Source organism: Achromobacter sp. CSND-B12 (assembly GCF_052906545.1).
In genome coordinates, this window is the sequence record NZ_JBREGJ010000001.1 from 6423382 (window position 1) to 6479477 (window position 56096).

The 56096-nt window shown below is 69.5% G+C and carries 50 protein-coding genes (2 of these 50 only partly in view); 21 read left to right on the forward strand and 29 right to left on the reverse strand.

What is annotated here, in order from left to right; genetic code table 11:
• The 3 genes from epsC to ACUTAG_RS30170 form a co-directional block, all read right to left on the reverse strand.
• Window positions 1-272, reverse strand: the 5' end (the start) of a protein-coding gene (gene epsC, locus ACUTAG_RS30160) for a serine O-acetyltransferase EpsC (protein WP_054439841.1). 658 nt of this gene lie to the left of the window's left edge; only the first 272 of its 930 coding nucleotides appear in the window; it begins with the start codon at window positions 270-272; the stop codon falls past the left edge of the window.
• 1 nt (window position 273) lies between these two features.
• Complete coding sequence (locus tag ACUTAG_RS30165; protein ID WP_054439844.1) at window positions 274-768, reverse strand: rhodanese-like domain-containing protein; 495 nt, start codon at window positions 766-768, stop codon at window positions 274-276.
• Window positions 769-912: 144 nt separating this feature from the next.
• Window positions 913-2037, reverse strand: a complete 1125-nt coding sequence (locus ACUTAG_RS30170; RefSeq protein WP_054439845.1) for an agmatine deiminase family protein — start codon at window positions 2035-2037, stop codon at window positions 913-915.
• A gap of 130 nt (window positions 2038-2167) precedes the next feature.
• Here ACUTAG_RS30170 and ACUTAG_RS30175 point away from each other — a divergent pair, with 130 nt between their 5' ends.
• The gene (locus ACUTAG_RS30175) at window positions 2168-3040 is read left to right on the forward strand and encodes a LysR substrate-binding domain-containing protein (RefSeq protein ID WP_054439847.1); all 873 of its coding nucleotides are present in this window, start codon (window positions 2168-2170) and stop codon (window positions 3038-3040) included.
• Window positions 3041-3063: 23 nt separating this feature from the next.
• On the opposite strand, the gene ACUTAG_RS30180 is transcribed toward ACUTAG_RS30175, so the two are convergent.
• From ACUTAG_RS30180 to metC, 8 genes are all read right to left on the reverse strand, one after another.
• Window positions 3064-5445 (reverse strand): TonB-dependent siderophore receptor, encoded by a 2382-nt coding sequence (locus tag ACUTAG_RS30180; RefSeq protein ID WP_148319061.1) that lies wholly within the window; start codon window positions 5443-5445, stop codon window positions 3064-3066.
• Between the two features lie 162 nt (window positions 5446-5607).
• The gene (locus ACUTAG_RS30185) at window positions 5608-6606 is read right to left on the reverse strand and encodes a FecR family protein (RefSeq protein ID WP_148318947.1); all 999 of its coding nucleotides are present in this window, start codon (window positions 6604-6606) and stop codon (window positions 5608-5610) included.
• On the reverse strand, window positions 6593-7096 hold the full coding sequence (locus ACUTAG_RS30190) for a sigma-70 family RNA polymerase sigma factor (protein WP_054499013.1): 504 nt from the start codon (window positions 7094-7096) through the stop codon (window positions 6593-6595). The genes ACUTAG_RS30185 and ACUTAG_RS30190 overlap by 14 nt, the downstream gene beginning before the upstream one ends.
• An 87-nt stretch (window positions 7097-7183) precedes the next feature.
• A complete protein-coding gene (locus ACUTAG_RS30195; RefSeq protein WP_148318945.1) occupies window positions 7184-7939 on the reverse strand; it encodes an amino acid ABC transporter ATP-binding protein in 756 nt (251 codons plus the stop codon).
• Window positions 7936-9033, reverse strand: a complete 1098-nt coding sequence (locus tag ACUTAG_RS30200; RefSeq protein ID WP_148318943.1) for an amino acid ABC transporter permease — start codon at window positions 9031-9033, stop codon at window positions 7936-7938. Before ACUTAG_RS30200 ends, ACUTAG_RS30195 begins: the two co-directional genes overlap by 4 nt.
• A complete protein-coding gene (locus ACUTAG_RS30205) occupies window positions 9030-10178 on the reverse strand; it encodes an amino acid ABC transporter permease (protein WP_054497041.1) in 1149 nt (382 codons plus the stop codon). Before ACUTAG_RS30205 ends, ACUTAG_RS30200 begins: the two co-directional genes overlap by 4 nt.
• Window positions 10179-10197: 19 nt before the next feature.
• Window positions 10198-11319, reverse strand: coding sequence for an amino acid ABC transporter substrate-binding protein (locus tag ACUTAG_RS30210; RefSeq protein ID WP_020927727.1), 1122 nt, complete (start codon window positions 11317-11319; stop codon window positions 10198-10200).
• 133 nt (window positions 11320-11452) lie between these two features.
• The gene (gene metC, locus ACUTAG_RS30215) at window positions 11453-12601 is read right to left on the reverse strand and encodes a cystathionine beta-lyase (protein ID WP_047990801.1); all 1149 of its coding nucleotides are present in this window, start codon (window positions 12599-12601) and stop codon (window positions 11453-11455) included.
• Between the two features lie 108 nt (window positions 12602-12709).
• On the opposite strand from metC, the gene ACUTAG_RS30220 reads away from it, so the two are divergent.
• A complete protein-coding gene (locus ACUTAG_RS30220) occupies window positions 12710-13624 on the forward strand; it encodes a LysR substrate-binding domain-containing protein (protein ID WP_148318941.1) in 915 nt (304 codons plus the stop codon).
• On the opposite strand, the gene ACUTAG_RS30225 is transcribed toward ACUTAG_RS30220, so the two are convergent.
• The 8 genes from ACUTAG_RS30225 to ACUTAG_RS30260 all read right to left on the reverse strand — a co-directional run bounded on the left by ACUTAG_RS30225 (window position 13614) and on the right by ACUTAG_RS30260 (window position 22588).
• The gene (locus ACUTAG_RS30225) at window positions 13614-15683 is read right to left on the reverse strand and encodes a TonB-dependent copper receptor (protein WP_148318939.1); all 2070 of its coding nucleotides are present in this window, start codon (window positions 15681-15683) and stop codon (window positions 13614-13616) included. The genes ACUTAG_RS30220 and ACUTAG_RS30225 overlap by 11 nt on opposite strands.
• Window positions 15684-15770: 87 nt before the next feature.
• Complete coding sequence (locus tag ACUTAG_RS30230; RefSeq protein ID WP_024068885.1) at window positions 15771-16169, reverse strand: DUF2946 family protein; 399 nt, start codon at window positions 16167-16169, stop codon at window positions 15771-15773.
• Between the two features lie 122 nt (window positions 16170-16291).
• On the reverse strand, window positions 16292-17131 hold the full coding sequence (locus tag ACUTAG_RS30235; RefSeq protein ID WP_262352287.1) for an ABC transporter ATP-binding protein: 840 nt from the start codon (window positions 17129-17131) through the stop codon (window positions 16292-16294).
• Window positions 17128-17994, reverse strand: coding sequence for an ABC transporter ATP-binding protein (locus ACUTAG_RS30240; protein ID WP_054481371.1), 867 nt, complete (start codon window positions 17992-17994; stop codon window positions 17128-17130). The genes ACUTAG_RS30235 and ACUTAG_RS30240 overlap by 4 nt, the downstream gene beginning before the upstream one ends.
• Window positions 17991-18821 carry an ABC transporter permease gene (locus tag ACUTAG_RS30245; RefSeq protein ID WP_054505958.1) on the reverse strand — a complete coding sequence of 277 codons (831 nt, stop codon included), beginning with the start codon at window positions 18819-18821 and terminating at the stop codon, window positions 17991-17993. Before ACUTAG_RS30245 ends, ACUTAG_RS30240 begins: the two co-directional genes overlap by 4 nt.
• Window positions 18818-19774, reverse strand: coding sequence for an ABC transporter permease (locus ACUTAG_RS30250; RefSeq protein ID WP_020927733.1), 957 nt, complete (start codon window positions 19772-19774; stop codon window positions 18818-18820). Before ACUTAG_RS30250 ends, ACUTAG_RS30245 begins: the two co-directional genes overlap by 4 nt.
• Before the next feature lie 10 nt (window positions 19775-19784).
• Window positions 19785-21338, reverse strand: coding sequence for an ABC transporter substrate-binding protein (locus tag ACUTAG_RS30255; RefSeq protein WP_049050828.1), 1554 nt, complete (start codon window positions 21336-21338; stop codon window positions 19785-19787).
• A 44-nt stretch (window positions 21339-21382) separates the two neighbouring features.
• The gene (locus ACUTAG_RS30260; RefSeq protein ID WP_006384342.1) at window positions 21383-22588 is read right to left on the reverse strand and encodes an aminotransferase class V-fold PLP-dependent enzyme; all 1206 of its coding nucleotides are present in this window, start codon (window positions 22586-22588) and stop codon (window positions 21383-21385) included.
• A 181-nt stretch (window positions 22589-22769) separates the two neighbouring features.
• Between ACUTAG_RS30260 and ACUTAG_RS30265 the strand changes: the two genes are divergently transcribed.
• The 11 genes from ACUTAG_RS30265 (at window position 22770) to ACUTAG_RS30315 (ending at window position 36048) form a co-directional block, all read left to right on the forward strand.
• Window positions 22770-23714, forward strand: a complete 945-nt coding sequence (locus tag ACUTAG_RS30265; protein WP_006384343.1) for a LysR family transcriptional regulator — start codon at window positions 22770-22772, stop codon at window positions 23712-23714.
• Window positions 23715-23844: 130 nt separating this feature from the next.
• Entirely contained in the window at window positions 23845-24525 is a 681-nt protein-coding gene (locus tag ACUTAG_RS30270; RefSeq protein ID WP_148318937.1) for a hydrolase, read from the forward strand.
• Window positions 24526-24645: 120 nt separating this feature from the next.
• Window positions 24646-26787, forward strand: coding sequence for a LamG-like jellyroll fold domain-containing protein (locus ACUTAG_RS30275; protein WP_262352286.1), 2142 nt, complete (start codon window positions 24646-24648; stop codon window positions 26785-26787).
• Window positions 26788-26929: 142 nt separating this feature from the next.
• Window positions 26930-28450: an amidohydrolase family protein gene (locus ACUTAG_RS30280; RefSeq protein WP_020927738.1), complete on the forward strand. Its 1521-nt coding sequence runs from the start codon at window positions 26930-26932 to the stop codon at window positions 28448-28450.
• 81 nt (window positions 28451-28531) lie between these two features.
• Window positions 28532-29626 (forward strand): ABC transporter substrate-binding protein, encoded by a 1095-nt coding sequence (locus tag ACUTAG_RS30285; RefSeq protein ID WP_148318935.1) that lies wholly within the window; start codon window positions 28532-28534, stop codon window positions 29624-29626.
• 13 nt (window positions 29627-29639) lie between these two features.
• Window positions 29640-30470, forward strand: coding sequence for an ABC transporter permease (locus ACUTAG_RS30290; protein ID WP_024068891.1), 831 nt, complete (start codon window positions 29640-29642; stop codon window positions 30468-30470).
• Window positions 30467-31291, forward strand: coding sequence for an ABC transporter permease (locus ACUTAG_RS30295; RefSeq protein WP_006384349.1), 825 nt, complete (start codon window positions 30467-30469; stop codon window positions 31289-31291). Before ACUTAG_RS30290 ends, ACUTAG_RS30295 begins: the two co-directional genes overlap by 4 nt.
• An 18-nt stretch (window positions 31292-31309) precedes the next feature.
• Complete coding sequence (locus ACUTAG_RS30300; protein ID WP_020927742.1) at window positions 31310-32176, forward strand: ABC transporter ATP-binding protein; 867 nt, start codon at window positions 31310-31312, stop codon at window positions 32174-32176.
• 58 nt (window positions 32177-32234) lie between these two features.
• A complete protein-coding gene (locus tag ACUTAG_RS30305) occupies window positions 32235-33611 on the forward strand; it encodes an LLM class flavin-dependent oxidoreductase (RefSeq protein WP_026385049.1) in 1377 nt (458 codons plus the stop codon).
• A 179-nt stretch (window positions 33612-33790) separates the two neighbouring features.
• The gene (locus tag ACUTAG_RS30310; protein ID WP_026385050.1) at window positions 33791-34504 is read left to right on the forward strand and encodes a glutamine amidotransferase; all 714 of its coding nucleotides are present in this window, start codon (window positions 33791-33793) and stop codon (window positions 34502-34504) included.
• Between the two features lie 68 nt (window positions 34505-34572).
• Complete coding sequence (locus ACUTAG_RS30315; RefSeq protein WP_054517428.1) at window positions 34573-36048, forward strand: hypothetical protein; 1476 nt, start codon at window positions 34573-34575, stop codon at window positions 36046-36048.
• 57 nt (window positions 36049-36105) lie between these two features.
• Here ACUTAG_RS30315 and copD read toward each other — a convergent pair whose 3' ends face one another.
• The 3 genes from copD to ACUTAG_RS30330 all read right to left on the reverse strand — a co-directional run bounded on the left by copD (window position 36106) and on the right by ACUTAG_RS30330 (window position 37976).
• The gene (copD, locus tag ACUTAG_RS30320; RefSeq protein ID WP_148318933.1) at window positions 36106-36993 is read right to left on the reverse strand and encodes a copper homeostasis membrane protein CopD; all 888 of its coding nucleotides are present in this window, start codon (window positions 36991-36993) and stop codon (window positions 36106-36108) included.
• Window position 36994: 1 nt separating this feature from the next.
• The gene (gene copC, locus ACUTAG_RS30325; protein ID WP_024068896.1) at window positions 36995-37351 is read right to left on the reverse strand and encodes a copper homeostasis periplasmic binding protein CopC; all 357 of its coding nucleotides are present in this window, start codon (window positions 37349-37351) and stop codon (window positions 36995-36997) included.
• A 166-nt stretch (window positions 37352-37517) separates the two neighbouring features.
• Window positions 37518-37976, reverse strand: a complete 459-nt coding sequence (locus ACUTAG_RS30330; RefSeq protein ID WP_038503564.1) for a hypothetical protein — start codon at window positions 37974-37976, stop codon at window positions 37518-37520.
• Window positions 37977-38085: 109 nt separating this feature from the next.
• On the opposite strand from ACUTAG_RS30330, the gene ACUTAG_RS30335 reads away from it, so the two are divergent.
• Entirely contained in the window at window positions 38086-38787 is a 702-nt protein-coding gene (locus tag ACUTAG_RS30335) for a ProQ/FinO family protein (protein WP_035199870.1), read from the forward strand.
• Window positions 38788-38877: 90 nt separating this feature from the next.
• On the opposite strand, the gene ACUTAG_RS30340 is transcribed toward ACUTAG_RS30335, so the two are convergent.
• The 3 genes from ACUTAG_RS30340 to garD are packed head-to-tail and all read right to left on the reverse strand — an operon-like array spanning window position 38878 to window position 42559.
• Window positions 38878-39855 carry a Bug family tripartite tricarboxylate transporter substrate binding protein gene (locus ACUTAG_RS30340; protein ID WP_026383051.1) on the reverse strand — a complete coding sequence of 326 codons (978 nt, stop codon included), beginning with the start codon at window positions 39853-39855 and terminating at the stop codon, window positions 38878-38880.
• A gap of 24 nt (window positions 39856-39879) precedes the next feature.
• Window positions 39880-40926 (reverse strand): SMP-30/gluconolactonase/LRE family protein, encoded by a 1047-nt coding sequence (locus ACUTAG_RS30345; protein WP_148318931.1) that lies wholly within the window; start codon window positions 40924-40926, stop codon window positions 39880-39882.
• 58 nt (window positions 40927-40984) lie between these two features.
• A complete protein-coding gene (gene garD, locus ACUTAG_RS30350; protein WP_148318929.1) occupies window positions 40985-42559 on the reverse strand; it encodes a galactarate dehydratase in 1575 nt (524 codons plus the stop codon).
• 250 nt (window positions 42560-42809) lie between these two features.
• Here garD and kdgD point away from each other — a divergent pair, with 250 nt between their 5' ends.
• A complete protein-coding gene (kdgD, locus tag ACUTAG_RS30355; protein ID WP_024068902.1) occupies window positions 42810-43724 on the forward strand; it encodes a 5-dehydro-4-deoxyglucarate dehydratase in 915 nt (304 codons plus the stop codon).
• Between the two features lie 59 nt (window positions 43725-43783).
• Window positions 43784-45364: an aldehyde dehydrogenase (NADP(+)) gene (locus tag ACUTAG_RS30360; protein WP_148318927.1), complete on the forward strand. Its 1581-nt coding sequence runs from the start codon at window positions 43784-43786 to the stop codon at window positions 45362-45364.
• A 60-nt stretch (window positions 45365-45424) separates the two neighbouring features.
• On the opposite strand, the gene ACUTAG_RS30365 is transcribed toward ACUTAG_RS30360, so the two are convergent.
• Window positions 45425-46795 (reverse strand): sensor histidine kinase, encoded by a 1371-nt coding sequence (locus ACUTAG_RS30365; RefSeq protein WP_148318925.1) that lies wholly within the window; start codon window positions 46793-46795, stop codon window positions 45425-45427.
• Window positions 46788-47471, reverse strand: coding sequence for a response regulator transcription factor (locus ACUTAG_RS30370; RefSeq protein WP_026383057.1), 684 nt, complete (start codon window positions 47469-47471; stop codon window positions 46788-46790). Before ACUTAG_RS30370 ends, ACUTAG_RS30365 begins: the two co-directional genes overlap by 8 nt.
• Window positions 47472-47664: 193 nt before the next feature.
• Here ACUTAG_RS30370 and ACUTAG_RS30375 point away from each other — a divergent pair, with 193 nt between their 5' ends.
• The 4 genes from ACUTAG_RS30375 to ACUTAG_RS30390 are packed head-to-tail and all read left to right on the forward strand — an operon-like array spanning window position 47665 to window position 51194.
• Window positions 47665-48786 carry an ABC transporter substrate-binding protein gene (locus ACUTAG_RS30375; protein ID WP_148318921.1) on the forward strand — a complete coding sequence of 374 codons (1122 nt, stop codon included), beginning with the start codon at window positions 47665-47667 and terminating at the stop codon, window positions 48784-48786.
• Window positions 48787-48798: 12 nt separating this feature from the next.
• The gene (locus tag ACUTAG_RS30380; protein ID WP_049055079.1) at window positions 48799-49875 is read left to right on the forward strand and encodes a FecCD family ABC transporter permease; all 1077 of its coding nucleotides are present in this window, start codon (window positions 48799-48801) and stop codon (window positions 49873-49875) included.
• A gap of 28 nt (window positions 49876-49903) precedes the next feature.
• Window positions 49904-50362 (forward strand): azurin, encoded by a 459-nt coding sequence (azu, locus tag ACUTAG_RS30385; RefSeq protein WP_006384188.1) that lies wholly within the window; start codon window positions 49904-49906, stop codon window positions 50360-50362.
• 4 nt (window positions 50363-50366) lie between these two features.
• The gene (locus ACUTAG_RS30390) at window positions 50367-51194 is read left to right on the forward strand and encodes an ABC transporter ATP-binding protein (RefSeq protein WP_148318919.1); all 828 of its coding nucleotides are present in this window, start codon (window positions 50367-50369) and stop codon (window positions 51192-51194) included.
• Here the strand turns inward: ACUTAG_RS30390 and ilvA are convergent.
• Window positions 51191-52768 carry a threonine ammonia-lyase, biosynthetic gene (ilvA, locus tag ACUTAG_RS30395; protein ID WP_148318917.1) on the reverse strand — a complete coding sequence of 526 codons (1578 nt, stop codon included), beginning with the start codon at window positions 52766-52768 and terminating at the stop codon, window positions 51191-51193. The two genes, ACUTAG_RS30390 and ilvA, sit on opposite strands and share 4 nt — an antisense overlap.
• A 195-nt stretch (window positions 52769-52963) precedes the next feature.
• The gene (locus ACUTAG_RS30400; RefSeq protein WP_054444805.1) at window positions 52964-54505 is read right to left on the reverse strand and encodes a winged helix-turn-helix domain-containing protein; all 1542 of its coding nucleotides are present in this window, start codon (window positions 54503-54505) and stop codon (window positions 52964-52966) included.
• A gap of 445 nt (window positions 54506-54950) precedes the next feature.
• Here ACUTAG_RS30400 and ACUTAG_RS30405 point away from each other — a divergent pair, with 445 nt between their 5' ends.
• Window positions 54951-56096: the 5' portion of an NADP-dependent isocitrate dehydrogenase gene (locus tag ACUTAG_RS30405; protein WP_058664483.1), read on the forward strand. The gene runs 1083 nt beyond the window's last position; the window shows 1146 of its 2229 coding nt (coding positions 1-1146); it begins with the start codon at window positions 54951-54953; its stop codon lies off the right edge, out of view.

Here is a 56096-nt window from a genome sequence, read left to right on the forward strand (position 1 = left end):
CGCAGTTCCAGCCGCGCCTGCTCCAGCAGGCTGCGCAGGGCCGCGTCCAGCGTGTAGCCAACGTAGAAATTCTCGCTTTCGTGGCGCATGTCCACCGGGCCCAGGCGCATGGGAAAAAGCGCGCGCTTGAACTTGTCGAAGATATCGGCCAGCGCCTCGCGCGACGGAAACTCGCGCTCGCCCGGCTCGCGGGCGCGCTGCTGCGAAGTGCGCCATTGGGCGCGGATGCCGTCCAGGGCGCGCACCACACCCTCCAGATCGAAAGCCGCCATGTCAGTCCTGCACCCAGGGCAGGCCGCGATGGCGCCAGCCGTCGCTCAGGCCGCGATGCTGATTGGCGTCGATCTCGCCTTCGAAGCCCTCGAAGACGTTGAAGACCGCCGAGAACCCCGCCTTGGCGGCTGCCTCCGCCGCCAGCGCCGAGCGCTTGCCGCTGCGGCACAGCAGCAGCACCACGGCGTCCTTGCCGCCGGCGCTGGCCACCTTGGCCTCCAGTTCGCGCACGAACCGCGGATTGCGGGTCAGGCTGGTGCCGGTGGCCCAGGGCACGTGCACCGTGCCCGGGATGTGGCCGACGAATTTGCGCTCTTCCGCCGAGCGCACGTCCACCAGCACCGCGTCACCGTTCTGCGCCAGCGCCCAGGCGTCCGAGGGGGAAACGCCGCCCGCGTAGGGAAGATGCTGCGCCAGCGCCGCGGCGCGCGCCTGCTCCAGGGTGGCAGGCAGGATCCGTTCGGTGACGGCGGCTTCGGGGGTGTCGTAGCTCATGGCGCAAGGGCCTCCAGGCTGGCCGCCAGAACAGGTGGCGGCGGAACCCACAATCTAGGCCCAAAGCGGCGAAATCCAAATGAATTAAAAGTCGGAAATTAACAACCGCGGGTTGTGTAGCGGCCGCGCGGTGACGAAGGCATTTCAGACCGCCGGCAACTGATGCGTCACGCAGTGGATCCCGCCGCCGCCCGAAGCAATCGCGTCGATGTCCAGCTGCAGCACGTCGCGGCCGGGATACAGGGCGCGCAGCAGGTCCCGCGCCTTGCCATCGGCGCGGGCATCGCCGAATTCGGGCGCGATCACGGCGCCGTTGATGACGAAATAGTTGATGTAGCCGGCGGCGAAATCGTCGTTGTCTTCCTGGTAGACGCTGGCCCGGGGACGGCGCGGCGGCGACAGCGTGTGCAGTTGCAGCCGGTTGCCGTCGGCGTCGGTGGCGGACCGCAGGATCTCCAAGTGCGCGCGGGTCACGTCGTAGTCGTGCGAGTCCGGATCCTCCTCCAGGTTGGCGACCACCACGCCGGGCCGCGCGAAGCGGGCGTAGAAGTCGACGTGGGCGTCGGTGATGTCCTTGCCCTTGATGCCCGGAAGCCAGATGATCTTGCGCAGCCCCAGGCAGAACTTGAGTTCCTCCTCGACCTCGGCGCGGCTCCAGCCCGGATTGCGGTTGTCGTTGACCCAGCAGCTTTCGGTCATGATGCCGGTGCCGCGGCCGTCCACCTCGATGCCGCCGCCCTCGCCCACCAGCTCGCTGCGCACGTGGCGCGCGTCCGTCTCCCTGGCCGCCCGCCCGGCCAGCAAGGCGTCGGCCGCGTGCCGCTGCTTGTCGCCCCAGCCGTTGAAGTTGAAGTCCATCGCGGTCAGGCCGCCCTGCCCGTTCACCAGGAAGTTGGCGCCAATGTCGCGCATCCAGATGTCGTCGAGCTCGGCTGCCAGATAGGTGACGTTGGCGTCGCCGCAGTGGCGCCGGGCCAGCGCCATCTCGGCCTCGCGGCAGAACACGGTGACGGGCTGGTAGCGCGCGATGGCGCGCGCGATGCGTCCCTGCGCGGCCTGCACATCGGGCGTGAAGTCCTTCCAGATCGCCGGCTGCGCGCCGAAGGCGATGAAGGCCCGGGCCTGCCGATCGGCTTCGTCGGGCATGCGCCACTGCCCGCCGGCACCGGCCCGCGCGGGGCCCGCGGCCAGCCCGAAGCCGGCGGCGGCAAGCGCCTGGCCCGCGGCGAGCGCGGAAAGCTGTTTGACGAAAAGGCGGCGGGTAAACATAAGCAAATCCAATCAGTGTGACAACGAGGGGAAAATCGGGCCTGCGACCCATGAATGCATCGTAGAGCGCGCCGGACACCGCCAACAAGCGATATATTTAGCGGACATCTGATTAGATTTGCTTATCAATATGCTCAAACAATGGCCCCCATTGAACGTGTTGCGCGGCTTCGAGGCGGCGGCGCGGCTGGGCAGTTTCCACAAGGCCGCCGACGAGCTGCACCTGACCCAGTCGGCCATCAGCCAGCAGATCCGCAGCCTGGAAACCTACCTGGAGCAGCCGCTGTTCCTGCGCCAGGGGCGCAGCGTGACGCTGACCGACGCCGGCGCGGACCTGCTCGGCACCACCCAGGCGATGCTGCTGCAACTGGCGACGGGCATCCGCCGCCTGGACCAGTACCGCAAGCCGAACCAGCTGATCGTCAACACCAGCCCGGCGTTCGCGCGCCATTGGCTGGTGCCGCGCCTGCAGGCGTTCCATGAGCGCCATCCCGAGGTCGATCTGTGGCTCTACACCAGCGATGAGGCGCCGGACATGGCGACGCAGACCATCGACATCGCCTTGCGCGACGATATCGGCCCGCAGGCCGATTGCGATTTCCGCGTACTGTGCGAGGACCGGCTGTACGCCGCCTGCCATCCGCGCCTGCTGGCGGCCGACCCGGCGCAGCGGGTGACCCTGCACGGCGAACGCGAGATGGACTGGAGCTATTGGCGCATGCAGGGCGGCGCCGACGTCGGCCAGCGCGACAGCGGCCTGAACTTCTCGGATCCGGGGCTGTTGCTGGACGCCGCCAGCCAGGGCCTGGGCATCGCCCTGGTGACGGCGCTGCTGGCGCGGCGCGCGAGCGAGGACGGCCTGCTTGCGCCGATGACGCCGCAGACCGTGCGCGGCCCGACCTGGCGCTGGCTGGTGCACCGCGACAGCCGCAACGCGCTGGCCGCGGGTTTTTGCGCCTGGCTATGCGAGAACCTGGAGGTGGACTGGCAGCCCTGGCGCTGAACGCGCGCCAGGGCCCGTCCGGCCTACCAGCGATGTTGGTAGGTCAGGGTCAGCACCGTGCCCGGGGCCGGCAGGCGGCTGGTATTGGTGCTGGTGCGCATCAGCTGGCTGTAGAGCGGGTAATAGTCGCGGTTGAACAGGTTCTCGACCCCGACGATCAGCGTGTCCTTCGGCGTGACCTGGTAGCGGCTCATCAGGTCCACCGTGAAGTAGCTGCCCACGTCGCGACGGCCGAAGCTTTCGAGGCCGTCCAGCCGGTAGTCCTTGCCGCCGAAGTAGTTGGCCTGGATGCGGTTGTTCCAGCGCTCGTTCGGCCGGTACTGCAGGTAGGCGGTGAGCTTGAGCGGCGGGATGCGGTAGCCGGTCATGTCGCGCCATTGGCCGTTGTCGGGCCGCTCGCGCCCCTTCATCCACGTGAACGTGCCGCCCGTGCCCCATTTCTCGTCGTCGGTCAGGTAGTCCACCGTCGCCTCGATGCCGTGGATGCGCTCTTCGGTGCGCGTCAGGATCAGGCCGTTGTTGAAGCTCTGCACATCGCCCAGCTTGGAGGTGGTGTAGAACAGCGCTAGCGAAGCCGTGGTGTTGCCCACTCCGCCGCGCCAGCCGATTTCGTAGTTGTTGGTCTTGACCGGCTGCAGGTCCGACGAACCGATGTCGAAGCCCGGCCGCGCATTGCGCATCTGCACGCCGATGTCCGGCAGCTGGAAGCCCTGGCTGAAGTTGGCGTACAGCTCCTGGCCGCGGATCGGCGCGTAGGTCAGGCCGGCGTTGAACAGGAAGGCGTCGTAGCTGACCGAGCCGCCCTGCACCTTCGTGGGCGAGGCGACGCGCGACTGCGACAGCGGCACGAAGTCGCCGAAACGGGCGGTGGCATACTCGTAGCGCGCCCCGCCCTGCACCGACCATTGCTCGTTGAAGCGATGCTCCAGCTGGCTGAAGATGCCGGTGCTGCGCGAGGTCAGCTCGGGCATGTAGGTCAGGCGCCCGGTCTTGCGGAACACCCGGCCGCCGCTGGCGTCGTAGGCGGCCGCGTCGAACACGTCGATCGGCATGTCGCTGCGTTCCTGGTTGAAGTCCGCGCCCCACAGCACCTTCGACTGCTCGCCCAGCGGCGTATCGATGGTCAGGCGGCTGCCGAACACCTTGCTGTTCTGCATGACCTGGTCGACGTTGCCGCCCCGTGTCACCACCGCGCGCGCGTCGAACGGCGTGAAGCGGGTGTAGTAATCGCGGTAGTACATCTGCGCCGTGAGCTTGCTGCCCAGCAGGTCCAGGTGCTGGTATTCCAGGTTCACCAGCGTATTGCGGATCTGGTTCTGGTCGGCCAGGTCCAGGCCGCTGAGCGGCAGCGCGCGCGCCGTGCCCGGCGGCAGGCGCCCGACCGACGGATCGGAGGTGTAGTCGGAATTCTGGTCGGCGTTGTAGTAGCTGGCCGACAGCTGCAGGCGTTGCTTGTCGTCCAGGCGCAGTCCCAGCTTGCCGCCCAGGCTGTAGATGTTGGAATCGAACAGGTCGCCCTGGCTGGGCTCGGGCGCGATGCGCCGTCCGTGCGCGTCATAGGATGCGCCATTGTGGCGCGCGCCCAGGTCCAGCGCGTAGTCCAGCATGCCCTGGCTGCCGGCGAAATGCTGTTGCAGCTGGCCGCCCAGGCCGTCCGCGTTCAAGCGGCTCAGCGGGCTGACGGCGGTCACGGTGGTTTCGGCCACCGGTTCGCCGCCGGCGGGCCGGGTGGTGATCGAGACGATGCCGCCGGTGGCCCCGGCGCCATAGATCGAACTGCTGCCGCGCAGCACTTCGACGCGCTCGATGCTGGCCGGATCGATGTTGGCGAGATTGCGCGAGGAATCGCGGTTGGTGTTCAGCGGAATGCCATCGACCAGCACCAGCACGCCGCGTCCCCGCAAGGTCTGGCCGTAGTCGGTCATGGTGCGGCTGGAATCGGCCATGCCCGGCACCGTCTTGGCCAGCACCGTGGCCAGGCTGTCCGAACCGGTCCGCAATTCCTGCAAGGCATCGCGTTCCAGCACGATGGTCTGCTGCACCGGGCTGACCAGGTTGCTGGACGTGCGCGATGCGCTGACCTCGATCGGCGCCATCACGGTGGCGCCGCCGCTGGCCGCCTCGGGTTCGATGATGGTGGCCGAACCCTCCTGCCGCAGCCGCAGCGGCTTGCCCTGCAGCAGCGCCGCCAGCGCCTGTTGCGGCGTCATCGCCCCGGACAGCGCCGGCGCCTGCATGCCGGCCACGGTTTGCGGCGCGTAGAAGATCTGCAGGCCATGCGTCTCGGCCAGGCGCTTGAGGGCCTGGTCCAGCGATTGCGCCGGCATGTCGATGGCGACCGGCGCCGTCGCCTGCGCGTGGGCGGCCCCCGCGCCGCATGCCAGCAATACCGCGATCGCGGCCATCGTCAGGCGCGCACCCACCGGCGCGCCTTGTCCTGTTTTCTTGTGAACCACAGCTTCTGCTCCTGCTCCGTGCTCGATGGGCCCCATGCCCCACGGAATCAAGAAGAAGACGCAATACGGCTGAAAAACCTGAATGCGTCGCCGAACTATTTTGTAACAGCGTCAGCGCGCCACGATTTCGCTGCGGCCGTCGGGCAGCTGGCGCACCCGCACCGGCAGGATGTGCGGCAAGGCGGTCAGGAAGGCGTCGGTGTCGCGGGTCTGGAACACGCTGGTCACGGTCAGGTGCTCCACCCCCGGCGCCAGCACGATCGGATGCTGCCGATAGCGCGACACTTCCCGCGCCGCGCTGGCCAGGTCGGTATCGCTGAAGCGGATCTGACCGCCGCGCCAGGCCAGCGTCACGGCCAGGTCGGCGGGCGCGGGCCGGTCGGCCTGGCCCGCCGCGTCGATGCGGATGCCCTGGCCCGGCCCCACGGGCACGGCCGCGGCATCGCGCGCGCCGGCCACCTTGACCGAGCCGGACTCCACCAGCACCCTTACCTGTTCGGCGTCACGGCGCACGTCGAAGCGCGTGCCGGTCACCACCGCGGTGCCCAGGCCGGCGTCCACCACGAAGGGGCGGCCGGTGTTCTTTTCGACCGAGAACAGCGCCTCCCCCGCCACCAGCTCGACGCGCCGCTCGGCCTCGCCGAAGCGCACGCGGATGTGGCTGCGGCTGTTCAATTCGGCGCGCGAGCCGTCCGGCAGCGCCACGCTGCGCAGTTCGCCAACCTGTGTCCGGTATTCGGTCCAGCCCGCGCCGCGCGGCCACAGCGCCCAGCCGCCCACGGCGATGATCGCGGCGCCCAGGCTCAAGGCCAGCGCGGCTCGCCGTCCGGAACGGGCCGTCCGGCGCGGCGCTTCGGCCAGGGCGCGCAGGCGTTCTGGCGCGACGGCGCCGGCCGCCTGCCAGATCGATTCCAGCAGGCGGTATTCGTAGGCATGGCGCGGATCGGCGGCCAGCCAGTCGGCGCGCGCCTGTTCCCGCGCCGCGTCCCATTCGCCGGAATGGGCGCGCGCGAACCAGCGCGCCGCTTCGGCGCGGATGGCGTCGGAGCCGGCGTCGCGGCCGGCGTCGTGGCCGGCGTTTGCGGGCGATGCGGCGTCAGCTGGGCGCATACGCCCCCAGCCGTTCGCGCAGATGCAGGGCGGTACGGATCATGTATTTCTCGACCATGTTCTTGCTCAATCCCATGCGCTCGGCGATCTCGGCCTGCGTCAGGCCTTCCAGCCGCTGCCAGACGAACACCTGGCGGCACTTGAGCGGCAATTCCGCCAGCGCCGCTTCCAGCGCCTGGCCCAGCTGGCCGGTGCGCGCCTGGGCCATCGGGTCGCCCAGCGGACTGGTGTGGTGGGCAATGGTATCAAGCGGCACCCATTCCTGCCCGGCATCGCGGCGGAATTGGTCCACGGCCATGTTGCGCGCGGCCTGGTGCAGGTAGGCGCGCGGTTGCGCCACCTGCGCCGGATCGGTTTCCAGGCACTTCACCAGCGCGTCGTGGGCCAGGTCGCGCGCGGCGTCACGGCAGCCCAGCTTGCGGGTCCAGACCGCAAGCAGTTCTTCGTAGTAGGCCAGAAAGCCGGATGGGCGGGACGGACGCAAGGACATGGCGCGCAATCAACAGAGGCATGCATGATAATGGTTTCCATTTTCATAAACAAACCCCGCGCTCCGACCGCGTCCGCCGCCCTGCCCTCAATGCAGGATGCGCTCCAGGAACGCCCGCGTGCGCTCGTGCCTCGGGTTGTCGAAGAAATCGCCCGGCTCGCCCATCTCGATGATGCGGCCGCCGTCCATGAACACCACCCGGTCGGCGACGTTGCGGGCAAAACCCATCTCGTGGGTCACGCACAGCATGGTCATGCCGTCCTCGGCCAGGGAGGTCATGGTGTCCAACACCTCCTTGACCATCTCGGGGTCCAGCGCCGAGGTCGGCTCGTCGAACAGCATGATGCGCGGCTGCATGCAGAGCGAACGGGCGATGGCCACGCGCTGCTGCTGCCCGCCCGACAGCTGGCCGGGATACTTGCCGGCCTGGTCGGGAATGCGCACCCGCTCCAGGTAGCGCATGGCCAGATCCACCGCCTGGGCGCGCGCCATGCGCCGCACCTGGGTCGGCGCCAGGATGCAGTTCTCCAGCGCCGTCAGGTGCGGGAACAGGTTGAAGTGCTGGAACACCATGCCGGCATCGGTGCGCACGCCGTCCACGGCGCGCAGGTCGTCGGTCAGCTCGACGCCGTTGACCACGATGGAGCCCTGCTGATGGCGCTCGAGCCGGTTGATGCAGCGGATCATGGTTGACTTGCCGGAACCGGACGGCCCGCAGATCACCAGGCGCTCGCCTGCCCGGACCTGCAGGTTGATGTCCTGCAGCACATGGAATTCGCCATACCACTTGTGCATGCCGGCGATGGCGATGGCGGGCGGCGTGGCGGCGGAAGGCGTGGTCATCGGAGTTCCCCTTTTTTATAGCGATGCTCCAGCCACATCGAATAGCGCGACAGGCCGAAGCAGATGCAGAAATAGATCGATGCAATGAAGAGATAGGTCTCGACGTAGGGCGTGGGCCAGGCCGGGTCGGTCAGCGCCGCGCGCCCCGAGCTGAGCAGGTCGAACAGGCCCACGATCAGCACCAGGCTGGTGTTCTTGATCATCACGATGGCGGTATTGGTGAGCGGCGCGATCACCTTGCGCAGGGCCTGCGGCAGCACCACCAGCCGCGTCATCTGCCACCACGACAGCCCCAACGCGCGCGAGGCCTCGGCCTGCCCGGGCGGGATCGCCTGCAGGCCGCCGCGGATCACCTCGGCCAGATACGCGGCCGAGAACACCGTCAGCGCGATGCCGGCGCGCAGCAGGCTGTCGATGGTCATGCCGGCCGGCAGCATGATGGGCAGCACGATAGACGCCATGAACAGCAGGCTGACCAGCGGCAGGCCCCGGATCAGCTCGATCACGCCGATGCTGATGAAGCGCGCCGTCGGCAGGCTGCCGCGGCGTCCCAGCGCCAGCAGCACGCCCAGCGGCAGTCCGGCGCCCAACGCGCATACCGCCAGCAGCAGCGTGATCGGCAGGCCGCCCCACGACGAGGTCGGCACCCGCGCCAAGCCCAACATGCCGCCCTGCATCAGCGCCAGGCCCGCCAGCAGCCCCGCGATCCAGATGACCGCCGTGCGCGTGCGCCATTGGCGCGGGCTGAGCGAGAACACCGTCATCGCCAGGATGAACAGGCAGACCACGGTGGGCCGCCATTGCTCGCCGGGCGGATAGATGCCGAACAGGATCTGGCGCATTTTTTCGCCCAGGAAGGCCCAGCAGGCGCCGCTGGCCTGACGGCAGACATCGCCCGTGGCGCCTGGCCAGACGGCATCGAGCACCGCCCAGTTCAGCAATTTGCCGGCAGCGGCCAGCACCAGCGCCAGCGTGGCCACCGTGGCGAGCGCGCTGGCGGCGCTGCCGAACAGGCGGTGCCAGGCGCTGTCGCGGCGCTCGCGCGGCGGCCGCAGGGCCTGCGGCGGCAGGGAGGAAGGATGGGACAGGCTCATGCGCGTTGCGTCCTCAGGATGCGGCGGTTGTACAGGTTCATGAACAGCGACACGCTCAGGCTGATGCTCAGGTACACCGCCATCAGCACCGCCACGCCCTCGATGGCCTGGCCGGTCTGGTTGATGGTGGTGGTGATGACGAAGGACAGGTCCGGGTAGCCCACCGCCAGCGCCAGCGTGGTGTTCTTGATGATGGACAGGTACTGGCTGGTCATCGGCGGGATGATCACGCGCAGCGCCTGCGGCACCACGATCCAGCGCAGCGCGGCGCCGGGTTTCAGGCCCAGCGAATGGGCCGCTTCCCACTGGCCGGCGGGCACCGCGTCGATGCCGCCGCGAATGATCTCGCCGGAGAAAGCGGCCGAGTAGATCGTCAGTCCCACCAGCAAGGCGGTGAATTCCGGCGTGAAGGCGCTGCCGCCGGCAAAATTCAGGCCGCGCAGTGCCGGCACGTCGGCGTGCAGCGAGGCGCCGCCCCACTGCCCCACGGCGGCCACCAGGGCCAGCGCCGCGACCAGGCCCAGGCTGCGCCACGGCACGCGCGGCGCGACGGCGCGCCGTGCCAGGTGCCATGAGCCCCACAGCAGCAGCAAAGCGACGGCCAGCGCCCACAACAGCGGCCCGGTATCGCCCTGCAGCGACAGGCTGGGAAAGAACAGCCCGCGCACCGACAGGAACACGCCCGGCAGCGGTTGCAGCGCCTGCCGCGCCGGCGGCAGGTTGATCGTCACCAGGCTGTACCAGAATAGCAGTTGCACCACCAGCGGCGTGTTGCGCACGGCTTCCAGGTAGACCGTGGCCACGCCCGTCACCAGCGGATGGCGGCTGCGGCGCGCCAGCGCCAGGCCGAAGCCCAGCAGCGTCGAGGCCGCGATCACCAGCGCCGAGATGTACAGCGTGTTGGCCAGCCCCACCAGGAAGGCGCGGCCGTAGCTGTCGGTCGGCTGGTACGCCAGCAGGCTTTCGGCGATAGGAAAACGGGCCGCCTCGCCAAGGTAGTCGAACCCCATGGCGATGCCGCGCTGGGTCAGGTTGGCGTGGGCGTTCCAGGCCAGCCAGCCCACGCCGCCGACGAAGGCGCCGGCGATCAGCAGCTGCGCCAGGACGGACCGGGCGCGGCCGTCGAACCAGAGTCGCTTGAACATGATGAGACTCGGCCGCCGATCAGTTGAAGACGTACGGGTACATCAGGCCGCCGTCGCGATACAGGCGGTTCATGCCGCGCTCGAGCTTCATCGGGCTGTTCTTGCCGACGTTGCGCTCGAAGATCTCGCCGTAGTTGCCCAGCTGCTTGACGATGTTGTAGGCCCAGCGCTCATCCAGCCCCAGCGCCTTGCCGTTGCCGGGCTCCTTGCCCAGGAAGCGGGCGATGCGCGGGTCGTCGGACTTGAGCATGTCGTCGACGTTGGCCTGGGTGATGCCCATGTCCTCGGCGGCGATCGGCACCTGGATGACCCATTTGACGATGTCGAACCAGCGGTCGTCGCCATGGCGCACCGACGGCGTCAGCGCCTCGCTGTGGCCGCTGGCCGGGAAGATCACGTAGTCGTCCGGGTTCTGCGCCTGGGTCGCGCGCACCGCCGCCAGCGCCGAGGCGTCGGTGATCAGGCCGTCGCAGCGCCCGGAGAAGAACGCCTGGCGCGAGGCCGCGACGTTGTCGAACAGCACGGTCTTCAGGCCCAGCTTGAACTTGCGCGACAGGTCGGCCACCGTGACCTCGTTGGTCGAGCCGGTCTGCACGCAGATGGTGGCGCCGTTCATGTCCTTGGTCTGGGTGATGCCCAGGTCCTTGCGCACCATGAAGGCGTCGTACTCGTAGTAATTCGGGTAGGTGAAGTTGATGCCGTTGGCATCGCGCCGCAGGGTCCACGAGGTGGTGCGCGGCAGGACGTCGATCTGGCCGGTCTGCAAGGCGGTCAGGCGTTGCTGGCCCGTCAGCGGCACGAAGCGCGTCTTGCTGGCGTCGCCCAGCACCGCGATCGCGATGGCGCGGCAGGTGTCGACGTCCAGGCCCTTCCAGTTGCCGTCCTTGTCGGGCGCCGAGAAGCCGGTGGTGCCATGGCCGGAACCGCAGATGACGTAGCCGCGGGCGCGGATCTGGTCCACCGTGGGACTGTTGGTCTGCGTGACCGCGGCCGCCACCGGCGAGGCGCCGGTCGCGGGCGCCGTGGGTTGCGCCGCGGGTTGGGCGGCGGCCTGGGCCTGTGCCGGGAGCGGCACGGCGGCCGGGGCGCAGGCCGCGATGGCCAGGGCGAGACAACGGTAAGTCTGCTTGAAGCTGAACATGGCAATTCCCCTTGCTATGTGGTGAGCGCCTCGAGGCGCTTCGAGCCGGTCGGCCATGCGTGGCCGGCCGGTGTTGAACAGGTGCGCCGGAAGGCTCCGGCCGCGCGGGCGAGCGACGGCGCCCGCCGCGCGTTCAGCGTTGCGCCTGGTAGGCCGCCAGCGCGCCGCGCAGGTCGTCCTTGAGCGTGTCGACCTCCTCCAGGCCGATCGACAGGCGCACGATGGGCCGGTCGGTCGCCGGGAAGGCGCGGCCGGCCTGCAGCCCCGCCGGGTAATAGGCGGCCAGGCTGTGCACCCCGCCCCAGCTGGCGCCGATGGCGAAGTGCCGCAGTGAGTCGAAGAAACCGTTGAAGGCCGCCTCGGGCGCCGGCGCCAGCACCATCGAGAACAGGCAGCCGTTGGTGCGGAAGTCGCGCTGCCACAGGCCATGGCCCGGGTCGGAGGGCAGCGGCGGATACAACAGGCGCTCGACCTGCGGCTGGCTTTGCAGCCACTCGGCCACGCGCAGCGTCGCGTCGCTCTGCGCGCGCAGCCGCAGCGCCAGCGTCTCCAGGCCGCGCAGCACCAGGAAGCAGTCGTCCGGGCTGACCTGCTGGCCGAGGATGCTCTGGGTCTCGCGCAGCACGGCGTAGTGGTCGGCGTCGTTCATGCTGATGCTGCCCATCAGCACGTCGGAATGGCCGCCGAAGAACTTGGTGGCGGCCTCGACGCTGAAGTCGACGCCGTGCGCCAACGGCTGGAAGCCCAGCGGGCTGGCCCAGGTGTTGTCCATCATGGTCAGCACGCCGTGGCGCCGCGCGGCGGCGGCGATGGCGGGCACGTCGGCCATTTCCATGGTGACGGTGCCGGGCGCCTCGATGCAGATCATGCGGGTGGCCGGGCGGATCAGCGCCTCGATGCCGGCGCCGATCGACGGGTCGTACAGTTCCACGTCCACGCCCATGTGCGCCAGCCACTTCTCGCCGAAGGTCTTGAGCGCGCCATAGCAGGCGGCCGACAGCAGCAGGTGGTCTCCGCCGCGCACGAAGCCCATCACCACCGTCATCAGCGCCGCCGCGCCGGACGGCGTGATGACGCAGTGGCGGCCGCCTTCGAGCGCGGCGATGCGGTCTTCCAGCAGGCGCGCCGTGGGCGTGCCGGTGACGCCGTAGCTGAAGCCGTCGGGCTGGCGGTGCTTGCGGTTGACGAAGGCGTCGAGCGAGTCGAACACCACGGTCGAGGCGCGCTGCACGGCGGGCGACAGGCTGGCGAAATCTCTATTAGTCTGATTGATAGCTTTCATCTAATCTATTTGCTGGGCTTAGGAGTGATCGGGAACAGCGCCAGTGTCTTCCTTTCCTACCATTGCCTCAACAATCGAAGAAACTTAGTCAATAAGCGGGACTTATAGATGGACATGCGCGAGATCCAGGTCTTCCGGGCCGTGATGCAGGCCGGCACCACCAGCAAGGCCGCCACCCTGCTGGGCATTTCGCAGCCGGCGGTGAGCCAGGCCATCCGCAAGCTGGAAACTTCGTCGGAACTGCGGCTGTTCGAGCGCGTGCGCGGCCGGCTGGTGCCGACCCAGGAGGCCGGCGCGCTGATGGAGGAAGTGGATCGCTGTTTCGCCGGCTTCGAGCTGATCGAGCACCGCATCCGCAGCCTCAAATCGTTCGGCGTCGGGCGCCTGGCGGTGGGGTCGCTGCCGGCGCTGGGCACCGGCTTCATGCCGCGCGCGATCGCCGCGTTCGGCCTGCAGGACCGCCGCATCCAGATGTCGTTCCAGATCATGAGTTCGCGCGAGGTGCTGCAACAGGTCACGGCCGGGCAACTCGATTTCGGCCTGATGGCCGACGAACTGTCGGTGGCGGGCCTGGAGCATTCGGAATTCCTGCGGGTGCCGGGCGTGATCGCCATGCACAGCCGCCATCCGCTGGCGGCGCGGCCGCGCATCACGCTGCGCGACCTGACCGAGCATCCCTTCATCGCGCTCAATCCTGAGGACGCCAGCCGCCGGCGCCTGGAAACGGCGCTGCACGACCAGGGCCTGGCGCTGCGGCCGGTGCTGGAGACGCCCTATTCCAATTCCGTCTGCGAGTTCGCGCTGCACGGCGTCGGCATCGGCCTGGTGCATCCGGTCATGGCGCTGGACTACCTGGCGCGCGGGCTGACCATCAAGCCGCTGGAACTGGACATCGGCTTTGCCTGCCTGCTGGTGTTCCGGCCCGGCACACCGCTTTCAGAGAACGCGCGGGCGTTGCTGAAAGCGATGCGCATCGAACTGGACCGGGATCTCAAGCGGATCCGGACGGCGCTCAATACTTGAAGCTCAGGCGCGCCCAGAAGGTGCGCCCGGATTCATTGAAGGCCGTGTTGGCGGCAAAGCCGAAACCGGCGTCGCCCGCCAAGTTCAAGTGCTCGGCATAGGTCTTGTCGAACAGGTTGTCCACGCCCAGCGACAGTTGCACCTGCTTGCTGAACGCGTAGCCGCCGTTGAGCGAAAACACGCCGAAGCCGGCGCTCGGGCCGAAGTCCTTGCTGACGACGTTGCCCTGCTCGAGGGCGTAGCGGCGCTGCGCGGCCACCACGCGCCACAGGGCGCCCGCCGACCAGGTGCCATCGTCGTAGGCGGCGCTGAGCCGGGCTTCGAGCGGCGGCATCTGCGGCATGGGGCGGCCGTCGCTCCGGTTCTGGCCCCACGCATACGCCAAGGTGCCGCCCAGTTTCCAGCGCGGCGCGACCTGGTACGACACGCCCAGCTCGCCGCCGGCAATGCGCGCGTCGACATTGCGCGCCTGGGCGGTCGCGCCCATGCCTCCCATGCCGCCCTTGCCATAGTCGAACAGGATGAAGTCGTCGACGTAGCCCGCATAGCCCGACACCCAGGCGTCGAGCGTATCGGTCTTGTATTGCGCGCCCAGGTCCAGTTGCGTGGTCTTTTCCGGTTTGACGCCGCGGAACGCGTTGACCGAACCGTCCGGCCCCTTGGTCGGCGAAAACAGCTCCCAGTAGTCGGGGAAGCGCTCCGCGTGGCCCAGGCCGATGTAGACGGTGGCAGGCAGCGCGGCCAGATCGCGTTCATAGCGCAGGAAGCCGCTGGGCAGCGTGTCGTTGCGGCGCTCGCCGGCCGTGGGGTTGGGCCTGAGCATCATCCTGGAGCCGGTCTCGCGGCGGAAGTCCTTGGCCGAGGCCCAGTCCACGCGCGCGCCGCCGATGACGCGGCTGTCGTCGGCGGCATGCCAGGTCAGTTCACCGAATACCCCGGTGTTGGCGAAGCTCGCGTCCTTGATCCAGCTGTTGGCGCGGTACGAAACCTTGGCGTTGCCCTTGCGCGAGCGATGGCGGCTTTGCTGGAAGTCCAGGCCCGTCACCAGGCTCAGGTCGGGCGCCAGGTTCCAGGTGCCGGCAATGCGGCCGCCCCAGGTGGCGCGGTCCACGTTGGAGGCCATCGCCATCGGCATCATGCCGTGCGGGTCCGGCTTGCGCAGGGTGTAGTTGTCCATCACGTGGTCGGCGTAGTTGTAGTAGAGCTGCGCCTCCAGCTTGTCCAGCGTGCCGCCCAGGTTGCGCTTCTCGGCGCGCAGCCCAAAGCTCTCGCGCTTGAACTGCGAGCCGTCCATGCCGCGGCCGGCATAGCGCGCCTGGCCGTCGCCGGTGCCCGCCGTCAATTCATAGACCGTATCGGCGTCGGGCGTGAAGCCCAGCGCCACGTCCGCATTCCATTTGTCCCAGCGCGACGGCACGGTGTTGCCGTCGCCATCCTTGTAGTCCTGCGAATGCGAGTGATTGGCCGTGAAGCGGGTGTAGACCTTGTCGTTGCCCACCGTCAGGTCGGCGGCCTGGTCGTTGCGGCCGTTTGATCCGCCCTGCAGGCTGCCATCGAAGCGCGCGCCGGCTTCGGTGAAGCGTGGCGTGTCGCGGTCGAACTTGATGGTGCCGGCCGAGGCGCCCGGCCCCCACAGCACCGTCTGCGGCCCCTTGATGACGGTGAGCTTGTCGAAGTTCTCGGGCGAAATGTACGAACTGGGCGCATCCATGCGCGCCGGGCAGGCGCCCGGCATCGAGGTGCCATCGGTCAGTATGTTCAGGCGCGAACCGAACATGCCGCGCAACACCGGATCGCCGTTGGTCCCGCCGTTGCGCACGGCCGAGAAGCCCGGGATGGTCTTGAGATAGTCGGTGCCGTCGCTGGCCGGCAGCGGCTGGCGCGGGATCTTTGGATCGGTGGTGACGGTCAGCGGGGCGCTTGGCGCCACGCCGGTGATGACCACCGGGTCGGTCATCGTGATGCCGTCGCTGTCGACGGTGTTCGACCAGGCGGGCAATGCCGCCGCCAACGCGGTGGCCAGGCAGCTGGCCCGCAGGATTTCCTTTTTCTTGCGCATGGGATTCTCTGGATCTGAACAGGCTGGACGCGCGCGACCACGCGGGCCGCATCGGTGCGCGCCAGCAAAAAATGGAAAGGACGGGGTTCAGGCCAACAGAGGGGGCGCGCGCGGCTGCCGTGGCAACCGCGCCTGCGCGCTGGAGAAATGGATATCGATGGTGGGCGCCGGCAGCGCCAGCGGCGTGCTGGGCAACAGCCAGGCCAGCAACGCCAGCCCGGGCAGCGCCGCGCCGCCCAGCATGGCGCACCCGGCGAAACAGCAATGCGGCAATGCGCCGCTATGCTGCTGCACGTCCTGCGCGAGGCCGCCGCCAGCGTCCAGCGTGACCACACGCGGTCCGCTGGCGGTGCAGATGATGGTGGTGGCGCCGGGCGCGGTGCTGGGCCCGGCCAATGCGGCGGAAGCGATCAGCGCCTGGAAGACGAACAGGAACACCGCGACCAGCGCGGTGCAGCGTCTTCGGGCAACGGCGCCTGTGTGCATTCGCATCCTCTTGAAGTCGCGGATGGTAGCACGCAGGGCGCCGTGAAAAAGGCCTCGCGGGCAGCTGTAGGACGCACGGAAAGGCCAATCGCGCGGCGATCAGCCCCTTGCCTTGACGTGGATCAAGCCGGCCGGCCCTGCCCCGCCGGCGGACGCAGGCGCCTGCGCGTCGGATCGGGCCGCGGCACCGCGGCGATCAGCTTGCGGGTGTAGTCGTGCGCCGGCGCCTCGAAGATGCGGTCGCACTCGCCCTCTTCCACCAGCTCGCCCGCGGCCATGATGGCCACGCGGTCGGCGAAGTGCCGCACCACGCCCAGGTCGTGCGAGATGAACAGGTAGGTCAGTCCATGCTCGGCCTGCAGGTCGGCCAGCAGGTCCAGCACCTGCGCCTTGACCGACACGTCCAGCGCCGACACCGCCTCATCGGCGATGATGAAGCGCGGTTCCAGCGCCAGCGCCCGGGCGATCGCGATGCGCTGGCGCTGGCCGCCCGAGAACTGGTGCGGAAAACGCTGCGCGTGTTCGGGCCGCAGCCCCACCCGTTGCAGCAGCGCGAGCATGCGCGCGCGGCGTTCGTCGGGCGTGTGCAGCCGGTGGATCACCATGCCGTCCATGATGGCGTCCCCTGCCGTGCGGCGCGGATTCAGGCTGGAGTACGGGTCCTGGAAGATGGTCTGCACCTGGCGCCGGAAGGCGCGCAGCGCGGGACCGGCCAGTTGGCCGACGTCATGGCCGGCCAGATGGATGCGGCCCGCGCTGGGCCGCAGCAGGCCGGCGATGCAGCGGCCCAGCGTGCTCTTGCCCGAGCCGGACTCGCCCACCAGGGCCAGCGTGGTGCCGGCGGCGATCGCCAGGCTGACGCCCTTGACCGCGTGCACCACGCGGGTCGGCCGGCCCAGCAGGCCGCGGGCGGCGACATAGTCCTTGGTGACGCCTTCGGCGCGCAGGATGAAATCGGTCATGGCGTGGCTCCCCGGACGGCGGCCCGCGCCGGTGGCGCCAGGCGGCGGGCGCGGTCGCGCGGCGCGTCCACGTCCGGCACGGCGGCCAGCAGCGCCTGGGTGTAGGGATGCGCCGGCCGCGCGAAGATCTGCTGCACCATGCCCTCCTCCACCACTTCGCCCGCCCGCAACACCACCACCCGATCGGCGATCTCGGCTACCACGCCCAGGTCATGGGTGATGAACAGCACGGCGGCGCCGGTTTCGGCCTGGATCGAGAACAGCAGTTCCAGCACCTGGGCCTGCACCGTCACGTCCAGCGCGGTGGTCGGCTCGTCGGCGATGATGAGCTTGGGCGACAGCGCGCAGGCGATCGCGATCATGACCCGCTGCCGCATTCCGCCCGAAAGCTCATGCGGATAGGCCTTGGCGCGTTGCGCCGGCTCGCGGATGCCGACCCGCTCCAGCAGCGCCACGGCGCGCTCCCAGGCCGCCTTGCGGCCCGCCTGGCCGTGCAGGCGGATGACCTCGGCGATCTGGCTGCCCACGGTTCGGCCGGGATTGAGCGCGGTCATCGGTTCCTGGAACACCATCGCCATCTCCTTGCCGCGCAGGGCATCCCGCTCGCTCTCGCTCGCGCGCAGCAGGTCGCGGCCGTCGAAGCGCAGCGAATCGGCCGCCACCCGCCCGGGCGGGTCCACCAGGCCCATCAGGGAAAAGCCCGTGACCGATTTGCCGGAGCCGGATTCGCCCACCAGGCACACCACCTCGCCGCGCCGCAGCGTCAGGTCCACGCCCTTGACCGCGGCGAACGGCCCTTGCGGGGTGTCGAAATCGACGGTCAGGTTCCTGACCGCCAGCAGCACGTCGGCGTCGTGGCTCATCGTTGCAACTCCGGATTGAGCGCGTCCTGCAGCCAGTCGCCCAGCACGTTGACGGCCAGCACGGTGAAGAACAGCGCCAACGCCGGCACCAGCACCGGCCACGGATTGGTGAACAGGTAATCCTTGAGCGATCCCACCATCTGCCCCCAGGAAGGCACCGGCGGCCGCACGCCCAGGCCGAGAAAGCTCAGGCCGGCCTCCAGCAGCATGGCGAACGAGAACGTGAACGAAGCCTGCACCGCGATGATCGAGCGCATATTGGGCAGCACCTCGTGCCAGATGATCCAGCCGCTGCCCGCGCCCAGCGAACTGGCCGCCAGCACGTGTTCACGCGCCCGGATGCCGCGCGCCACGCCCCAGGCAACGCGGGCGAACTGGGGTGCGTACAGGATGCCGATGGTGCCCACCAGCGTCGGCAGATTGCCGCCGATGAAGGCCAGCACCACCAGCGCCACGAAGATCTCCGGCAGCGACACGAAGACGTCGACCACGCGGATCGCGGCGGCCTCGGCGCGCCGGCCCAGGAAGGCCACGCCGACGCCGAGCGCCACGCCCAGCACGCCCGCCAGGATCACCGCCGCCGCGGCCACCGACAGCGACACCCGGGCGCCGTAGACCGCCCGCGCCAGCAGGTCGCGGCCCAGTTCGTCGGTGCCCAGCCAGTGCCGCCAGGACGGCGAGGACAGCAGGTTGGCGGCGTCGATGCGGTACGGATCGGCCAGGCCCAGCGTCGGGCCCAGGATGGCGGCCAGCACCACCACGGCCAGGAAGCCGAGCGCCAGCCGGACCGCCACGCCGGTCTTGGGGATACGAAGCGATGCGATCATGCGGAAGGCCTGCGGATACGGGGGTCGACGAAGCCCTGCGCCAGGTCGATGACCAGGCTGATCAGGATGAACAAGGCGAAGATGGCCAGGAGCGAACCCTGGATCACGGGGTAGTCGCGCGAGAATGCCGCGCTCACCAGCAGCGAACTCAGGCCCGGCCAATCGAACAGCGCCTCGATGATGACGGTGCCGCCCAGCAGGTTGCCGGCGCGCACGCCAACGATGGCGATGACCGGCACCAGCGCGTTCGGCAGCGCGTGCCGCAGGATCGCCCGGCCGCGCGGCATGCCCTTGGCGCGGGCCAGCTTGACGTAGTCGCGGCCCATCACGTCCGCCAGGCTGGCGCGCGTCATGCGCGCCACCACGCCCATGAAGTTCAGGCCGATGGTGAGCGACGGCAGGATCAGCGCCAGGCAGTGCTGCAGCGGGTCGTCCGAGAACGGCACGAAGCCCGATGACGGCAGCCAGCCCAGCGCCAGGCTGAACAGCAGCACCAGCAGGATGCCCAGCACGAACACCGGCGCCGAGAATCCCGCCACCGCGATCACCGCGGCCAGGGCGCCCGCCAGCCGGCCGCGCGAGCGCGCCGCGACCACGCCCAGCGGCACGCCGAGCAGCACGGCGATCAACAGCCCGGCGCCGATCAGCTCCAGGCTGCGCGGAATGCGCCGCGCCAGTTCGTCGGCCACCGGTTCGCCGGTGCGCAGCGAAACCCCCAGGTCGCCGCGCGCCAGCGCGCCGGCCCAGTGCGTGAACTGCGTGCCCAGCGGCAGGTCCAGGCCGAGTTGCGCCCGCACCCGCGCCACGGCCACCGGATCGCTGCCGGCCTGGTCGCCCAGCATGATGGCGACCGGATCGCCGGGCAGCAGGTGGATGGCGATGAACACCACGCCCGTGGCCAGCGCCAGCGTGATTGCGGCCGACCCCAGGCGCCTCAGCAGAAAGGGCAGCATGCCGGCGCGCTCACTTGAGCCACATGGTGGGCAGCGAGATGCCCGGGCTGCTTTCGCTCAGGGCCCCGCCCAGCTGGGTGTAGCCCTGCACCTTGCGCAGATAGCCCTGGGCCTGCTCGCGCCAGCTCACGAAGACCCATGGGCTGGTCTCCAGGATGCGCTTTTCCGCCTGCTGGTAGATCGGCTGGCGCGCCTTGGGATCGGTCAGCGCGCGCCCCTGGGCCAGCAGCTTTTCCAGCTCGGGATCGCGGTAGCCTATCGGCTTGGCCCAGTAGCTGGAGTCGCCGCCCAGGTAATAGGCGTAGGCGTCCGGGTCGGGCAGCTTGACCGACACGCCGTAGATCATCGACTCGTAGTCGCCGCGGTTCTTGCGCTCGACCAGCGTGGCCCATTCGACCGGTTCCAGCTTCAGGTTGATGCCGACTTCCTTCAGGTTGGCCTGCACCACCTGTGCCATTGTGGTGTAGATGCCCAGGCCCTGGAACACCACCATGGACGCGTCCACGCCGTTGCCGTAGCCGGCCTCGGCCAGCAGGGCGCGGGCCTTGGCGGTGTCGCGCTTGTAGGTGCCGTCCAGCGACTTGTCGTAGTACGGCGAATCCTCGGGCGTGGGCGCGCCGTAGATCGGCTTGCCGTAGCCGAAGAAGGCGGCCTTGGACACGGCCTCGCGGTCGATGGCGTAGGACACCGCGCGGCGCACGCGGGCGTCGTCGAACGGCTTCTTGCCGGTGTTGAACCAGACGCTCATGAAAGCGCCGCCGGCGGTGTCGATTCGGGTGCCGGCATTGCGGCGCAGCACGTCGATGTCCTTCCACGGCACGAAGTCGATCATGTCCAGCGACTGGCTGCGCAAGGCGTTGACGCGCGCGTCGTCGCTCTTGATCATGCGGAAGTCGACACCGTCCAGGTACGGTTGGCCACTGACGAAGTAGCGCGGGTTGCGCGTCAGGCTGGCGCGCACGGCCGGTTCGTAGCTCTTTAGCTGGAACGGGCCGGTGCCGTTGGCCGACAGCTTCAGGTTGGCGCCGCCCTCGACCCACTTGCGCGAGACGATGGCGGCCTCGGGCAAGGCCAGCACGCTCAGCATGGTGGCGTCGGCCGAGGGCTTTTCCACCTTGACGGTGGCCGCATCGACCACGGTGACGACGGCGCCCTGCAGGTTCGAGCGCAGCGTGGCCCCGGTGGCCGGGTCCAGGATGCGGTCGAGCGAGAATTTGACGTCGTCGGCGGTCACCGGCGAGCCGTCCTGGAAGGCCACGTCGGGCCGCAGGTGGAACACGATGGTGCGGGCGTCGGGCTGTTCCCAGCTTTGCGCCAGCCGCGGCACGATCGCGCCGCTCTTGTCATAGCCCGCCAGCGGGCTGTAGAGCGCCTCGATCAGCACCTTCCAGGCGCTGCCGCCATAGACGTGCGGATCGAGCGACACGATCTCGGACACCGTGCCATAGCGCAGCGTGCCGCCCTGCTTGGGCGTCTCGGCGGCCTGCGCGGCCGCGGCGCCAGCCGCCAGGGCGCAGGCGCTCAACAGGTGCGCCAGGCGGCGCCAGGTATGCATCATCGTCATGTTTTACCCCTTGTACACAATGCCGGTCCGTGCCGGGCGCGCCGTCAGGACGGCAGCGCCTCGACCAGCCGGTCGATTTCACTGGAATCGTTGTAGTAGCTCGGCGAAATGCGCAGGTTGCCGCCGCGCACCGCCAGGTCGACGCCGGCGTCGCGCAGGCGCTGCGCCAGTTCCTGCGCGTCATGGCCCGGATGCTTGAACGACAGGTTGCCCGACGCCTCGCCCGGCGCCCGCGAACTGACGATCTGGTAGCCCTTGCGCTGCAGGGCGGCGCCGGCATGGTCGGTCAGCTCCAGGATGTGGGTTTCGATGCGGGCCGGCGTCAACGCCAATTGCACCCGCACCGCCGCGTCCAGCCCCCAGATGCCGGTGAAGTTGGCCAGCGCCTCTTCGAAGCGACCGGCATTGGGCCGGTACTCCAGCAGGTAATGCATGTGGTCTTCGGTGCTGTCGACGCTGTGATAGCCCACGCTGGGCGGGTCCAGCAGCCCCAGCACGCTCTTGCGGCAATAGAAATAGCCGGTGCCGATCGGCGCCAGCATCCACTTGTGGCCGCCCACAGACAGGAAGTGGATGCCCAGCCGCTCCACGTCCAGCTCCAGCGCGCCGGCCCACTGGATCGCGTCCAGGTTCAGGTACACGCCGCGTTCGTGGCACAGGTTGGAGGTGGCCTCCAGGTCCTGGCGAAAGCCATTGGAGAACTGCACCGCGCTCAGCGACACCAGGCGGGTGCGGTCGTCCATCAGCTTGCGGATATCGTCCACCAGGATGCGGCCGTTGCGGTTCTTCACCCAGCGGATGGTAACCCCGCGCGCGGCCAGCTTCATCCAGCAATACACGTTGGACGGGTATTCGATGTCGGCCAGGATCAGGTTGTCGCCATCGCGCCAGGGAAAGCCGTTGGCCACGTGCACCAGGCCTTCGGTGGTGTTCTTGACGTAGGCGATCTCGTCGCGGTGCGCGCCGATCAGACGGCCGATGCGGGCCTTGATGGTCTCCTCGGCGTAGCGGCACCACTCGGGATAGGCGTTGCGGCCGTTGTCGCGCACGTCCTCCATGAAGCGGTTCACGGCCGCCACCACCGGCAGGCTCAGCGCGCCGATCGACGCGTTGTTCAGGTAGGCCCGCCGTTGCTTGATCGGGAACGCGTCGCCGACATTGCTCCAGTCGAGCTGCTCGATGCCATTGCGGTCATCGGGAAAAAGTGCCGCGGGTCCGCCCACGGAAACCGGTCTGTCCAGGATATTCACGCCGCGCCTCTTTCGTTGAAGGTGGGATGATCCTAAGATTGCGTGAATTCATGCGTCAATTTCGTTTGGAGTATTGATTCATGCGCTTTTGTAATGTGTTGCCGCCGCCAAGCCGCCCTGCCCTGGGGCAGGCGCCGGTCCGTGCCCACCCGCCTCGCGCCGCCTGTCGGGGTTTGTCCCTATGCGCCTGAACCGCCTGCAGGCGCTGCGCGCCGTGCTCGAGACCGGCAGCGTCACCGAAGCCTCGCACCGCATCCACCGCACGCAGCCGCAGATCAGCCGCCTGATCTCGGCGCTCGAGGATGAAGTCGGCTTTCCGCTGTTCCTGCGCCAGGGGCGCGGCCTGATCCCGACCCAGGAATGCCTGCGCTTCTATGAAGGCACGCGCCACATCCTGGCCGGTTTCGAAGAAGTCTCGCGCATCGCCGACTCGATCCGCACCCAGCAGGACGCCTGGCTGCGCATCCTGACCCAGCCCTACTTCGCCTACAGCGTCACGCCGCGCGCCATCGCCGATTTCGCGCGCAGCCATCCCAAGGTCAGGGTGTCGCTGGAAGTGCGCTCGCGGGTGGACGTCGGCCTGTGGATGTCGGGGCAGCAGTTCGACCTGGGCGTGGCCGCGCTGCCGATCGACTTTCCCGGCATCCGTTCGCGCACCTTTGCCCAGGTGCGCCTGGTGATCGCCATGCCGGAAGGCCACCGGCTGGCGGCCCGGCGCGTCGTCACGGTCGACGACATCGAGGACGAACCCTTCATCGCCCTGCGTCCCTTCACCCTGCTGCGCCAGCACATCGACGACCTGATGGAAAAACGCGGCCTGCGCCTGCGGCTGGTGATGGAAACCTCGTCGGGCCAGTCCGCCTGCCAACTGGCGGCGCTGGGCATGGGCATCGCGCTGGCCGATCCGATCCTGGCGGCCAACGTGCCCGGCATCGTGCTGCGCGACTTCGAGCCACGCCTGACCATGCCGTATGGCTTCCTGCTGCCCAGTTCCTATGCGCCATCGGAACAGGCGCGCGAGTTCGCGCGCGTGCTGACGCGGCTGGTGCGCGAGATGGCGCCGGACCGGGTCGACCTGGTCGATCCGGGCGCGGGCGAGGCGGACGGGTTGATGGCCTTTCCCTAGCGCGCTGTCGCGCGGACCGCGCTATCGTCCTGTTTTTGGAACGCTGATGGCAATTTTGACCTACTAGCGCCGCCATCGTCCGCAAATTATCGTGATGACTCTGCTTACCCACCCCCAAAGGAGTCCCGTCATGAGCCAACCCGCGAACTTCAATGGAGCCCGTCCGGTCATCGTTCCGGACCAGGCCGCGATGCTGCTGATCGACCATCAGAGCGGCCTGTTCCAGACCATCGGCGACCTGCCCTTCACCACCGTGCGCGCCCACGCCTCGGCGCTGGCCAGGATGGCCACGCTGACCAAGATGCCGGTGATCACCACCGCCTCGGTGCCGCAAGGTCCCAATGGTCCGCTGATCCCCGAGATCCACCAGAACGCGCCGCATGCCAAGTACGTCGCGCGCCGTGGCGAGATCAACGCCTGGGACAATCCCGACTTCGTTGCCGCGGTCAAGGCCACGGGCCGCAAGCAGCTGATCATCGCCGGCACCATCACCAGCGTCTGCATGGCCTTTCCCGGCATTGCCGCGGTGGCCGACGGCTACCAGGTGTTCGCCGTGATCGACGCCTCGGGCACCTATTCGAAGATGGCGCAGGAAATCACGCTGGCGCGCGTGGTCCAGGCCGGCGTGGTGCCGATGGACACCGCCGCGGTGGCGTCGGAACTGCAACGCACCTGGCACCGCGACGACGCGGCGCAATGGGCGGAAATCTACGGCGGCATTTTCCCGTCGTACCAGTTGCTGGCCGAAAGCTACGCCAAGGCGCAGGACGTCGAACGCAACCAGGAAGCGCTGGACTCGCAACGCGCCTGATGCGCAACGGCGCGGGCCCGGGCGCCGTGCCCGCGCCCGCCGTCGGCCTGCCGCGCACAATATTCATGCGCGCTTAACACGTTCGTCATTCGGCGTTCCTAAGCTTCCCACTTTTTCTGAATGGGCAGCACACAGATGGCGCACGACACGCAAGACGGCAAGCACGGCATTGCCACGATTTCCAACAACCTGCCGACGGCGGCCGATCCGCGCCGGCGCAGCCTGCTGAAAGCCGGCTTTGGCGCCACGCTGCTGCCGGTGGGCGGCTCGCTGTTGCTTTCGGCCTGCTCCAGCGATGACGACGACGATGAGGACCTCCCGCCGACCGCCACGCCCGCGCCGCAACCGAAGAACATCTCCAGCTTCGCCGTGGCCGTGCTGCCGGACACGCAGTTCTACTCGCGCTACGCCACCGACGCCGAGAACCAGCAGTTCATGCGCAAGTACGGCAGCGAGCCGTACAAGGCCCAGACGCAGTGGGTCGCGGACCATGCCAGGTCGCTGGGCATCCCCTTCCTGATCCACCTGGGCGACGTGGTCGACCAGCAGGCCAAGCCGGACCAGTGGACCGTGGCCAGCTCGGCCATGAAGATCCTGGAAGACGCCAAGGTGCCGTATTCGATCCTGGCGGGCAATCACGATGTGATCCGGGACCGTGATTACATCGACAAAGCCCACATGGACGAAGACTCCGATGCCGACCGCATTCTGGCGAACGAACCCTATCTGAAGGCCTTCGGGCCCGAACGCGCGGCCAAGCAGGCCACCTTCGGTGGCCGTGATCCCAGCGGCTTCCACGAATACCATGTCTTCGAGGCCGAGGGTCAGAAATTCATGGTGCTGTCATTGTCGTGGCGCATCTCCACGGCCGCCCTGGCCTGGGCCAACCAGGTCATCCGCGCCAATCCGACGCTGCCCGTGATCCTGGTCAACCATCAGCTGCTCAACATCGACAAGGACGGCGTCAGTCCGCTCGAAGTGCCGTACGGCCTGATGCTGTGGGACGATCTCATCCGCCAAAACGACCAGATCTTCATGACCCTGAACGGCCACTACCATGGCGCCGCGCGCCTGACCAAGATGAATGCCTTCGGCAACGCGGTCGAGGAAATGGTGGTGGACTACCAGATGGCCTACCAGGGTGGCAACGGCCTGATGCGGCTGTATGAATTCGACCTGAGCAACAACGAGATCCGGGTGCTGTCGTTCTCGCCCTGGGTGCCGCAGAAGCCCAAGGACACGCTCAACGCCTTCGACCAGGCGGTGCTGACGGGCGCCAATGAGCAATTCACCATCAAGATGGATTTCGCCAAGCGCTTTGGCGGCTTCAACAAGACGTTCCAGGCCGCCGCGCCGACGCACACCTCGCTGGTGGACCAGGCCCGCGCACTGATCCTGGCCAACTACACCGACCCCGCCGCCAACGCGCAGAAGCCCGCGGTCGACAGCGACGACTACCCGCAGGTGCCGGGCACGCTGGCGCACTGGCGCTTCTTCGGCGGCGCCGATGGCCAGCCGGTGCCGGTGGGCCAGGTGATCCAGGACAGGGCCGGCCTCAACCCCATCAGCCGCGCCGCGCTCAACATCGACGGCGTGGCCGGCGCCCAGCTGGGCGACCTGCTGTGGTCCAGCGACCATCACTACCTGTCGGCGGCGCCCGGCTCGGTGCGCTTTCTCAACACCGACAAGAACACCGGCCGCATGAGCTATTTCAGCACCGCCACCTCGGCGGTGCTGAACGCCGAGACCGTGCCCAACGGCTACACGGTGGAAGCCTTCATCAAGATCGACCGCGATTGGACCTCGCAGAAAAATGCCTGGATGAACATCATGACGCGCGACGGCAAGCGCGGCGACCTGCCCGGCTACAGCGGCGGCGACCCGGAATCGCCGCCCCTGCTGTTCGCCATCTCCAGCCTGCGCGAAGTGCAATGGGAGGTGGTGCCCGAGCGCAGCGGCGCGCGCGAAGCCAAGGCCAACTGGTCCGGCGAGATCATCGCCGACAAATGGATGCACGTGGCCATCGTCAACGACGGCGCCACGCACGAGACCATCCTGTACGTCGAAGGCGCCCCGGTGCTGCGCAACGTGGCCGACGCCCCGGGCCTGGCGACGCTGGCCGCCAACATGCCGTGGATCATCGGCGCCGGGTCGTGGGACGGCGCGCGCGCCGACGGCTTCTTCGGCAGCATCGGCGAAATCCGCATCGTCAACCAGGCGCTCAAGCCCGCGCAGTGGCTGACGGCGCGCCGCGGCGGCTGATCGGGCGGCCTGGTTATTTAGTCATGACGCACAACTAAACAACCAATCCTTCGTTGGGCGCCGCGCGGCGCTCCCGTAATGTTTGCCAGGCAAGCAGGGAATTCCCCTGCGCCTCGCGACATGAACTACGGAGAGCGCCAGCATGAACCAGCCTTTGCACCCGAGCCAAGCGTCACGATCCGCCGCCGTCAAGGCGACGTTGGACTACCCGGTGATCGACACCGACGTGCACGTCAACGACTACGCGCCGGTCCTGGAGGACTACGTCCAGCACTACGGCGGCGGCAAGCTGGTGGATGCCTTGCGCAAGGCCCTCGGTTCGCGCTTTGCCACCAGGAGCGGCGGCAAGGACTGGTACCAGCAGACCCCGGCCGAGCGCCAGGACAACCGCACCCTGCGCTCGCCCTGGTGGGCGCGGGTCACGCGCAACACGCTGGACCTGGCCACCTACACCCTGCCGGAGCTGCTCAACGAACGCCTGGCCGAGCAAGGCGCGGACTATTCCGTGCTGTTTCCCAACGACGTGCTGGCGCCGCTGGGCGCCGGCGATGAGTTCCGCCAGCCGCTGCACCGCGCCATCAACCACTTCCATGCCGACCAGTACCGCAAGTACAGCGACCGCCTGACGCCGGTGGCCGGCATTCCGCTGAACACGCCGCAGGAAGGCATCGAGGAACTGGAATTCGCGGTCAAGACGCTGGGGCTGAAGGTCATCAACATCGCCGGCGGCGTCAAGCGGCCGATCAAGGCGATCGCGCGCAAGTATCCCGCCGCTGACCATCCCGAGATCGCCCGGCACGCCAGCTACATCGACTTCTACGGCATCGACAGCGAGTACGACTACGACCCGTTCTGGGCCAAGGTGGTCGAGCTGGGCGTGCCGGTCACCACGCACTACGGCAGCCAGGGCTGGACCGGGCGCCATTCCATCAGCAACTACATGTTCAACCACATCGGCCACTTCGCCGATGGCTCGCAGGCCTTCGCCAAGGCGCTGTTCTTCGGCGGCGTCACGCGGCGCTTCCCGAACCTGCGCGTGGCGCTGCTGGAAGGCGGCGCCGACTGGGGCTCGCACGTCTACACGCACCTGGTGGACCGCTGGGAAAAGCGCAACCGCGCCGCGGTGCAGAACTACAACCCGGCCAACGCCGACGTGGCGCTGCTGCACGAACTGTTCCAGCGCTACGGCGCCGACTTCATCCGCGGCCGCGACATCGACCCGCAGCAGCTGCTGCGCGACAGCCTGGGCATCTCGGCCCTGCCGCACAGCCGCGACCCGCACCCGGACGAGCTGGACGACTTCGCCGCCGCCGGCATCGAATCGGTCGAGGACATCCGCAAGCGCTGGGTCGACAGCTTCTACTTCGGCTCGGAATCCGACGACCGCACCGTGGCGGCGGCCTTCAACGACAAGGTCAACCCGCTGGGCGTGAAGATCAACGCCATCTGGTCCTCGGATATCGGCCACTGGGACGTGCCCGACCTGACCGCGCCGCTGGCCGAAAGCTGGGACCTGGTCGAACAGGGCGTGATCAGCGCGCAGGACTTCAAGGCGCTGGTGTTCGGCAACCCCTACCGCTTCTATACCGAGGCCAATCCGGCCTTCTTCCAGGGCACCGCCATCGAGCGCAAGCTGGCCGCGCCCGCGCGCGCGGCCGCCTGACCCCGCCCGCCGTTGTCTGCCTGACCGCCGGACGGCGTGATGCCGGCCGGCTGCCCGATCCTTTCCTGAACGAGTCATTCCATGAAGTCATTGATGATCCTGAGTAAACGCATCGCCGCGCTGGGCCTGGCGGCCCTGGCGGCGTGGGGCGGCAGCGCCCGGGCAGCCGACGTCATCCGCGTCGGCGTGGCCACCGCCGGCGGCGGCGATCCGATCACCTGGGGCGGTTCGCCCGGCGGCGTGGTGCGCGTCAACCAATGGCTGGAACAGGCCTTCGCCGCGGACGGCGTCAAGGTCGAGTGGCTGTTCTTCAAGGGCGCCGGCCCGGCCGTCAACGAAGCGCTGTCCAACAAGCAGATCGACTTCGCCTACCAGGGCGACCTGCCGCAGGTGGTGGGCCGCGCGAACGGCCTGAAGACCAAGCTGCTGCTGGTCAGCGGCGCGCGCAACAACCTGTACCTGGTGGCGCCGCCGAATTCCCCGCTCAAGTCCATCGAGGACCTGAAGGACCGCAAGGTGTCGATCTTCCGCGGCACCAACGGCCACCTGGTGGCAATCAACGTGCTGGCCGCGCATGGCCTGGCCGAGCGCGACATCAAGGGCGTCAACCTGGATGCCGGCAGCGCCCAGGCGGCGCTGGTGTCCAACGGCGTGGACGCGGCCTTTGGCGGCTACGAATGGTTCAAGGTGCGCGACCAGGGCCTGGCCAAGGTCATCTACAGCACCCAGGGCCAGGACCCGGCCTACACCCGCCAGGCCTCGCTGCTGGTGCGCGAGGACTTCGAGCGCGAGAATCCCGCCCAGGTGCAGAAGGTGGTGGACGTGTTCGTCCGCGCCGCGCAGTGGTCGTCCGACGAGAAGAACCGCGACGCCCTCTTCAAGATCTGGGAAAAGAGCGGCGTGCCCTACGCCTCGTGGCAGGCCGAGTTCGACAAGCAGGACCTGGCCGCGCGCAACTCGCCGCTGATCGACGACTTCATCATCGCCCGCTACAAGGCGGTGGTGGCCGACGCCGCCAAGCTCAAGCTGATCCGCCGCGAGGTTTCGCTGGACGGCTGGTTCGATCCGCGCTACCTGCAGAATGCGCTCAAGGCCCAGGAGCTGGAGCGCTACTGGACCGCGTTCGACGCCGCCGGCAAGCCGGTGTCCGGCCCGGCGCAGGCCGCGGCGCGCTGACCGGAGCGCCGCCATGTCCTCGCTTTCCCCTATTGCCCTGGCGCGCCCGGCCCCGGCGCCGGCCTGGGCGCGCCAGGCGGCCTGGACCGCCGCGCCCTGGCTGCTGCCGCTGGCGCTGCTGACGCTGTGGCAGACCGGCGCCAGCCAGGGCTGGATCTCGCCGCAGGTGCTGCCGCCGCCCGCCTTCGTCTGGGACACCCTGCGCGACCTGGCGACCAGCGGCGACCTGTGGCTGAACACCCGCGCCAGCCTGCAACGGGTGCTGGTCGGCTTTGCCCTGGGCAGCCTGCTGGGGCTGCTGCTGGGCACGGCGATGGGCTTGTCTCGCCGGCTCGAGGCCTACGTGCTGCCGACCTTCAACGCGCTGGTGCAGATCCCGGTGCTGGCCTGGCTGCCGTTCGTGCTGCTGATCGTCGGCATCGGCGAACCGCTCAAGTACATCCTGATCGCCAAGGCGGCGCTGGTGCCGGTCACGCTCAATACCTTGCAGGGCTTTCGCCAGGCCAGCCCGGCGCTGCGCGAAGTGGCGCGGGTCTATGGCTACAGCCGGCGCCAGGAGGTGCTGGAGGTGGTTGTGCCGCTGGCGCTGCCGACGCTCTTCACCGGGCTGCGGCTGGGCTTCACCAAGGCCTGGCTGTCGCTGGTGGTGGTGGAGCTGGTGGCGTCCAGCGAAGGCCTGGGCTACCTGATCGTCTATGGCCGGCAGTTGTTCCAGCTGGACCTGGTGATGGCCGCGGTGATCGTGGTGGGCGCCATCGGCTATGCCATCGACCGGCTGCTGGACTGGGCCGAGACGCGCCTGATCCAGGGCCGCCCCACCCTCACCGCGCAGGCACGCCCATGAACGCCGCCACTTCCGCCTCCCGCGATGCCGCCGAGCTGGCGCTGTCGCAACCGCTGGCCGTGCGCGCCGGCGGCCGCTGGCGCGGCCTGGTGCTGCCGCTGGCCGCCATCGCGTTGTGGTGGTTGCTGGCGCGCATCGACCTGGTGAATTCGGCCCTGCTGGTGTCGCCCGAAAAAGTGCTGGCCACCGCCGCCGACCAGATCCTGGGCGGCAAGCTGTGGCGCGCGCTCGGCGCCAGCCTGGGCCGCGAGCTGACCGGCTTTGCCATCGGCACGGTCGCGGGCCTGCTGCTGGGCGTGCTGCTGGGCCTGTCGCCCGCCTTCAACCGGCTGGTCGGCCCCAGCTTCAACACCTTCAAGCAGATCTCGCTGTTCGCCTGGATCCCGCTGATCTCGGTGTGGTTCGGGCTGGGCGACACCGCCAAGGTGGTGTTCCTGTCGCTGGCGGCGCTGGTGCCGGTGGTGGTCAATACCTGCGACGGCGTGCGCAACACCCCACCCAAGCTGCTGGAGGTGGCGCGGGTGTACGGCTACAGCCGCTGGCAGACCTTCGCCCAGGTGGTGCTGCCGGCCGCCGCGCCCGCCATCTTCACCGGCGTCTACCTGGCGCTGATCTACTCCTGGCTGGCCACCATCGGCGCCGAATACCTGCTGGTGGCGGGCGTCGGCATCGGCAACCTGCTGATCGAGGGCAGCGAACATTTCCAGATGGACCTGGTGATCTTCGGCATGTTCGTGGTCGGGGTGATCGGCTGGCTCATGAACGCCCTGGCCCGCGTGGCCGAACGCCGGCTCGCGCGCTTGCGCGGGCAGGACCAATAACCGCAGGAAGACTCAGGCATGACTCAACATACTTCGCTGGACCTGTCGCTACAGGCGGTCGGCAAGCGCTATCCCAGCGCCCAGGCCGAAGGCGGCGTGCTGCAGGTGCTCACGGGCGTGGACCTGGAGATCCCCGCCGGCCAGTTCGTTTCCATCGTCGGCGCCAGCGGCTGCGGCAAGTCCACCCTGCTGCGCCTGATCCTGGGGCTGGACGACACCTATGAGGGCGCCATCACCCTGGGCGGCGAACCGGTGCGCGGCACCGGCCCGGAACGCGGCATCGTGTTCCAGGACCACCGCCTGTTCCCGTGGCTGACGGTGGCGCAGAACATCGCCGTGGGGCTGCGCAACGCCGCCATCTCCACCAGCGAAAAGCGCGACCGCGTGGCCGAGCACGTTGCTCTGGTGGGACTGGAGGGCTTCGAGCAGTCGTACCCGCACCAGATCTCCGGCGGCATGGCGCAGCGCGTGGCGATCGCCCGCGGCCTGGTCAACCGGCCGCGCGTGCTGCTGCTGGACGAACCCTTCGGCGCGCTCGACGCGCTGACCCGCGCCCGGCTGCAGACCGAGTTGCAGCGCATCTGGCAGAAAGAGCGCATCACCATGATCCTGGTGACGCACGACGTCGAGGAAGCGGTCTACCTGGGAGACAGGGTGGTCATCATGCAGCCGCGCCCGGGGCGCATCCGCCGCGTCGTCGACGTGCCGCTGCCGCATGCCCGCAACCGCAGCGACCCGCGCTTCATCCGCCTGCGCGACGACGTGCTGTCCGACTTCCTGGAGCCGGACGGCGCACCGGCCGACGACAGCCCGCCGCTGGGCGCCGACGCGGCCGCCGGCGTGCCCGCGCTGCCGTCCCTGGCCTCGCTGCGCATGGCCTGGTGAGATCCCCGTTCCGCTTCCCGGCTACGTTGCCATCCACCCCATTGCTGGAGTCATCCCCATGACCCGTTCCCCGCGCCAGATCAAGCTCGGCGCCTTTCTGATGCAGACCGGCCACCACATCGCCGCGTGGCGCCATCCCGACGCCCAGGCCGACGCGCCGGTCAATTTCCGCCATTACGCCGAGCTGGCGCGTCGCGCCGAGGCCGCCAAGTTCGACGCCATCTTCCTGGCCGACTCGGTCGGCGTGCGCAACACCGACCTGGCGTCGCTGTCGCGCACCGCGCGCAGCGACCACTTCGAGCCGCTGACGCTGCTGTCGGCGCTGGCCGCCGTGACCGAGAAAATCGGCCTGATCGCCACGGTTTCGACCACCTACAACGAGCCGTACCACGTGGCGCGCAAGTTCGCCTCGCTCGACCACATCAGCGGCGGCCGCTCGGGCTGGAACCTGGTCACTTCCAGCGGCCAGGGCGAGGCGCAGAACTTCAACCTGGACGAGCACGTCGAGCACGCCCGCCGCTATGCCCGCGCCGCCGAGTTCCACGACGTGGTGCTGGGCCTGTGGGACAGCTGGGAGGACGACGCCTTCCTGCGCGACAAGCACAGCGGCCAGTATTTCGACCCCGCCAAGCTGCATCCGCTGCGCCATCGCGGCGAGCATTTCTCGGTGCGCGGGCCGTTGAACGTGTCGCGTTCGCCGCAGGGCCGCCCGGTGGTGGTGCAGGCTGGCGCCTCGCCCGCCGGGCGCGACCTGGCGGCGCGCACCGCCGAGGTCATCTTCGTGGCGCACCAGACCTTCGACGAGGCCCGCGCCTTCTACCGCGACATCAAGGGCCGCGCCGTTGAATACGGCCGCGATCCCGACGACATCAAGATCATGCCCGGCATCTTCCCCGTGATCGGCCGCAGCCAGGCCGAAGCCGAGGACAAGTTCGCGCGCCTGCAGGACCTGATCCATCCGGTCGTCGGGGTGCAGTTGCTGTCCAACATGATCGGCGGCTTCGACCTGTCGGGGTATCCGGTAGACGGCCCCCTGCCCGACATTCCGGAGACCAACGGCGGCAAGAGCCGCCAGCAATTGCTGATCGACCTGGCGCGGCGCGACAACCTGACGATCCGCCAGCTCTACCTGCGCATCGCCGGGGCGCGCGGCCACCAGCAGGTGGTCGGCACGCCGCAAAGCGTGGCCGATCAGTTGCAGCAATGGTTCGAGGAAGACGGCGCGGACGGCTTCAACATCATGTCGCCGTGGCTGCCCGGCGGGCTGGACGACTTCATCGAGCTGGCGCTGCCGGAACTGCGCCGCCGCGGCCTGTTCCGCACCGAATACAGCGGCGCCACGCTGCGCCAGCATCTGGGCCTGGCGCGGCCGGCGCACCGCGCCGTGGCGGCGGCGTCCGCATCCCGCCGCGAGCGCGAGGCCGCCACGCTGTGAGACGACGGGCCGGCCATGCGGGACAGGGCCGGCTGCCGCGTCCATGGCCCGGCAGCCGGCCCCGGGCCGATATCATTCCCGCTCATAGCAGATAGCCGGCCCGGGCTATTGATGAATGGGCGCGGCGGCCTCATCATTGCGCGGGGCCCCACCCGGGCGCCGCCGATACCGCCACCGCCATGCCTCACCGACCGCTAGCCATCCTGCAAATGGGCCGACCGCCCGAAGACCTGCGCGCCATCCATGGCGAACAGGCCGACTGGATCACGGCGGCCCTGGCGGGCGTCGGCACGCCGCTGGCGGTCATCCATCCGGCCGCCGGCGAGGCCCTGCCCGATCCGGCCACGCTGCGCGGCGCGGTGCTGACGGGCTCGTGGGCCATGGTCACCGACCGCGAGCCCTGGAGCGAGCGCACCGCGCAATGGCTGCGCGATGCCATGGCGGCGCAGTTGCCGCTGCTGGGCATCTGCTACGGCCACCAGCTCATGGCTCACGCTTTCGGCGGCGAGGTCGATTACCACCCGCGCGGCCGCGAGATCGGGCTGCACGCCGTTGCGCGCCTGCCCGCCGCCGCGGCCGATCCGCTGCTGGCGGGGTTGCCCGAGCGCTTTCCCGCCCATCTCACGCACGAGCAGAGCGTGCTGCGGCCGCCGGCCGGCGCCACCGTGCTCGCCGGCACCGCCCACGATCCGCACCAGATCCTGCGCTACGGCCCGCGCGCGCTGTCAGTGCAGTTCCATCCGGAATTCACCGCCGGGCTGATGGACGCGTGCCTGGCGCGGCGCCAGGACTTCCTGGCGGCCGAAGGCCATGACGTGACCGCACTGCGCGCCGCCCTGGCGCCCACGCCGCACGCGCTGGGCATCCTGCGCGCTTTCGCGGCGGCCTGCTGAGCCGTGGCGCGCAACGCAACCGGCTCGCGCCGCGCCCGCCGCGCATCCGACCAGGCGGGCCTCGCGCCATGATGTACCTGCTGTGGTCCCTGCCTGCGCTGGTGGTCATTGGCGCCATCGCCAGCGGCCGCCTCAACACCACCCTGGCCGCCGTGCTGGGGCTGCTGGCGGCCATTGCGGTGGCGCTGTTCGCGGCCCCCGGCGCCTTCGGCGCGGGCGCGCTGGGCCAGGCCCTGTCGCGCGGCCTCTGGATCGGCGGGGTCATCACGCCCTACATCCTGGGCGGCCTGCTGTTCTGGCAGATGGCGGCGCGGGACGCCACGCCCGCTGGCGCCGCATCCGGCGCCGACGCGGCCGGCGCGCCGGCCGATCCCCTGGCGCGCCGCCGCCTGCTGTTCTTTGCCTGTTTTCTGGTGGGGCCGTTCGCCGAATCGGCCACCGGCTTCGGCGTCGGCATGCTGGGCACCGTGCTGCTGATCCGTCCGCTCGGTTTCAAGCCGCGCGAACTGATGGTCTTCGCGCTGCTGAGCCAGACCCTGATTCCCTGGGGCGCGATGGGCAGCGGCACGCTGCTGGCCTCCGCCTATGCGCGCGTGCCGCCGGCCCAGCTGGCCCTGTACGGCATGGTGCCCGTGGCCCTGCTGATGGGCGTGTGGTTGGCGCTGTTCTGGACCACGGCGCGGCGCGCCGGCCTGCCGGCGACGATGGCCGAACGCGGGCGCGAGACGGCCTGGATGCTGGCCAGCCTGGCCCTGCTGACGGCCGCCACCGCGCTGCTGGGCCCCGAGACCGCCTTGCTGGCCGCCTATGGCCCCCTGATCGTGCTGCGCTTCGCGCTGGACCGGCGGCCCGGCCGCGCGCAATTGCGGGCCGCCGCCCGCGGCGCGCTGCCGTATATCGTGCTGATCGCCTGCCTGGTCGCCACGCGCCTGGTGCCGGCGCTGAACCAGGGCCTGGCCTCGCTGGCGCGTTTCAGTCCCTACGCCGACCTGCCCGCCTGGGCGCCGTTCCTGCATGCCGGCAGTTGGCTGATCGGCGGCGCGCTGCTGATGGCGGCCATGCGCCGCCGGCCGGGCCTGCTGGCCGCCAACGCGCGCCATGCCTGGCGCACCGGCAGGCATGCGGTGCTTTCGGTATTCCTGTTCGCGATGATGGCCGAAGTGCTGGCGGGCGCCGGCATTTCGCAGGCCTACGCCGACGGTCTGTTCCGCGCCCTCGGCGACTGGACCCTGCTGATCACGCCGCTCATGGCCGGCGCGTTCGGCATCCTGGCCAACAGCGGCAACGCGCCCAACAGCCTCTTCATGCCATCGCAGCTGTCGCTGGCGCTGCACGCCGGCCTGAGCCTGCCCGCGGCGGCGGCGCTGCTGCACGTGTCCGGTACGTCGATGGGGTTCTTCTCGCCGGTGCGCATGTCCATCGCCGCCGGCCTGGCACGCGGCCATGGCCAGGAGCGGCCCGTGTACGTGCAGCTGCTGCCGTTCGCGCTGGCCGCCTTCGGCCTGCTGCTGGCGCTGGCGTTGTTGCTGGTGCTGGCGGGATGACGGCGGCCAGCGCGAACGGCCTTCAAGACGCCTTCAAGACGCCTTTCACGACACCCTCTACGACGGCGACATCAACCCCAACCCGCCCACGATGACCATCACCGCGGCGCCCAGCAGCATTTCCCAGATCGTATTGCGCCGGATGGCATGCAGGGCCAGGGCCGGCTCGGCCCGGATGCGCGCGATCCAGCGATAGCGATTGGCCAGCGCCAGCCCGGTCATCGCCAGCGCCAGCGCGATCTTGAGCAACAGCACGCGCACATAGTCCCACCCCGCGTCCGGCAATGCCGGCCCCAGGATCAGCGCCGCATTGGCCACGCCGCTGAGCAGCAAGACCGCCACGGCGACATGCCCCCAGGCGGAAAAGCGCAGCAGCGCGCGGGCGGCCTCGGCGCGATCCCGCGGACGTTGCCAGGCCGCCAGCCACGACATGAACACCGGCAGCGATCCCAGCCAGAACGCGGCCGCCAACAGGTGCAGATAGTCGCTGGCCGTGTGCGCCAGGCCCCAGCCGCCTTCGTGCATCGCGGCGTGGCCACTGAATGCCAGCGGCGCCAATGCCACGGCCGCCGGCCCCGCCAGCCAAGATGGCCGGCCCGGCCGCAGCCCCAGCGCCACGCCCAGCACGGCGGCCGCGCACAGGGCGCGCACCACCCAGGCCTGGCCGTAGCCGGTCTGCAGGGTGACCGTGTCCAGCATCTCGCCGTCCAGCATCGCCCGCCAGTCGCCGGCGATGCTGGCGGCCTGCAACGGCAACAGGCACAGTGTGGCCACCAGTCCCGCCGCGCCGATGCGCAGCAGGGCCGGCCGCAGCGCGGTCTCGGCGGCCACCCCCAGGCGCGGCGAGCCGCCCAGCGCCAGCATCGCGCTGGCGCCGAACAGCACCGCCGCCGCGCCGGCGCTGACGGCCCGGCACAGCGCGAACACGACCCACAAGGCGTCCATTTCAGGGCTTGACCGTGAACGTCCAGGCACCGTTGGTTTTGTGGCCGTCCTTGGACAAGGCCTGCCATTTCACGGTGTAGGCGCCCGCCGGCAAGGGTGTGGCCACGGGCAACACCAGCGTCTTGTCATCACCCGGCGCCGGCGCGGCCTTGGCCGCGACGGCCTGCTTGCCGGCCGTGTCCAGCACGGTCAGCGACGAAAAGGCGGGCTCCAACCCTTCGGAGAAAGTGGCCGTCACCGAAGACGGCGCGGCCACCTCGGCCTTGTCGGCCGGCGTGGCGCGTTGCAGGTGGGCGTGGGCCCAGGCCCATTGCGGGGCGAGCACGAGCGTGGCGGCGATGAATGCGGGTTTGAACATGATCGGACTCCAAAGTGACGGCGGCGCGCGGCCGCGCGAAAAGAATGGCGCGGGCGCCGAAAGCGGATCGGACGCGCGCGAAACGAACGGTTTGGGTATCGACGACCGGTGCGCGCCCGCGTCGCCCGCCACAGGAATGGGCGTGCGCGGGGACCGGCGCAAAGGATCAGGCCGCGCGCGGCGGCGCGCGCGATTGCTGCGGCAGCCAGGCCGTGGCGCCCCGCGGGCACGGCCCGGCTTGCGCGGCGCGCGGCAGGGCCGGCGGCTCCAGCGGCAGGCGCCAGGCCAGCCCCGCGAACGCGGGCGGGCCGGCGCCGGCAAGCATGGCGCAACTGGCGGCGCAGCAGTGCGGCAAGGTGCCGCCGGCGGCGTGGGGGGAGACGTGGCCAGCGGCCTGGACCGGCGTGGCCGCTAAGGCGTCCACGTCGTCCAGCGCCACCACCCGTGGGCCGCTGGCGGTGCAGAGGATGACAGACGAGGCCCCCTGCCCGGCTGCCGCCGGCAGGGCCGCGCCGAGCGCCGTGGCGGCCACCAGCGACTGGAAAACCAGCAGCCCCGCCGCCAGCCACACCAGCGCGCGGCGGGTGGCGGCAGACCTGCGCGTAAACGTAACCGGCGTGTGCATCCCCATGGTGCCGACGAGCTTACGACGGCCGCCGGACGCCCGCAACTTCAATCCGACACGCCACAACTGTTATGCTCCACGGTTTCAACATTTGAATTCGCAGCACACCATGGGTCTAGAACAGCTCGCCGCAATCCGAGAACTGCTGTTGAAGCAGGCTCCCGAAGAGGCGGCTTCCAAGAAGAAACCCGCCCGTCCGGCCGCCAACGAAGCGGGGTCGCGCAAGCCCTCCGCGCGTCCGGCCGGCGATGCGGCTGCCGCCCGGAAAAAGCCCGCGCGCGCGCCGGCCGGCGAACGACGCGAAGCGCCGGCGGTCGATCCGGTGCTGATCGCCATTTCGCGACTGCAGCGGCAATTTCCCAAGGCCTTTCCCAAGAAGCCGGCGCCCAAGGTGCCGCTCAAGCTGGGGGTGCTGGAGGACCTGGTGCAACACGCCCAGACCCTGCAGCTCAGCGCCGACGAGATCAAGCAGGCCGTCAAGACCTGGTGTGACGGCCGCCGCTACTGGGATTGCATGGTCGAATCCGCCGCGCGCGTCGACCTGAATGGCGAACCCAACGGCGCCGTGACCGCCAACGAAGCGCAGCACGCCAAGCGCATGGCCTCGCGCCGTCACGCCAAGGCGGGCGGTGGCCGTGGCGGCAAGGGCAATGCCGCCAAGGGCAAGCCGGCCGCCGAAGGCGCCAAGCCGGCGCAGGCCGAGGCTGCCGCGCCCGCCGATGCGGCCGTGGACACGCCGGTGGACACCTCAGTCGATACGTCGGTGGACACGCCGGCCCAGGCGCCGTCGGACACCCAGAGCGCCGACTGAACTTCCCGCCAGGAAAAAAAACGGACCGTGCGGCGCCTGGCGCCGCACGGTCCGCGGTCTTTTGGGGGCCAGCCACGCCGGCCGCCCGGATCAATCCAGCCGGATGTCGGCGCTCTGCACCACCTTGGCCCAGCGCGCCCGCTCGCTGTTGAAGAACCGCGCCAGTTGCGCCGGATCGCGCACCACGATCTCGGCGCCCTGCTCGTTCAGCTGTGACTTCACATCGGGCTGATTGACGATCTGGCCCATCAGCGTCGCCAGCAGGTTGGCCGTCTTGTCGGTCGTGGCGGCGGGGGCCATCACGCCCTGCCAGGTTCCGGATTCGAAGCCGGCCACGCCTTGCTCGGAGATGGTCGGAATGTCGGCCACCAGCTGCATGCGTTCCTTCTTGGAGATCGCGATCGCGCGCAGCTTGCCGCCCTTGATGTGCGGCAGCGTCGCCAGCAGCCCGTTCATGATGACCTGGGTCTGGCCGCCTATGGTGTCGGTGACCGCCTGCGAACCGCCCTTGTAGGGCACGTACTCCCATTGCGCGCCGGTGGCCTGCTGCACCGCCACGGCCGCCAGGTGCGGCGCGCTGCCGATCGCGGTGACGGCGAAATTCAGGCGCTGTTTCTTCGACAGCGCCACCAGCTCCGGCACGGTCCTGGCGGGCACGTCGGGATGCACCGCCAGCACGTGCGGCGAATACGCCAGCATGCCGACCGCGCGCAGGTCCTTGGACGGATCGAACGACAGCTTGGTGTAGACCGACGGGCTGATCGCCAGCGCGCCTACGTCGCACAACAGCACCGTATGGCCTTCCTGAGCCGATTGCACCACGATGCCCGCGCCCAGGTTGCCGTTGGCGCCCGGCTTGTTCTCGACCACCACCGTCTGCCTGAGCGCCTCGGCCAGGCGCGGCGCAATCACGCGCGCGATGATGTCCGACGAGCCGCCCGGCGGGTATGGCACCACGATGCGCACGGGCCGGGTCGGCCATGCGTCGGCCTGGGCCCAGGCCGGCGCCCAGTGCGCCGCGCCCAGCGCCGCCGCGCCCAGCAATAACTGCCTTCGGTTCGAATCCATGTTGTCTCCGTTGTGGTATTTGTGTCAGAGGGCCCCGCGCGTCTCGACGTAGAGCGCGTAGAGCGAATGGCTGCTCGCCATGAACAGCCGGTTGCGCTTGGCGCCGCCGAAGCACAGGTTGGCGCAGCGCTCGGGCAGGCGGATGTGGCCGATCGGCTTGCCGCCCGGGTTGAAGACCATCACGCCATCGAGTTCCTCCGGCTTGGCGTCGGCGGCGCCATTGCTGCCCCAGCCGCACCACAGGTTGCCATGCTCGTCGCACTTGATGCCGTCGATGGCGCCGGGACCTTGCGCGTCGATGAACTTGCGCTTGCCCGACAGCTTGCCATCCGCGCCGACGTCATACGCCCACACCACGCGCGCCGGCTGGTGGCGCGATTCGACGATGTAGAGCACGCGCTCGTCCGGCGAAAAGCACAGGCCGTTGGGCCCGGCCAGGTCGTCCAGCGCCAGCTCGACGCGGCCGCTGTCCGCGTCGATGCGATACACCGAATGCGGCAGTTCGGGCTCGGCCTTGTCGCCCTCCCAGTGGCCGCCGATGCCGAAGGGCGGATCGGTGAACCAGATGGCGCCATTGCGCTGGCACACGATGTCGTTGGGCGAATTGAAGCGCTTGCCCGCGTAGCGGTCCGCCAGCACTGTGATGCCGCCGTCGTACTCGGTGCGCGTGACGCGGCGCGTCAGGTGCTCGCAGGCCAGCAGGCGCCCCTGGCGATCGCGCGCCAGCCCGTTGCTGAAATTGGCGGGCTGGCGGAACACGCTGGTGGCGCCGGTGGTCTCGTCCCAGCGGATGATGCGGTCATTGGGGATGTCCGAACACAGCAGATAGCGCCCGTCCCCCACCCACACCGGTCCCTCCAGCCAGCGAAAGCCGGTGGCCAGCTGCTCCACGCTGCTGCTGTAGATGCGGTACTTCGAGAACTCCGGGTCCAGGATGCGCACCGACGGGTCGGGGTAGCGTTGCTGCGGCGTGAAGGCGAAGGATTGCGCCTGCGCCAGGCCGGCGGGCGCCAGCGCCAGGGCGCCCAGCAGCCGGCGCCGGCCGGCCAGCATCAGGGGGCTGTGGTCCATCGATGGTCTCCTCTTGGTATGTTCGGCGATGGCCTTGCGTTGAAAGCGGCGACGGCAATCAGGTCACGGGACCGGGATTGAACAGCGCCAATGCGTTGTGCAGCTTGAGTTTTTCCGCGCAGCTCTGGCGCCGTCCGCTGGCCACGTCGAGCATCAGCCGGAACAGTTCCCAGCCCACCTCTTCGATGCTGGCCTGGCCGGTGGCGATGCGGCCGGCGTCCACGTCCATCAGGTCGTGCCAGCGCCGCGCCAGGTCGCTGCGGGTGGCGACCTTGATCACCGGCACCTGCGCCAGCCCGTAGGGCGTGCCGCGGCCGGTGGTGAAAATGTGCAGGTTCATACCGGCCGCCAGTTGCAGCGTGCCGCAGATGAAGTCGCTGGCCGGGGTCGCCGCGAAGATCAGCCCCTTGCGGGTCAGCCGCTCGCCCGGCGCCAGCACGCCGTCGATGTTGCAGGTGCCGGACTTGACGATCGAGCCCATGGCCTTTTCGACGATGTTGGACAGGCCGCCCTTCTTGTTGCCGGGGCTGGTGTTGGCGCTGCGGTCGGCGCCGCCGCGCCGCAGGTAATCGTCGTACCAGGCCATCTCGCGCACCAGCGCCGCGGCCACTTCGGGGGTGGCGGCGCGCGCGGTCAACTGGTCGATGCCATCGCGCACTTCGGTGTTTTCCGAGAACATGACGGTGCCTCCGGCACGCACCAGCAGGTCCGCCGCAAAGCCCACCGCGGGATTGGCCGTGACGCCCGAGAAAGCGTCGCTGCCGCCGCACTGCACGCCCACCACCAGATCGGAGACGGGACAGGTCTCGCGGCGGCGGCGGTCCAACCTTTCCAGGTGGCGCTCGGCGGTGCGCATGATGTTGGCGATCATGGACTCGAAGCCGACGTGTTCGTCGTCCTGCAGCACGATGGTGTCGACGCCTTCGCCGCCGGCCATGCCCTGCCCGGCGCGGATCGGGATCGCGCCCGGCGCCAGCAGGCGCTCGGGCTGCAGCTTCTCGCAGCCCAGGCTGACCACCATGGCGGTGCCGCCGAAATTGGGATTGCGGGCAATGTTGTGCAGCGTGCGCACGGGCACCGCCGCGCCCGGCGCGTCGATGGCGACGCCGCAGCCGTAGGTGTGCTCGATACCCACCACCCCGTCGACATTGGGATAGCGCGGCAGCAGCTCGCGGCGGATGCGCTCGACCGCGTGTTCCACCACGCCCTGCACGCATTGCACGGTGGTGCTGATGGCCAGGATGTTGCGCGTGCCCACCGTGCCGTCGGCGTTGCGGTAGCCCTCGAAGGTGTAGCCCTCGAGCGGCGCCGGCGGCGCGATCGTGCGCGTGCCCACCGGCAGGTCGTCGAGCGCGCGGGCCGCGGGCATGGTGGTCACCCGTTCGTTGACCCAGCTGCCGCGCGGCAGGTGCCGGGCCGCGTAGCCGACCACGACGTCATAGCGGCGCACCGGCTCGCCAGGCGCCAGGTCGCGCAGCGCCACCTTGTGGCCCTGCGGCACGGCTTCGGCCAGCACCAGGCCGTCCGGCAGCGCCGTGCCCGCCGGCAGCCCGCCGTCGTTGGCGACGATGGCGACGTTGTCCTGCGGGTGAATCCTGATCAGCACGGGCGCTGGGGCGGGCGCGAACGACATGGAGCATCCTCGAAAACAATGCCGCGGGCTGCGGCATCCTATACGTTATCGTACAACTAGAGAGATTATCCATGGACTGAGGACGGCACGCATTGCGGATTTCCCCAGGTACCCGCCGCCACTGCCCTCAGCGATTCTGTCTTATCTTGCTTGAGCCGGAGAAAATCATGTTGTACGATGACGTACCTATTCAACACATGACAGCCCGGCGGCCCCGCTGCCGCGCGTCCGCCACCAACGGATACCGCCCATGACCACGCCGCAGGAACTCAAGGCCATCGTTTCGGAAGGCCTGCTCTCCTTCCCCGTGACCGACTTCGACGCGCAAGGCAATTTCAACGCCCGCTCTTATGCCGGGCGGCTGGAATGGCTCGCGCCCTACGGCGCCACCGCCCTGTTCGCCGCCGGCGGCACCGGCGAGTTCTTCTCGCTGGCGCCGGACGAATACTCGGATGTCATCCGCACCGCCGTGGACACCTGCGCCGGCAAGGTGCCGATCCTGGCCGGCGCAGGCGGCCCCACCCGCGTCGCCATCGCCTATGCCCGCGAGGCCGAGCGCCTCGGCGCCAAGGGCGTGCTGCTGCTGCCCCACTACCTGACCGAGGCCTCGCAACAGGGCATCGCCGACCACGTCGAGCAGGTCTGCAAGGCCGTCAAGATCGGCGTCATCGTCTACAACCGCGCCCAATCGCGCCTGTCGGCCGACAGCCTGGCCCAACTGGCCGAGCGCTGCCCCAACCTGGTCGGCTTCAAGGACGGCGTCGGCGATATCGAGGCCATGGTGCGCATCCGCCGCAAGCTCGGCGACCGCTTCTCGTACCTGGGCGGCCTGCCCACCGCCGAGGTCTACGCCGCGGCCTACAAGGCGCTGGGCGTGCCGGTCTACTCGTCGGCCGTCTTCAACTTCGTGCCCAGGACCGCGATGCAGTTCTACCGCGCCGTCGCCGCGCACGACCACGACACCACCAACCGCCTGCTGGACGAGTTCTTCCTGCCGTATCTCGAGATCCGCAACCGCTGCGCCGGCTATGCGGTCAGCATCGTCAAGGCCGGCGCCAGGCTGGTCGGCCACGATGCGGGCCCGGTGCGCGCGCCGCTGACCGACCTGCATCCCGACGAAATGGCCATGCTCGACGCGCTGATCCGCAAGCTGGGCCCCCAATAGACCAGGCGCGGCGCCGCCCGCCCGCCCCCGCTGGGGGCGTTTTCATTCGGAGACACTGCATGACTTTGACCGGCAACATGTTGATCGGCGCCCAGGCCGTAAAAGGCGCGGGCGCGCCGCTGCACGCCATCGACCCGGCCCGCGGCGAACCGCTGCAACCGGCGTTCCACGCCGGCGACGGCGAGGACGTGGCGCGCGCCGCCGAACTGGCCGCCGCCGCCTTCGACCCCTACCGCGCCGCGCCGCTCGAAACCCGCGCGCAATTCCTGGAGAGCATCGCCGAAGGCATCCTGGCGCTGGGCGACGCGCTGATCGAGCGCACCCATCTCGAAACCGGCCTGCCGCTGGCCCGCCTGCAGGGCGAGCGCGGCCGCACCGTGGGCCAATTGCGCCTGTTCGCGCGGGTGGTGCGCGACGGCTACTTCCTGGACGCCGCCATCGACCCCGCCCAGCCCGAGCGCCAGCCGCTGCCGCGCGCCGACCTGCGCCTGGCGCAGGTGCCGCTGGGGCCGGTGGCCGTGTTCGGCGCCAGCAACTTCCCGCTGGCGTTCTCGGTGGCGGGCGGCGATACCGCCTCGGCGCTGGCGGCGGGCTGCCCGGTCATCGTCAAGGCCCACAACGCCCACCCCGGCACCGCCGAAATGGTGGGCCGCGTGATCCAGCAGGCGGTGGCCAGGCACGGCCTGCCCGAAGGCGTGTTCTCGCTGCTGTTCGGCGCCGGCAACGAGATCGGCACGGCGCTGGCGACCCACCCCGCCATCACCGCGATCGGCTTCACCGGTTCGCGCCGGGGCGGCCTGGCGCTGGTGGCCGCCGCCAACGCGCGGCCGGTGCCGATCCCGGTGTATGCCGAGATGTCCAGCATCAATCCGGTGTTCCTGCTGCCCGCCGCCCTGGAGGCGCGCGCCGAGACCATCGCCAAGGGCTTCGTCGAATCGCTGGTGCTGGGCGTGGGCCAGTTCTGCACCAATCCCGGCCTGGTGGTCGGCATCGAAGGCCCGGCGCTGGAACGCTTCCGCCAGGCCGCCGGCCAGGCGGTGCAGGCCAAGGGCGCCGCCACCATGCTGACCCCCGGCATCTTCGCCGCCTATTCGCAGGGCGAGCAGGCGCTGGCCGGCCACGCCAGCGTCGCCACGCTGGGACGCGGCGAAGCCTCGCGGCCGGCCGCCAATGCCGCCGGCCCCGCCGTGTTCGGCACCGATGCCGCGCGCTTTCTGGCCTCGCCCGAACTGGAGGCCGAAGTCTTCGGCCCGGCCTCGCTGGTGGTGGCGTGCCGCGACGCCGCGCAGATGCGCCAGGTGGCCGAACACCTGGAAGGCCAGTTGACCGCGACCCTGTTCGTGGACGAGGCCGACATCGAAGCCGCGCGCGCCCTGCTGCCGGTGCTGGAACGCAAGGCCGGCCGGATCCTGGCCAACGGCTATCCCACCGGCGTCGAGGTGAGCCACGCGATGGTGCACGGCGGCCCCTTCCCGGCCACCTCGCGCCCCGCCTCGACCTCGGTCGGCGCCACCGCCATCCGCCGCTTCCTGCGTCCGGTCTGCTACCAGGACCTGCCGGACGCGCTGCTGCCCGATGGCCTCAAGCGCGGCAATCCGCTAGGGCTGCCGCGCATGACCGACGGCGTGCTCGGCGCCTGACGCCACACCCGCCCGGCCGGACATTGCCACGCCGTCCGGCCGCGGGCCGCGCCGTGATCTTCAGGAGCGAGCCGTGGCGCCAAGGTCGACGCGGAACACGCTGCCCCGCCCCGGCGCCGATTGCAGCGAGACCCGCCAACCCTGGTGCTCGCAGATGCGCTGCACCAGGGACAGGCCCAGCCCGAGGTTGCCGGCGGCAGGCTGCGTGCCGCGCACAAAGGGGCTGAAGACCGCCTGCTGCCGCTCCGCCGGAATGCCCGGACCGTCGTCGGCCACCTGCAGGTATTGGGCGCCGGCGCTGATCGTGACGCGCGCGCCGGGTCCGGCGTATTGCAGCGAATTGCGGATCAGGTTGGACAGCAACGCGCGCAGCAACGGCGCCGGAAAGCGCGGCGGGTCCATTGCCGGCGTCATCCCGTCGGCGCCGCTCGGGCCCGGGGCGGCGCCCCTGTCGAAGACATCGGCGGGCGCGCCGGCCGCCGCGTTCGACGAGCTCGGCCCCGCCGCGGCCTGCAGCGTCAGCGACATGCCGCGCCGCCGCGCCACCGCGCTCCAGGCCGCGAGTTGCTCGCGCGCGGCCTCATCGGCGCTGGCGCGCGCGAACTGGCCCGCGTCGTCGCGCCCGCGCGCCAGCATCAGGTAGGTATCGAGCCGTTCTCCCATGTCGGCCGCGGCCGCCGCGATGCGCCGCAAGCGCGCATTGTCGTCGGCATCCAGTCCCGGCTCTTCCAACAGCAGTTCGCAGGAACTGGAAATCACCATCAGCGGCGTGCGCAATTCGTGGCCAACGTCGGCGGTGAACAGCTGTTCGCGCCGCAGCGCCTGCTCGAGCTGGTTGTAGGTGGCGTCGAAGGCGGCCGCCAACCGGCCGATCTCGTCAGGGGGGTAGTCCTCGGCCAGGCGGGTCTGCGGCGGCTGCGCGCCGCGCGCCGTGACCTGCGCCGCCAGCCTGGCCAAGGGCCGCAGCATGCGCCGCGTGGCCAGGGTGCCCAGCACGAAGGCCAGCGCCAGCCCGCCGGCCAGGCCGCTGACCACGGTCCAGTGCGACGCGGACTGGTTGTGTTCGTACTCGGTGTAGTCGCGCAGCAGCATGTAGCGCTGGCCGTCCTTGTCGTCCACCATGACGTGCCAGATTCGGCCCTCGCGCTCGATCTTGTGGAAGCCCGGCGCCAGGCCCCGCAACCATTGCGGGAACGCCGATCCGCCCGGTTCGCCATGGAAGAACCGATGCGGCCGGCCCGGGTCGATGCCCGCCAGGAAGTCGCCGCGCACCCGTTCCACCGCCATGCCCATGTCGATGCGCTGCAAGTGGACTTCGAGCGTGTTCACGCTCCAGATCGACACCCAGGTCAGCACGCCGCCGACCAGCAGCGCCAGCAACAGGTACGTGCGCACCAGGTAGCGCGCCAGGCCGCGCCGCGCGCTACGCATCGCCGGCCGCCCGCAATTGGTAGCCGATGCCGTGCACCGTGTGCAGCAGCGGCGCGTCGAACGGCTTGTCGACCACCTGGCGGATCTGGTGGATATGGGTGCGCAGGCTGTCGCTATCGGGCGGGGAATCGCGCCACAGGGCCTCTTCGAGCCGGCCACGATGGACCACCGCGGGGCTGGCGCGCATCAACAGCATCAACAGCTGCAGTGGCGACGGCGGCAGGCGCAGCGCCTGCCCGGCGCGCGCCAGCGCCAGGGTGCCGGTATCCAGCGTCAGGTCGCCCACCCGCAACACGCGCGCCGCGCCGGCGCCGCTGGCGCGGTGCAGCAGCGCCTTGACGCGCGCCGCCAGTTCGGCCAGCGCGAAGGGCTTGACCAGGTAGTCGTCGGCGCCCGCGTCGAAGCCGGCCAAGCGGTTGTCGAGCGTGTCGCGCGCGGTGACCATGATGATCGGCGTGCCGCAGCCGGCTTCGGCGCGCAGTTGGCGGCACAGGTCGTAGCCATCCAGCCGCGGCAGCATCAGGTCGAGCACGATCAGGTCGAAGCCGCCTTCAGCGGCCATCGCATAGCCGCGCAGCCCGTCCTCCGCGCAATCGACGATATAGCCGCGGCGCGTCAGGTGATGCGTGATGTTGGCCAGGATATCGGGATCGTCTTCGATGACAAGAACGCGCATGTCGGATCGGGCGGGAATGGAAATCAATCTCAGATTGTAAGCGCGGCCGGCGCCCGGCAGCGGCCGCGGCCACGGGCCGCCGCGTCTTAACGAAATCTTGAACCCCGATGGCGGAGACTGTCCGCCGATGTGAATGGTTCGCGTTACCCGCAAGCCCGCGGACGCGTCCAGGGTCACTGGATCGGGATTCTCCATGCGTTTGAAATTCGTGTTCCGCGCGGCGCTGGCTGGCGCCGCCCTGCTCTGCGCCGTCGCCGGCGCCCAGGCCCGCCAGGTGACCGACCTGGCCGGGCGCGTCGTGACCGTGCCCGACCATCCGCGGCGGGTGCTGCTGGGCGAAGGCCGCTTCGTCTTCGCCATGGCCTTGCTGGACCGCGCCGATCCGGTGGCCCGCGTGGTCGGCTGGCAGGGCGAACTCAAGCAGCAGGACCCCTACTCCTGGCAACAGCTGGTCAAGCGCTTCCCGAAGGCTGCCCAGGTGCCGCTGATCGGCACCACCTCGGAAGCCAGCGTCAGTCCCGAAAAAATCGTCGCGCTCAGGCCCGACGTGGCGGTATTCAGCCTGAGCGGCCACGGCCCGGGCCGCAACAATCCCATGATCGCGTCGTTGCAGCAGGCCGGCATTCCCATCGTCTTCATCGACTTCCGCCAGCATCCGGTGCAAAACACCGTTCCCAGCCTGCGCATCCTGGGCCAGGCGCTCGACCGCCAGGAACAGGCCGAGCGCTACATTGCATTCTATGAATCGCACATGGCCAAGGTGCGCGACCTGGTGCAACCCGTGCCGCAGGCCGAGCGGCCGCGCGTATTCGTGGAAATGCTGGCCGGCGTCTGGCCGGCGTGCTGCCACACCACCGGCAACGGCAGCTTCGGCGACCTGCTGCAGGCCGCCGGCGGCGTGAACGTGGCGGCGCCGGTGCTGCCGGGCGCGATCGGCGACGTCAGCATGGAATTTCTGTTGCAGTCACAGCCGCGGGTCTACATCGCCACCGGCAGCCGCTCCGAACCCGGCCGCCCGGGCCTGCTGGTCGGACCGGGCGCCGCCGCAGATGTCTCCGCCACCAGCCTGTCCGCCTTGCTGCAACGCGACGGCATCCGCGACCTGGAGGCGGTCAAGCGCGGCCGCGCCTTCGGCATCTGGCACGCGTTCTACAACTCGCCCTACAACGTGGCGGCGGTGGAAGCCATGGCCAAGTGGCTGTATCCGGAACGCGCCGCCGCGCTCGATCCGCGCGCCACGCTCGACACGCTGTACCGCGACTTCCTCGACCTGGACGGCGCCGGCACCTACTGGACCGCGCCCGCCGCCCGCTGACCGGCTCTTCCCATGCAGACCCCCGCCACCATCCTGGCCGCCGACGGCATGCCGGACGATCCCGTCGCCCACTATCGCCGCACCCGCAGGCGGCGCCTGCTGCTGGCGCTGGCGCTGGCCGTGCTCATCGTCGCCAGCCTGCTGGCCGACCTCGCCACCGGCCCGGCCGGCCTGGCGCCGGCCGATCTGCTGCGCACACTGCTGCATCCCGACGGCGCCGACGCCGGCACCCGCGTCATCGTCTGGCAGTTCCGCCTGCCCTACGCGCTGATGGCATTGCTGGTGGGCGTGGCGCTGGGGCTGGGCGGCGCCGAGATGCAGACCATGCTCGACAACCCGCTGGCCAGTCCCTACACGCTTGGCGTGTCGGCCGCCGCCGCGTTCGGCGCCTCGCTGGCGATCACGCTGGACTGGCACCTGCCGGCTTTGCCGCCGGGCATGGTGGTGTCGTTGTCCGCCTTCGCCAGCACGCTGGTGTCGGTGCTGGTGCTGGAACGCGTGGCGCGCTGGCGCGGCGGGTCGACGCTGGGCGTGGTGCTGTTCGGCATTGCCTTGGTGTATGCCTTCCAGGCCCTGGTGATGCTGCTGCAATTCATCGCCAGCGAGGAAGCGCTGCAAGGCATCGTCTTCTGGACCATGGGCAGCCTGGCGCGCGCCAACTGGACCAGCGTCGGCGCGATGGCCGTGGCGCTGGCCCTGGCGCTTCCCTATTCCCTGCGCGACGCCTGGAAGCTGACGGCGGTGCGGCTGGGCGAGGAACGCGCCGCCAGTTTCGGCATCGACGTCAAGCGCCTGCGGCTGGTGAGCCTGCTGCGCGTCAGCGCGCTGGCGGCCCTGGCGGTGTCGTTCGTCGGCACCATCGGTTTCGTCGGCCTGGTGGCGCCTCACATCGCCCGGCTGCTGCTGGGCGAGGACCATCGCCACTACCTGCCCGGCAGCGCGCTGGCCGGCGCGCTGATCCTGTCGCTGGCCTCCGTCGCCTCCAAGACCGTGCTGCCCGGCGCGCTGGTGCCGGTCGGCATCGTGACCTCGCTGGTCGGCATTCCCTTCTTTCTCACCATCGTCATCCGCGCCCTCAAGCGCAGCTGACTCCTACCTTCACCGGAGACGCCTTCCCATGCACACCCGCTACCCGTTCGCCCTCGCCGCCCTGCTGGCCGCCGGCGCCGTCCACGCCGCCGCGCCCGCCTGCAGCATCGACGTCGAAGGCCAGCCCGGCAAGAAGTTCGCGCCCGCCCACATCGTGGTGCCCGCCACCTGCCAGGACTTCACGGTGCGCCTGATCCATACCGGCAAGAACAGCAAGGAAAAGGCCGGCCACAACTGGGTGCTGACCCGGACCGAAGACATCGACGCGGTGATGGTCGACGGCATGAAGGCGGGCGCGGCGCATGATTTCCTGGCCCCGGGCGATGGCCGCATCCTGGCCCGCACGCCGATGCTGGGCGGCGGCGAGACCGCCAGCGTTACCTTCCCCGTCAGCCGCCTGGCGGCCGGGCAGTCGTACACCTTCTATTGCTCGTTCCCGGCGCACGCCCAGCACATGCGCGGCACGCTGGCCCTGCAGCGGCCCTGACGCCATGGCCTCGCGGCAGAGCCCCGACACCCCGGCCGCGCTGGAGATCCGCGCGCTCGATGCCGGCTATGGCGCGCGCCCGGTGCTGCGGGGCCTGCGGGCGGGCCCGCTGCGCGAAGGCACGCTGACCGCGCTATTGGGTCCGAACGGCAGCGGCAAATCGACGCTGCTCAAGACCCTGGCCGGCCTGAACCCCATGCAGGCCGGCGAACTGCGGCTGGACGGCGCCGATTTCGGCCGGCTGCCGCCGGCGCGGCGCGCGCAACATGCGATGTACATGCCGCAGGCCCTGCCCAGGGGCGTGCACATGACGGTGCTGGAATCGGTGCTGGTGGCGGCCCGCTCCGGCCGCGCGCGCCAGCCCGGCGACGTGCTCATGGGCGAGGCCATGTGGGTGCTGTCCGAACTGGGCATCGGCGCCCTCGCCAGCCGTTGCCTGGATGAGCTGTCCGGCGGCCAGAAGCAGTTGGCCTCGCTGGCCCAGGCCCTGGTGCGGCGGCCGCGCCTGCTGTTGCTGGACGAGCCGCTGTCGGCGCTGGACCTGAATTACCAGTTCCACGTCATGGACGTGCTGCGCCGGCAGACCGCAAGCCATCGCCTCATCACGCTGGTGGTGCTGCACGACCTGAACATCGCCCTGCGCCACGCCGACCATGCCCTGTTGCTGCATGGCGGCGCGCTGCTGGCCGAAGGCCCGCCGCGCGAGGTGGTCACGCGCGATACGCTGCGCCGCGCCTATGGCGTGCTGGCCCGGGTCGAACGGTGTCCGCAGGGCCAACCGCAGGTGCATGTGGACGGATTGGCCCATATCGGGCTGGCCCATATCGCCTAGATCAGGAACTGCCGGTAGGCCTCGTTCGCCGTCTCTTCCGAATGGGCGTAGCCCAGCTGCGCCAGGAAGCGGTCGAGCGCCGCATCGTCGGCCACCGGCGCCTGGATGCCCACCAGCACCGAACTGAAGTCGGCGCCCTGGTTGCGGTAGTGGAACAGACTGATGTTCCAGTTCGGCGCCATGGCGGTCAGGAACTTCATCAGCGCGCCCGGACGTTCCGGAAATTCGAAGCGGAACAGGCGCTCGCCGCCCGCCAGCGGCGAACGCCCGCCGACCATGTAGCGGATGTGCTGCTTGGAAACCTCGTTGTGCGTCAGGTCGCTGACCGTGAAGCCCTGCTCCTGCAAGCCGCGCATGATGTCCGCGCCCTCGCCGCGCCGCGCGATCTGCACGCTGACGAAGATGCGGGCGGTGCGGGCGTCGGCGATGCGGTAGTTGAATTCGGTCACGCTGCGCTGGCCCATCACCGCGCAGAAGCGGCGGAAGCTGCCGCGCTCCTCGGGCAAGGTGACGGCGAACACCGCCTCGCGCGCCTCGCCCACCTCGGCGCGGTCGGCAACGAAGCGCATGCGGTCGAAGTTCATGTTGGCGCCCGAGGTGATCGCCACCAGCGACTGGCCGCTCACGCCCTCGCGCTCCACGTATTGCTTGAGTCCGGCCAGCGCCAGCGCGCCCGCCGGCTCCAGCACGCTGCGCGTGTCCAGGAAAACGTCCTTGATCGCCGCGCAGACCGCATCGGTGTCCACCAGGATCACTTCGTCGAGGAACTGGCGGCACAGGCGGAAGGTCTCTTCGCCCACCAGCTTGACCGCGGTGCCATCCGAGAACAGCCCCACCTCGGCCAGGCTGACGCGCTCGCCCACCTGGATCGACTGCGCCATGGCGCTGGAATCGACCGTCTGCACCCCGATCACCTTGACGGACGGATCCACCGCCTTCATGTACACCGACACGCCCGCCGCCAGGCTGCCGCCGCCGATCGGCACGAACACCGCGTCCAGCCGCCCCGGATGCTGGCGCAGGATCTCCATGCCGACCGTGCCCTGTCCGGCGATCACGTAGGGGTCGTCGAACGCCGGAATGAAAGTCAGATCCTGATCGCGCGCCAGCGTCTGCGCGTAGGCGTAGGCATCGCTGTAGGAGTCGCCCGCCAGCACCACCTGCACCGTCGGCCCGCCGAAGGCGCGCACCGCGTCCACCTTCACCTGCGGCGCGGTCTGCGGCACCACGATGGTAGCGCGCACGCCGAGCCGGGCGGCGGAGATCGCCACGCCCTGGGCGTGGTTGCCGGCCGACGCGGTGATCACGCCGCGTTCCAGCGCCGCCTGCGGCGTGTTGCGCATCTTGTTGTAGGCGCCGCGCACCTTGAACGAGAACACCGGCTGGTTGTCCTCGCGCTTGAGATGCACGCGGTTGCCCAGCCGGCGCGACAGGCCGTGGGCCGGGTCCAGTTCGGTTTCGCGGGCGATGTCGTAGACGCGCGCGGTCAGGATCTGGCGCAGGTATTCCATGGGCGCGGCGCGGCCCGCGGTGAATGCATCGGTGTCGGTGGGGGTGGCTTGCGGTTGTTGCATGGGAACTCTCTGCGGCTTTTTCGGGGGCTGGGCCCGGCAGAGGCGGCAACAAAAAACCCGCCTCGTGGGGCGGGTTTGTTTGACTGACTGCGGTCGCGCGTTAACCCACCATTCCAGGAATGATGGTAATAATCAGCGAAATGCGGACGGCGCGGGAAGTCATGGGGCGTAGCTTCCCGCAAGCGCGGCGGTTTGTCAAATCGGCCCGCCTTGGGCATAGGGCCGCACGGGCGCTGGCAGCTCGTCCAGCGGCCGGTGCCGCGCCAACTGCGCCAGCACGCCGCGGAACATGTTCCTCCTGCCCGCGGCGTCGGGCACCCGCCGCACGAACAGGTATTCGAAATGCGCCAGCAAGCGGCGCAGCATGTCGGCGTCCAGCGCCAGCAGGATCTGGCGCAGGTCGTCGGGCAGCACCTCGTCGGGCGAGCACAGGAACAGGCCCATCTGCATGCGCGTCAAGGGCTTGGCGCGGTACAGGGCCTCGCTGGCCGCCAGGCATGCCTGGCGATCATCCAGGGCCAGCAAGGTGGTGCATTTCAAGACCATCAGGAACACCTGGAATTCGGAACCGGGTTCGGCCAGGCCGATGCCCTGGTCGAAATGCTCGATGGCTTCCCGCAGGCGGCCGCGGTTCAATCGCAACTGGCCCAGCACCGCAAAAGCGGACGCGAACGCGGTGCTGCGCGCGAAGGCCTCTTCGGCCAACGCCTCGGCCAGCGCCAGGTGGCCGTGGCTGACGAAGCACAGCAGCTTGGCCGCCGCCAGCGCCAGCATCGGATTGGCCCGCACGTGCGGCAGCGCCTGGAACACCAGCGCCTCGATCTGCGGCTCGAGCTCGGCCGGGACGCTGGACAGGTCCAGCACCAGCCGCGCGTACAGATGCGAGGCCCACATCAGCGCGGTCTGCGGATCGTCGGGATTCTCGGCGCGCAGTTTCTCCAGTTCGGCCTCCGACTCCAGCCAGCTTTGCGGGGTGCGCGACAGCAGCACCGCGGCACTGTGCAAGCGCAACTCGATCGGCTCGTCGGAGGGGCCGGCCACGTCGCCGCGAGCCCGTGCCAGGCTGCGCCAGATTTCGCTTTTCAGGCAAGCCGCGAAAGTCGCGGCGGCGGTCCGGCCGACGTCGGGACCGTCCCCGGGCGCGATGGTCCAGCGCTCGGCGCGCAACGCCGCCCCGCTGGCCGCTTCGCGCAAAACCACCGCGCAATGCACGCCGGCCTCGTCCTGGCGCAAACCAACCTCCACCCGGAATGGCGCGCGCGCTTCGGCGGCGGCCGCCAGCGACAACAGGCTGACGCCCCGCTCGCTCGGCAGGCGCGCCCGCAATGCCGCGGCCAGGTCCGTCAGGAAGGCTCGCACCCGCGGCTCGGCGCGCAAGGCCTCGGGGCCGGCCGCCGGCCCGATGGCGACATAGACGTCGCCGCCCGGCCCCGGCTCGGCCGCGGCGATCCAGCTGTAGCCTTCGCCGTAGCTGGTGGCGATGAAACGGGGCGCGCGCGCGGAATCGCCGAGCTTGGCGCGCAGGCGATTGATCAACAGGTCGACGCTGCGCTCGAGGGCGTCGCCGTCACCGCGCTGGGTCACGTCCAGCAGGCGCTGGCGCGGCAGGATCTGGCCCACGTGTCCGGTCAACAAGGCCAGCGCGGCACTTTCGACGGGCGTGAAGTGCACCGTCCTGCCATCGGTACCGCTGGCATAGCGGAACTTCGGATCGAACAACAGATTGCCAAACCGCATTGCCTCTCTCCGCGCCGGGCCTCTCACAACGCCCATCGTCATCCGGCGCCCCGCTCTCACCCGCCCGCGCGCTTTGGCGCGACAGTTGCGGCATATTAGCCAATACTTGCACGCCGTTACCAGAGGTTGTCGATCTTTGGCGCCATTCCTGGACGCAAAAAACCGTCCATCCGGCCACTGGCGCACGCCCGGCGGACGATTGGCGCCCATTTCCGCGCACGCCGCGCGGGTCACGGTATTACAATGTTCGATTCGTGGCAGTCGCACCTTCCAGGCGGTCGGGCTTTTGGACCAGCAAATAAAGGGCGGGCGGCGCCATGTTGAGCCGACCCGGGCCCGCCTGTGCCGGTTCAAACGAACCCACTCTCGACAACATCTACCGGCTGACGCCGCATAGCATGTTCGGGTTTGCGCCTAGCGCCACCGCCGAACAGATTCAAGGATCATGTCTCTTACTCCGAAGATTATCTATACCCTCACCGACGAAGCTCCGGCGCTTGCAACCCGTTCCCTGCTGCCGATCGTCCAGACCTTCGCGAAGTCCGCTGGCATTACCGTCGAAACCCGCGACATCTCCCTGGCGGGCCGCATCATCGCCCTGTTCCCCGACTACCTCGACGACAGCCAGAAGCTGGGCGATGCCCTGTCCGAACTGGGCGCCCTGGCGGTCCAGCCCGAAGCCAACATCATCAAGCTGCCCAACATCAGCGCCTCGATGCCGCAGCTGAAGGCCGCCATCAAGGAACTGCAGGACCAGGGCTACAAGCTGCCCGACTACCCTGACGCCCCGGCCAACGACACCGAGCGCGACGTCAAGGCGCGCTACGACAAGGTCAAGGGCAGCGCCGTCAACCCCGTGCTGCGCGAAGGCAACTCCGACCGCCGCGCGCCGCTGTCGGTCAAGAACTACGCCCGCAAGCACCCGCACAAGATGGGCGCCTGGACGGCTGACTCCAAGTCGCACGTCGCGCACATGGACAGCGGCGACTTCTACGGCACCGAAAAGTCGGCCCTGATCGCCGAAGCCGGCGACGTCAAGATCGAGCTGACCGCCGCCGACGGCACCAAGACCGTGCTGAAGGAAAAGACCCCGGTCAAGGCCGGCGAGATCATCGACGCCGCCGTGCTGTCGACCGCCAAGCTCAAGACCTTCCTGCAGGCCCAGATCGACGACGCGCGCGCCCAGGGCGTGCTGTTCTCGGTGCACCTGAAGGCCACCATGATGAAGGTCTCCGACCCCGTCATCTTCGGCCACGTGGTGTCCGTGTTCTACAAGGACGTGCTGGCCAAGCACGCCGCCGTCCTCAAGCAGGCCGGCTTCGATCCCAACAACGGCATCGGCGACCTGTACGCCAAGATCCAGTCGCTGCCCGCCGACCAGCAGGCCGCGATCACCGCCGACATCGACGCCGCCTACAAGACGCTGCCGCAGCTGGCCATGGTGAATTCCGACAAGGGCATCACCAACCTGCACGTGCCCAGCGACGTCATCGTCGACGCCTCCATGCCCGCCATGATCCGCGACTCGGGCAAGATGTGGAACGCCGAAGGCAAGCTGCAGGACGCCAAGGCCGTCATCCCCGACCGCTGC

Coding starts and splice junctions, on each gene's coding strand:
- ACUTAG_RS30300 (WP_020927742.1), top strand. CDS start 31,310: ATGACTCAACATACTTCGCTGGACCTGTCGCTACAGGCGGTCGGCAAG.
- ACUTAG_RS30305 (WP_026385049.1), top strand. CDS start 32,235: ATGACCCGTTCCCCGCGCCAGATCAAGCTCGGCGCCTTTCTGATGCAG.
- ACUTAG_RS30380 (WP_049055079.1), top strand. CDS start 48,799: ATGCAGACCCCCGCCACCATCCTGGCCGCCGACGGCATGCCGGACGAT.
- ACUTAG_RS30335 (WP_035199870.1), top strand. CDS start 38,086: ATGGGTCTAGAACAGCTCGCCGCAATCCGAGAACTGCTGTTGAAGCAG.
- ACUTAG_RS30210 (WP_020927727.1), bottom strand. CDS start 11,319: ATGTTCAGCTTCAAGCAGACTTACCGTTGTCTCGCCCTGGCCATCGCG.
- ACUTAG_RS30285 (WP_148318935.1), top strand. CDS start 28,532: ATGAAGTCATTGATGATCCTGAGTAAACGCATCGCCGCGCTGGGCCTG.
- garD (WP_148318929.1), bottom strand. CDS start 42,559: ATGTCGTTCGCGCCCGCCCCAGCGCCCGTGCTGATCAGGATTCACCCG.
- ACUTAG_RS30180 (WP_148319061.1), bottom strand. CDS start 5,445: ATGGCCGCGATCGCGGTATTGCTGGCATGCGGCGCGGGGGCCGCCCAC.
- ACUTAG_RS30370 (WP_026383057.1), bottom strand. CDS start 47,471: ATGCGCGTTCTTGTCATCGAAGACGATCCCGATATCCTGGCCAACATC.
- ACUTAG_RS30200 (WP_148318943.1), bottom strand. CDS start 9,033: ATGAGCCTGTCCCATCCTTCCTCCCTGCCGCCGCAGGCCCTGCGGCCG.
- ilvA (WP_148318917.1), bottom strand. CDS start 52,768: ATGCAACAACCGCAAGCCACCCCCACCGACACCGATGCATTCACCGCG.
- metC (WP_047990801.1), bottom strand. CDS start 12,601: ATGAAAGCTATCAATCAGACTAATAGAGATTTCGCCAGCCTGTCGCCC.
- kdgD (WP_024068902.1), top strand. CDS start 42,810: ATGACCACGCCGCAGGAACTCAAGGCCATCGTTTCGGAAGGCCTGCTC.
- ACUTAG_RS30375 (WP_148318921.1), top strand. CDS start 47,665: ATGCGTTTGAAATTCGTGTTCCGCGCGGCGCTGGCTGGCGCCGCCCTG.
- ACUTAG_RS30315 (WP_054517428.1), top strand. CDS start 34,573: ATGATGTACCTGCTGTGGTCCCTGCCTGCGCTGGTGGTCATTGGCGCC.
- ACUTAG_RS30270 (WP_148318937.1), top strand. CDS start 23,845: ATGAGCCAACCCGCGAACTTCAATGGAGCCCGTCCGGTCATCGTTCCG.
- ACUTAG_RS30165 (WP_054439844.1), bottom strand. CDS start 768: ATGAGCTACGACACCCCCGAAGCCGCCGTCACCGAACGGATCCTGCCT.
- ACUTAG_RS30235 (WP_262352287.1), bottom strand. CDS start 17,131: ATGACCGATTTCATCCTGCGCGCCGAAGGCGTCACCAAGGACTATGTC.
- ACUTAG_RS30190 (WP_054499013.1), bottom strand. CDS start 7,096: ATGTCCTTGCGTCCGTCCCGCCCATCCGGCTTTCTGGCCTACTACGAA.
- ACUTAG_RS30220 (WP_148318941.1), top strand. CDS start 12,710: ATGGACATGCGCGAGATCCAGGTCTTCCGGGCCGTGATGCAGGCCGGC.
- ACUTAG_RS30225 (WP_148318939.1), bottom strand. CDS start 15,683: ATGCGCAAGAAAAAGGAAATCCTGCGGGCCAGCTGCCTGGCCACCGCG.
- ACUTAG_RS30245 (WP_054505958.1), bottom strand. CDS start 18,821: ATGATCGCATCGCTTCGTATCCCCAAGACCGGCGTGGCGGTCCGGCTG.
- ACUTAG_RS30265 (WP_006384343.1), top strand. CDS start 22,770: ATGCGCCTGAACCGCCTGCAGGCGCTGCGCGCCGTGCTCGAGACCGGC.
- azu (WP_006384188.1), top strand. CDS start 49,904: ATGCACACCCGCTACCCGTTCGCCCTCGCCGCCCTGCTGGCCGCCGGC.
- ACUTAG_RS30280 (WP_020927738.1), top strand. CDS start 26,930: ATGAACCAGCCTTTGCACCCGAGCCAAGCGTCACGATCCGCCGCCGTC.
- ACUTAG_RS30340 (WP_026383051.1), bottom strand. CDS start 39,855: ATGGATTCGAACCGAAGGCAGTTATTGCTGGGCGCGGCGGCGCTGGGC.
- ACUTAG_RS30230 (WP_024068885.1), bottom strand. CDS start 16,169: ATGCACACAGGCGCCGTTGCCCGAAGACGCTGCACCGCGCTGGTCGCG.
- copD (WP_148318933.1), bottom strand. CDS start 36,993: ATGGACGCCTTGTGGGTCGTGTTCGCGCTGTGCCGGGCCGTCAGCGCC.
- ACUTAG_RS30310 (WP_026385050.1), top strand. CDS start 33,791: ATGCCTCACCGACCGCTAGCCATCCTGCAAATGGGCCGACCGCCCGAA.
- ACUTAG_RS30175 (WP_054439847.1), top strand. CDS start 2,168: ATGCTCAAACAATGGCCCCCATTGAACGTGTTGCGCGGCTTCGAGGCG.
- ACUTAG_RS30345 (WP_148318931.1), bottom strand. CDS start 40,926: ATGGACCACAGCCCCCTGATGCTGGCCGGCCGGCGCCGGCTGCTGGGC.
- ACUTAG_RS30360 (WP_148318927.1), top strand. CDS start 43,784: ATGACTTTGACCGGCAACATGTTGATCGGCGCCCAGGCCGTAAAAGGC.
- ACUTAG_RS30400 (WP_054444805.1), bottom strand. CDS start 54,505: ATGCGGTTTGGCAATCTGTTGTTCGATCCGAAGTTCCGCTATGCCAGC.
- ACUTAG_RS30290 (WP_024068891.1), top strand. CDS start 29,640: ATGTCCTCGCTTTCCCCTATTGCCCTGGCGCGCCCGGCCCCGGCGCCG.
- ACUTAG_RS30185 (WP_148318947.1), bottom strand. CDS start 6,606: ATGCGCCCAGCTGACGCCGCATCGCCCGCAAACGCCGGCCACGACGCC.
- ACUTAG_RS30330 (WP_038503564.1), bottom strand. CDS start 37,976: ATGCACACGCCGGTTACGTTTACGCGCAGGTCTGCCGCCACCCGCCGC.
- ACUTAG_RS30250 (WP_020927733.1), bottom strand. CDS start 19,774: ATGCTGCCCTTTCTGCTGAGGCGCCTGGGGTCGGCCGCAATCACGCTG.
- ACUTAG_RS30295 (WP_006384349.1), top strand. CDS start 30,467: ATGAACGCCGCCACTTCCGCCTCCCGCGATGCCGCCGAGCTGGCGCTG.
- ACUTAG_RS30195 (WP_148318945.1), bottom strand. CDS start 7,939: ATGACCACGCCTTCCGCCGCCACGCCGCCCGCCATCGCCATCGCCGGC.
- ACUTAG_RS30205 (WP_054497041.1), bottom strand. CDS start 10,178: ATGTTCAAGCGACTCTGGTTCGACGGCCGCGCCCGGTCCGTCCTGGCG.
- ACUTAG_RS30170 (WP_054439845.1), bottom strand. CDS start 2,037: ATGTTTACCCGCCGCCTTTTCGTCAAACAGCTTTCCGCGCTCGCCGCG.
- ACUTAG_RS30240 (WP_054481371.1), bottom strand. CDS start 17,994: ATGAGCCACGACGCCGACGTGCTGCTGGCGGTCAGGAACCTGACCGTC.
- ACUTAG_RS30255 (WP_049050828.1), bottom strand. CDS start 21,338: ATGACGATGATGCATACCTGGCGCCGCCTGGCGCACCTGTTGAGCGCC.
- copC (WP_024068896.1), bottom strand. CDS start 37,351: ATGTTCAAACCCGCATTCATCGCCGCCACGCTCGTGCTCGCCCCGCAA.
- ACUTAG_RS30365 (WP_148318925.1), bottom strand. CDS start 46,795: ATGCGTAGCGCGCGGCGCGGCCTGGCGCGCTACCTGGTGCGCACGTAC.
- ACUTAG_RS30275 (WP_262352286.1), top strand. CDS start 24,646: ATGGGCAGCACACAGATGGCGCACGACACGCAAGACGGCAAGCACGGC.
- ACUTAG_RS30390 (WP_148318919.1), top strand. CDS start 50,367: ATGGCCTCGCGGCAGAGCCCCGACACCCCGGCCGCGCTGGAGATCCGC.